The organism is Rhizobium aureum (assembly GCF_030182495.1).
Classification (GTDB): domain Bacteria; phylum Pseudomonadota; class Alphaproteobacteria; order Rhizobiales; family Rhizobiaceae; genus Rhizobium; species Rhizobium tropici_C.
In genome coordinates, this window is sequence record NZ_JAQJCI010000004.1 from 275623 (window position 1) to 331330 (window position 55708).

54 protein-coding genes, 6 tRNA genes and 2 pseudogenes (2 of these 62 running past the window's edge) are annotated in these 55708 nt (G+C 58.8%); 32 read left to right on the forward strand and 30 right to left on the reverse strand.

Going from position 1 to position 55708, the window contains the following annotated elements; translation table 11 throughout:
* The 4 genes from trmFO to PH552_RS12665 all read right to left on the reverse strand — a co-directional run.
* A protein-coding gene (trmFO, locus tag PH552_RS12650) for a methylenetetrahydrofolate--tRNA-(uracil(54)-C(5))-methyltransferase (FADH(2)-oxidizing) TrmFO (protein ID WP_113249871.1) crosses the window boundary here: on the reverse strand, positions 1–743 show its 5' portion. The gene continues 694 nt to the left of window position 1, outside the view; only the first 743 of its 1437 coding nucleotides appear in the window; its start codon is at positions 741–743; the stop codon falls past the left edge of the window.
* 113 nt (positions 744–856) lie between these two features.
* Complete coding sequence (locus PH552_RS12655; protein ID WP_246698563.1) at positions 857–1393, reverse strand: VOC family protein; 537 nt, start codon at positions 1391–1393, stop codon at positions 857–859.
* Between the two features lie 100 nt (positions 1394–1493).
* Positions 1494–1637 carry a DUF1127 domain-containing protein gene (locus tag PH552_RS12660; RefSeq protein ID WP_069611985.1) on the reverse strand — a complete coding sequence of 48 codons (144 nt, stop codon included), beginning with the start codon at positions 1635–1637 and terminating at the stop codon, positions 1494–1496.
* 304 nt (positions 1638–1941) lie between these two features.
* Positions 1942–2088 (reverse strand): DUF1127 domain-containing protein, encoded by a 147-nt coding sequence (locus PH552_RS12665; protein ID WP_081615319.1) that lies wholly within the window; start codon positions 2086–2088, stop codon positions 1942–1944.
* An 839-nt stretch (positions 2089–2927) separates the two neighbouring features.
* Between PH552_RS12665 and PH552_RS12670 the strand changes: the two genes are divergently transcribed.
* From PH552_RS12670 to tig, 4 genes are all read left to right on the forward strand, one after another.
* A complete protein-coding gene (locus tag PH552_RS12670; RefSeq protein ID WP_113249874.1) occupies positions 2928–4067 on the forward strand; it encodes a DUF2157 domain-containing protein in 1140 nt (379 codons plus the stop codon).
* Positions 4064–4678: a GDYXXLXY domain-containing protein gene (locus tag PH552_RS12675; RefSeq protein ID WP_113249875.1), complete on the forward strand. Its 615-nt coding sequence runs from the start codon at positions 4064–4066 to the stop codon at positions 4676–4678. Before PH552_RS12670 ends, PH552_RS12675 begins: the two co-directional genes overlap by 4 nt.
* A gap of 144 nt (positions 4679–4822) precedes the next feature.
* Positions 4823–4907 (forward strand) — tRNA-Leu (locus PH552_RS12680).
* Positions 4908–5186: 279 nt separating this feature from the next.
* Positions 5187–6674, forward strand: coding sequence for a trigger factor (gene tig, locus PH552_RS12685; RefSeq protein ID WP_113249952.1), 1488 nt, complete (start codon positions 5187–5189; stop codon positions 6672–6674).
* A gap of 143 nt (positions 6675–6817) precedes the next feature.
* Here the strand turns inward: tig and PH552_RS12690 are convergent, their stop codons facing one another.
* The 5 genes and pseudogenes from PH552_RS12690 to PH552_RS12710 form a co-directional block, all read right to left on the reverse strand.
* A complete protein-coding gene (locus PH552_RS12690) occupies positions 6818–7627 on the reverse strand; it encodes a phytanoyl-CoA dioxygenase family protein (RefSeq protein ID WP_113249876.1) in 810 nt (269 codons plus the stop codon).
* A 220-nt stretch (positions 7628–7847) separates the two neighbouring features.
* Complete coding sequence (sthA, locus tag PH552_RS12695; protein WP_113249877.1) at positions 7848–9254, reverse strand: Si-specific NAD(P)(+) transhydrogenase; 1407 nt, start codon at positions 9252–9254, stop codon at positions 7848–7850.
* 109 nt (positions 9255–9363) lie between these two features.
* Complete coding sequence (locus PH552_RS12700; protein WP_113249878.1) at positions 9364–9960, reverse strand: dual specificity protein phosphatase family protein; 597 nt, start codon at positions 9958–9960, stop codon at positions 9364–9366.
* Between the two features lie 262 nt (positions 9961–10222).
* Positions 10223–10387: pseudogene (locus PH552_RS12705) on the reverse strand (JAB domain-containing protein); the annotation flags it as partial.
* Between the two features lie 182 nt (positions 10388–10569).
* Positions 10570–10809, reverse strand: a complete 240-nt coding sequence (locus PH552_RS12710; RefSeq protein WP_113249953.1) for a helix-turn-helix domain-containing protein — start codon at positions 10807–10809, stop codon at positions 10570–10572.
* 265 nt (positions 10810–11074) lie between these two features.
* Here PH552_RS12710 and PH552_RS12715 point away from each other — a divergent pair, with 265 nt between their 5' ends.
* Positions 11075–11287, forward strand: a complete 213-nt coding sequence (locus PH552_RS12715; protein WP_210278893.1) for a hypothetical protein — start codon at positions 11075–11077, stop codon at positions 11285–11287.
* Positions 11288–11977: 690 nt separating this feature from the next.
* Here PH552_RS12715 and PH552_RS12720 read toward each other — a convergent pair.
* The 4 genes and pseudogenes from PH552_RS12720 to phaC all read right to left on the reverse strand — a co-directional run.
* Positions 11978–12703 (reverse strand): annotated as a pseudogene (locus PH552_RS12720) (JAB domain-containing protein); the annotation flags it as partial.
* A gap of 3 nt (positions 12704–12706) precedes the next feature.
* The gene (gene map, locus PH552_RS12725) at positions 12707–13543 is read right to left on the reverse strand and encodes a type I methionyl aminopeptidase (RefSeq protein ID WP_113249893.1); all 837 of its coding nucleotides are present in this window, start codon (positions 13541–13543) and stop codon (positions 12707–12709) included.
* A 2-nt stretch (positions 13544–13545) separates the two neighbouring features.
* Entirely contained in the window at positions 13546–14292 is a 747-nt protein-coding gene (gene sfsA / locus PH552_RS12730) for a DNA/RNA nuclease SfsA (protein WP_113249894.1), read from the reverse strand.
* 14 nt (positions 14293–14306) lie between these two features.
* Positions 14307–16160 carry a class I poly(R)-hydroxyalkanoic acid synthase gene (gene phaC, locus PH552_RS12735; RefSeq protein ID WP_113249895.1) on the reverse strand — a complete coding sequence of 618 codons (1854 nt, stop codon included), beginning with the start codon at positions 16158–16160 and terminating at the stop codon, positions 14307–14309.
* Positions 16161–16320: 160 nt separating this feature from the next.
* Here phaC and PH552_RS12740 point away from each other — a divergent pair, with 160 nt between their 5' ends.
* The 4 genes from PH552_RS12740 to recJ all read left to right on the forward strand — a co-directional run bounded on the left by PH552_RS12740 (position 16321) and on the right by recJ (position 21453).
* Positions 16321–16773, forward strand: coding sequence for a hypothetical protein (locus PH552_RS12740; protein ID WP_112340933.1), 453 nt, complete (start codon positions 16321–16323; stop codon positions 16771–16773).
* Between the two features lie 222 nt (positions 16774–16995).
* Positions 16996–18216 (forward strand): LL-diaminopimelate aminotransferase, encoded by a 1221-nt coding sequence (locus PH552_RS12745; RefSeq protein WP_112340932.1) that lies wholly within the window; start codon positions 16996–16998, stop codon positions 18214–18216.
* Positions 18217–18273: 57 nt separating this feature from the next.
* Complete coding sequence (locus PH552_RS12750) at positions 18274–19593, forward strand: homoserine dehydrogenase (protein WP_113249896.1); 1320 nt, start codon at positions 18274–18276, stop codon at positions 19591–19593.
* A gap of 54 nt (positions 19594–19647) precedes the next feature.
* A complete protein-coding gene (gene recJ, locus PH552_RS12755) occupies positions 19648–21453 on the forward strand; it encodes a single-stranded-DNA-specific exonuclease RecJ (protein WP_210278894.1) in 1806 nt (601 codons plus the stop codon).
* A 74-nt stretch (positions 21454–21527) separates the two neighbouring features.
* On the opposite strand, the gene PH552_RS12760 is transcribed toward recJ, so the two are convergent.
* The 5 genes from PH552_RS12760 to PH552_RS12780 all read right to left on the reverse strand — a co-directional run bounded on the left by PH552_RS12760 (position 21528) and on the right by PH552_RS12780 (position 23580).
* Positions 21528–21602 (reverse strand) — tRNA-Glu (locus tag PH552_RS12760).
* Positions 21603–21740: 138 nt separating this feature from the next.
* A tRNA-Glu gene (locus tag PH552_RS12765) sits at positions 21741–21815 on the reverse strand.
* Between the two features lie 82 nt (positions 21816–21897).
* Positions 21898–21972, reverse strand: a tRNA-Glu gene (locus PH552_RS12770).
* Between the two features lie 173 nt (positions 21973–22145).
* Complete coding sequence (locus tag PH552_RS12775; protein ID WP_113249897.1) at positions 22146–22934, reverse strand: hypothetical protein; 789 nt, start codon at positions 22932–22934, stop codon at positions 22146–22148.
* Positions 22935–23139: 205 nt separating this feature from the next.
* Entirely contained in the window at positions 23140–23580 is a 441-nt protein-coding gene (locus PH552_RS12780; protein WP_113249898.1) for a VOC family protein, read from the reverse strand.
* A 197-nt stretch (positions 23581–23777) separates the two neighbouring features.
* On the opposite strand from PH552_RS12780, the gene PH552_RS12785 reads away from it, so the two are divergent.
* From PH552_RS12785 to PH552_RS12805, 5 genes are all read left to right on the forward strand, one after another.
* Positions 23778–24356, forward strand: a complete 579-nt coding sequence (locus tag PH552_RS12785; RefSeq protein WP_015339721.1) for a cold-shock protein — start codon at positions 23778–23780, stop codon at positions 24354–24356.
* A 13-nt stretch (positions 24357–24369) separates the two neighbouring features.
* Entirely contained in the window at positions 24370–24870 is a 501-nt protein-coding gene (locus tag PH552_RS12790) for a DUF192 domain-containing protein (protein ID WP_483315491.1), read from the forward strand.
* A gap of 149 nt (positions 24871–25019) precedes the next feature.
* A tRNA-Pro gene (locus PH552_RS12795) sits at positions 25020–25096 on the forward strand.
* 180 nt (positions 25097–25276) lie between these two features.
* Positions 25277–25582, forward strand: coding sequence for an ETC complex I subunit (locus PH552_RS12800; protein WP_183763477.1), 306 nt, complete (start codon positions 25277–25279; stop codon positions 25580–25582).
* 92 nt (positions 25583–25674) lie between these two features.
* Positions 25675–25751 (forward strand) — tRNA-Arg (locus PH552_RS12805).
* A gap of 127 nt (positions 25752–25878) precedes the next feature.
* On the opposite strand, the gene PH552_RS12810 is transcribed toward PH552_RS12805, so the two are convergent.
* The 5 genes from PH552_RS12810 to PH552_RS12830 all read right to left on the reverse strand — a co-directional run bounded on the left by PH552_RS12810 (position 25879) and on the right by PH552_RS12830 (position 30528).
* On the reverse strand, positions 25879–26040 hold the full coding sequence (locus tag PH552_RS12810; protein ID WP_169645987.1) for a hypothetical protein: 162 nt from the start codon (positions 26038–26040) through the stop codon (positions 25879–25881).
* A gap of 225 nt (positions 26041–26265) precedes the next feature.
* Complete coding sequence (locus PH552_RS12815; protein ID WP_095434785.1) at positions 26266–27039, reverse strand: amino acid ABC transporter ATP-binding protein; 774 nt, start codon at positions 27037–27039, stop codon at positions 26266–26268.
* 18 nt (positions 27040–27057) lie between these two features.
* Complete coding sequence (locus tag PH552_RS12820; RefSeq protein WP_112340861.1) at positions 27058–28212, reverse strand: amino acid ABC transporter permease; 1155 nt, start codon at positions 28210–28212, stop codon at positions 27058–27060.
* A gap of 1 nt (position 28213) precedes the next feature.
* Positions 28214–29407, reverse strand: coding sequence for an amino acid ABC transporter permease (locus tag PH552_RS12825; RefSeq protein ID WP_113249901.1), 1194 nt, complete (start codon positions 29405–29407; stop codon positions 28214–28216).
* Between the two features lie 95 nt (positions 29408–29502).
* A complete protein-coding gene (locus tag PH552_RS12830; RefSeq protein WP_112340859.1) occupies positions 29503–30528 on the reverse strand; it encodes an amino acid ABC transporter substrate-binding protein in 1026 nt (341 codons plus the stop codon).
* 371 nt (positions 30529–30899) lie between these two features.
* On the opposite strand from PH552_RS12830, the gene PH552_RS12835 reads away from it, so the two are divergent.
* Positions 30900–32087: a cystathionine beta-lyase gene (locus PH552_RS12835; protein WP_113249902.1), complete on the forward strand. Its 1188-nt coding sequence runs from the start codon at positions 30900–30902 to the stop codon at positions 32085–32087.
* Positions 32088–32190: 103 nt separating this feature from the next.
* Here the strand turns inward: PH552_RS12835 and PH552_RS12840 are convergent, their stop codons facing one another.
* Positions 32191–33354: an FAD-dependent monooxygenase gene (locus PH552_RS12840; RefSeq protein WP_113249903.1), complete on the reverse strand. Its 1164-nt coding sequence runs from the start codon at positions 33352–33354 to the stop codon at positions 32191–32193.
* 28 nt (positions 33355–33382) lie between these two features.
* Positions 33383–33628 carry a zinc-finger domain-containing protein gene (locus PH552_RS12845; RefSeq protein ID WP_112340856.1) on the reverse strand — a complete coding sequence of 82 codons (246 nt, stop codon included), beginning with the start codon at positions 33626–33628 and terminating at the stop codon, positions 33383–33385.
* Between the two features lie 201 nt (positions 33629–33829).
* Between PH552_RS12845 and PH552_RS12850 the strand changes: the two genes are divergently transcribed.
* Positions 33830–34615: an alpha/beta fold hydrolase gene (locus PH552_RS12850; RefSeq protein ID WP_113249904.1), complete on the forward strand. Its 786-nt coding sequence runs from the start codon at positions 33830–33832 to the stop codon at positions 34613–34615.
* Positions 34616–34623: 8 nt separating this feature from the next.
* Here the strand turns inward: PH552_RS12850 and PH552_RS12855 are convergent, their stop codons facing one another.
* Positions 34624–35424 (reverse strand): enoyl-CoA hydratase-related protein, encoded by an 801-nt coding sequence (locus PH552_RS12855; protein ID WP_113249905.1) that lies wholly within the window; start codon positions 35422–35424, stop codon positions 34624–34626.
* A gap of 77 nt (positions 35425–35501) precedes the next feature.
* Here PH552_RS12855 and cysE point away from each other — a divergent pair, with 77 nt between their 5' ends.
* From cysE to clpA, 5 genes are all read left to right on the forward strand, one after another.
* Entirely contained in the window at positions 35502–36365 is an 864-nt protein-coding gene (cysE, locus tag PH552_RS12860) for a serine O-acetyltransferase (RefSeq protein WP_285166065.1), read from the forward strand.
* Positions 36366–36490: 125 nt separating this feature from the next.
* On the forward strand, positions 36491–36694 hold the full coding sequence (locus tag PH552_RS12865; RefSeq protein ID WP_112340852.1) for a DUF3126 family protein: 204 nt from the start codon (positions 36491–36493) through the stop codon (positions 36692–36694).
* A gap of 350 nt (positions 36695–37044) precedes the next feature.
* Complete coding sequence (locus PH552_RS12870; RefSeq protein WP_113249906.1) at positions 37045–37410, forward strand: phasin family protein; 366 nt, start codon at positions 37045–37047, stop codon at positions 37408–37410.
* A 286-nt stretch (positions 37411–37696) separates the two neighbouring features.
* On the forward strand, positions 37697–38050 hold the full coding sequence (gene clpS / locus PH552_RS12875; protein WP_069612294.1) for an ATP-dependent Clp protease adapter ClpS: 354 nt from the start codon (positions 37697–37699) through the stop codon (positions 38048–38050).
* A gap of 10 nt (positions 38051–38060) precedes the next feature.
* Positions 38061–40595 carry an ATP-dependent Clp protease ATP-binding subunit ClpA gene (gene clpA / locus PH552_RS12880; RefSeq protein ID WP_112340850.1) on the forward strand — a complete coding sequence of 845 codons (2535 nt, stop codon included), beginning with the start codon at positions 38061–38063 and terminating at the stop codon, positions 40593–40595.
* Positions 40596–40702: 107 nt separating this feature from the next.
* Here the strand turns inward: clpA and PH552_RS12885 are convergent, their stop codons facing one another.
* The 4 genes from PH552_RS12885 to PH552_RS12900 all read right to left on the reverse strand — a co-directional run bounded on the left by PH552_RS12885 (position 40703) and on the right by PH552_RS12900 (position 43670).
* Positions 40703–41131 carry an HIT family protein gene (locus tag PH552_RS12885; protein WP_112340849.1) on the reverse strand — a complete coding sequence of 143 codons (429 nt, stop codon included), beginning with the start codon at positions 41129–41131 and terminating at the stop codon, positions 40703–40705.
* A gap of 41 nt (positions 41132–41172) precedes the next feature.
* The gene (locus tag PH552_RS12890; protein WP_113249908.1) at positions 41173–42360 is read right to left on the reverse strand and encodes a GNAT family N-acetyltransferase; all 1188 of its coding nucleotides are present in this window, start codon (positions 42358–42360) and stop codon (positions 41173–41175) included.
* A gap of 123 nt (positions 42361–42483) precedes the next feature.
* Complete coding sequence (locus tag PH552_RS12895) at positions 42484–43203, reverse strand: glycerophosphodiester phosphodiesterase (protein ID WP_183763474.1); 720 nt, start codon at positions 43201–43203, stop codon at positions 42484–42486.
* Positions 43203–43670 (reverse strand): RidA family protein, encoded by a 468-nt coding sequence (locus PH552_RS12900; protein WP_113249910.1) that lies wholly within the window; start codon positions 43668–43670, stop codon positions 43203–43205. Before PH552_RS12900 ends, PH552_RS12895 begins: the two co-directional genes overlap by 1 nt.
* A 135-nt stretch (positions 43671–43805) precedes the next feature.
* On the opposite strand from PH552_RS12900, the gene PH552_RS12905 reads away from it, so the two are divergent.
* From PH552_RS12905 to fabZ, 11 genes are all read left to right on the forward strand, one after another.
* Positions 43806–44633 (forward strand): cell envelope integrity EipB family protein, encoded by an 828-nt coding sequence (locus PH552_RS12905; protein WP_112340845.1) that lies wholly within the window; start codon positions 43806–43808, stop codon positions 44631–44633.
* Between the two features lie 205 nt (positions 44634–44838).
* Positions 44839–45606, forward strand: a complete 768-nt coding sequence (rpsB, locus tag PH552_RS12910; RefSeq protein ID WP_047633284.1) for a 30S ribosomal protein S2 — start codon at positions 44839–44841, stop codon at positions 45604–45606.
* Between the two features lie 376 nt (positions 45607–45982).
* Entirely contained in the window at positions 45983–46909 is a 927-nt protein-coding gene (gene tsf, locus PH552_RS12915; RefSeq protein WP_113249911.1) for a translation elongation factor Ts, read from the forward strand.
* Positions 46910–47147: 238 nt separating this feature from the next.
* Positions 47148–47867 (forward strand): UMP kinase, encoded by a 720-nt coding sequence (gene pyrH / locus PH552_RS12920; protein ID WP_047633286.1) that lies wholly within the window; start codon positions 47148–47150, stop codon positions 47865–47867.
* Positions 47868–47922: 55 nt separating this feature from the next.
* Positions 47923–48483, forward strand: coding sequence for a ribosome recycling factor (frr, locus tag PH552_RS12925; protein WP_112340843.1), 561 nt, complete (start codon positions 47923–47925; stop codon positions 48481–48483).
* Positions 48484–48592: 109 nt separating this feature from the next.
* The gene (locus tag PH552_RS12930; RefSeq protein ID WP_112340842.1) at positions 48593–49339 is read left to right on the forward strand and encodes an isoprenyl transferase; all 747 of its coding nucleotides are present in this window, start codon (positions 48593–48595) and stop codon (positions 49337–49339) included.
* Positions 49339–50172 (forward strand): phosphatidate cytidylyltransferase, encoded by an 834-nt coding sequence (locus PH552_RS12935; RefSeq protein WP_113249912.1) that lies wholly within the window; start codon positions 49339–49341, stop codon positions 50170–50172. The genes PH552_RS12930 and PH552_RS12935 overlap by 1 nt, the downstream gene beginning before the upstream one ends.
* A 125-nt stretch (positions 50173–50297) precedes the next feature.
* Positions 50298–51971 (forward strand): RIP metalloprotease RseP, encoded by a 1674-nt coding sequence (gene rseP, locus PH552_RS12940; protein ID WP_113249913.1) that lies wholly within the window; start codon positions 50298–50300, stop codon positions 51969–51971.
* Positions 51972–52171: 200 nt separating this feature from the next.
* Entirely contained in the window at positions 52172–54505 is a 2334-nt protein-coding gene (gene bamA / locus PH552_RS12945) for an outer membrane protein assembly factor BamA (protein WP_112340839.1), read from the forward strand.
* A 51-nt stretch (positions 54506–54556) separates the two neighbouring features.
* A complete protein-coding gene (lpxD, locus tag PH552_RS12950) occupies positions 54557–55624 on the forward strand; it encodes a UDP-3-O-(3-hydroxymyristoyl)glucosamine N-acyltransferase (protein ID WP_113249914.1) in 1068 nt (355 codons plus the stop codon).
* Positions 55617–55708 carry the 5' end (the start) of a 3-hydroxyacyl-ACP dehydratase FabZ gene (gene fabZ, locus PH552_RS12955; RefSeq protein WP_112340837.1) on the forward strand. It continues 382 nt past the right edge of the window, so only the first 92 of its 474 coding nucleotides appear in the window; it begins with the start codon at positions 55617–55619; its stop codon lies off the right edge, out of view. The genes lpxD and fabZ overlap by 8 nt, the downstream gene beginning before the upstream one ends.

Sequence of the window (55708 nt, forward strand, 5' to 3'; positions counted from 1 at the left end):
CGTTCCGCCATGACCTCGATCGGCAGGCAGCCGTCGAAATAGGGTGTGCCTTCCCATTCCTTGAAACCGACGGCATCGCCGGCGATCAGGGCATCGACGAAGGTATTGTACTGGGCTTCGTCCATCGGGCAGTTGATATAATCCTTGCCGGTGCCACCGGGGCCGACCTTGTCGTAGCGCGACTGATACCAGCAGATGTCCATATTGATGCTGTCGCGATAGACGATCGGTGCGATGGCGTCGAAGAAGGCGAGCGCATCGGCACCGGTTTCGGCCTGGATGGCGTTCGCAAGGCCGGGCGCCGTCAGCGGGCCCGTGGCGATGATTGCCTGGTCCCATTCCCTCGGAGGCAGGCCCTGGATTTCCTCGCGGACGACGGTGATCAGTGGATGATTTGCGATCGCCTGCGTTACCGCTGCTGAAAAGCCATCGCGGTCGACGGCAAGCGCACCGCCGGCCGGCACCTGGTGCTTGTCCGCACATGCCATGATGAGAGAGCCCGCCATGCGCATTTCCGCATGGATGACGCCGACGGCATTGCTGGTGGCATCGTCGGAGCGGAACGAGTTGGAGCACACCAACTCGGCAAGATCGTTCGTCTTGTGTGCTTCGGTGCCGCGCACGCCGCGCATTTCATGCAGGATGACGGGTACGCCGGCATTAGCGATCTGCCATGCGGCTTCCGAGCCGGCGAGCCCGCCGCCGATGACGTGGATGGGGGAGTGGGGATTGGTCTGTGTCATGCGCGCGTCATTATCACGAGCGGGGCGGCGATCCAATCGCTTTGCTAAAGCATGCCGCGCAAAACTGCGCCGCGGTCTTACGGCAATTTAATCTCGGGTCCTGCCGAGGGGCACTACGTATCGAAAGGCCTCGAGGGCGGCTCTGCAAGAGTGATGCGATTTCCGTCAGGATCCGCAAGATGGGCGATCTTTCCGTAGTCGCCTTCCGATTCACCTGTGAGCTTCATGCCAAAGTCTTCGAGCGATTTGCGGGCCTGATCCATTTTCGGCACGACAATGGTTAGTCTGCCGAACCCCGCATTCTCCTTGTCATGGAAGATTTGAATGTTCGCGCCTGCGACATCGCGCCATTGGATCAACCCATCCATGGGGCGATCGTCAGGCCCCCGGTCGAAAAGTTGGGTATAGAACGTCTCTGCCCTAGCCATGCTTGCCGTCGCGAGCGCGGCGTAAATTCCTTGGATCTGCATTCTTACGCCTCCTTGCCAAAAGGTCTCCACCTGTAAATGAGAAAAGACGCGGTTCCGTTCCCAAATCGCGCGTGACGGCGGCAGCGGCGATGTCCGCTTGTGGCGCATAAGTTGCTGCGGTGCTCTATGGCTGGTGGCATTGATATCCGGCGCCAGTGGGGAGGGCTCGCTGCTGATCACTGAAGCTCTACGAGTCGATTAAATCGAACGGTGCTTAGTCGCTGGAATCAAAAACGGCGCCGAAAGGCGCCGTCTTGAAGCAGTCTGCAATTCCCAACGATTAACGGAAGGAACGTGCAGCGATGTTGCGGATCTCGTAGCGGCTGACGCCGATGTCCGAAAGGGTCTGGCTGGAGAGGTTGCCAAGTTCGTTCAGGGTACGGCGGTAGCTGATCCAGTTCTTTGCAATGCGAATCGGGTTCATGATCTTATCCTCGGTATCTTGGTTGCGAGCGGTACGATTACCGTCTCAGCGCTTGCACTCTATATAGGCGCGAGGAGGTCGGTTGTGCAGTGCAAAGAAAAGGCGTCTGCTATGCATTTGTGCAATATGACGCCCAAAAAGCAGTCGATGCTCAAAATTTGTGTGCTTTGCAGATAAGGAATAGCTCGCGGCGGATCGGTTATGCTGCGCTTGCTCAGTCGATGGGCAAAAAAGAACGCCCGCCGCGGAGGTCCGCAACGGGCGTTGAGAAGGCTTTCGCTGTTGGGCGAAGCCTATCCGGCGATCAACGGCCGGTGGCTTCGCGGGCAACGCGATGGATGTCGGCGCGGTCGATGCCGAGGTCGTGCAGTTCACGAGCGCTCATGCGGCCGAGTTCGTTGACGGTCTGACGATACTTGCGCCAGTTGTTGAAAGAGCGGGTCAGGTTCATTTTAAGTCCCTTTCGAGGATCTGTGATCGAGCGGTTCCGCGATTGGTTCCGTCGTCGATCTAATGGATTTAAATATATGCTGCGCCGCGAAAACTAAAAGAGCGAATGCTTCATGTCACCTATGCATAACATGCAAGCCTTGTGGGTAATCTGCCTAAGATGATGGCTGCTTTATGTGCATATCGCGGCCGAATGAAGAGCTACTTCAGAGGCTCGCTTCGAGGGAATGCCGGCTTTCGCTGGCGCTTCCATTTGTTGCCCGCATTCGACCATGTTTTGGCCAGCCATGCCGTATCGGGAGGGCTGCATGAGCTGTCTTCCGCCCACGAATCGTCACTCGACTGTTTGCGCATCAGGTTCCGGCATTTGCCAGTCCTTCCGGCACCAGAGGCATATGAGCCGATTTGAGATGAGAAAAATAACGCCCACCGCGGGAGGAGGATGCGGTGGGCGTCATTTGAGGTGATTGACGACTGGGAGGAGGAGTGTCGTCAATCTATCGGAGCGCACTGGGAGGAGGAGTGTGCGGCTCCGAATTCCGTGTCGGGATGCAAATCCCTAGGCTTTTCCGACCAGAGCTGGCCCGGCGCGCCATCGCCGTGTCTTGTTGCCCTAGTAATAGTATGACTTTTTAATTTTGTGCAGCGCAATAATTTCATGGGAGGTATGCCGAATGCGCATGTCTTGCACCGGTATCTGAATACCTGACCATATCATGCAAGGTCAGCGCTTAATTCTGTATTAATGTGAGACATATTTGTGCGGAAGGCGCCGGCGGCATAGATGGCTGAATTGTGGTATTTCTCCTATGCAAGGGGAGTCGCAGCTAGGGAGCCGGGATGTACAGAGGCAGGCTGGAACGGGATCTGAAAATCTGGATCGAAAAAGGTCTTGTCGATGCAGGTGCTGCAGAGGCGGTGCTGCGTGAATATGACGGTCGCCAAACGAGCTTCAGTGCGGGGCGGGTGCTGGCAATCATCGCCGCGGTGCTTCTTGGCCTGGCGATACTGCTTTTTATTTCCGCCAATTGGGAGGCGATTCCGAGGATCGCGCGCCTCGTAGGGCTCGTCGCGATGATATGGGCTTTCTATCTCGGCGCGGCGCATCTTCTTACTCTTGGTCGTTCGATTGTCGCATCGGGACTTTTGATCCTGGGGACGCTAAGTTTTGGCGGCGCCATGGCGCTTGTCGGCCAGATGTACAATCTGTCCGGTGACGAACTGACGATGATGCTCGTCTGGTTCGCTGCGGCCTGCATCGTGGCGGCGCTGTTTCGTTTAAGCGCGCAGGTCGTGCTGGCCGGTTTTCTCGCTTGGGCATTCTGCGGCGTCTATCTATGGGATCATTTCGATCAGTGGCATGGCATCATGCCTTGGATGCCGCCTCTGATGGGCGTCATCCTGATTGCGCTCGTTCGCTATGTCGACGCACCGGGTGCGCGGCATCTCGCCTACCTCATGATGGTGGGATGGTTCACCTGGCTTTTCGCCCGGCATGAGAGCCTGAACACGGCGATCCTCTTTGCCGGGCTCGGGATGGCGGCCTTTCTTCTCGTCAGCATTCCCGTGTCGCCGTTGATGTCGCTTGTGCGGACGGCTGGAGCGGCCCCGGCCTTCTATACTTTTCTGATCGCCTCGATCGGCTTCTTCCTCGTCCATGCCGAGATCGGCACTGGATCCTTCGAAAACAACGTCTGGGTGGAAGACAAGCTGCCGCTCATCTTCGTCGCCGCGGCGACGCTGGCGAGTTCGGTGATCGCCATCGCCCTTGCCGGTCGTGACAATGGTGCGGTGCGCTATCTCGCCTATTTCGTCTTTGCCTGCGAGATCCTCTATCTTGCCGGCGAGACGATCGGCTCCATCATCGGTACAGCCGGCTTCTTCCTTGCGGCTGGTATATTCGTGGCCATTGCCGCCTGGCTGGTCATCCAGCTGGAACGGCGTTTTTCCGATAATGGCAGGCAGGGGACGCGGGCATGACCGATATTGCCGAGAAGAGCCCGACCATTGGCTCCCGCCGCCTGTGGATTGCCGCTATCGTCGTTGCGGCTCTGCAGACCGCCGTGCTGGGCTATATGGTCGGCGAGCGGGCCTGGGGTCTGCGGAGCGGTGTCGAGATTCTCTTGAAGACGGCGCCGGTCGATCCGCGCGATCTTCTGCGCGGCGATTACGTGACCTTGAACTACGACATCTCACGGGTTCCGTTCTCGACGATGGTCGAAGGACCACCGAAAATGAGCCGAAACGCCGCTACATTGTCCGTTCGCCTGAAGAAGCAGGACGACGGTTACTGGGGTATCGTCGAATCATCCTTCGGAGCACTCGATGCGAAACCCGATACGGTCGTGCTCAAGAGCCTGCCCGTCGACTATGTTTTCCATGGCGATGCGACCGATCCCTCGCAGGCGGTGATCGGGGTCACCTATGGCATCGAGCGCTACTATGTGCCCGAGGGGCAGGGGCACGATATCGAGAGCGCTCGCAATGACAATCGGGTCGCCATCGCGGCGCGCGTGTCTTCCGATGGCGTTGCCCATATCAGAAGCCTGCTTCTCGACGGCAAATCCGTCTACGAGGAGCCGCTTTACTGACGATATCTGCCGCAAGATGCCGATAAGCTTTCGGCCTCGTCGCGGAACCGTCATTTTTCCTTTGCGTGGTTTGAAACGGGTGATATAGAGACGCCGCGCTCCGGAAGCCCCCATGGGCAGGCATCGCCATGCGGTTTTGGGAACGCGGGTATGGTGAAATTGGTAGACACGCCAGATTTAGGTTCTGGTGCCGCAAGGCGTGGGAGTTCAAGTCTCTCTACCCGCACCAACACTGTCTTGTGGACGGGGGGAGGCTCGCGAAGCCTGTCTTCCGATATGCCGCAGGACGCGCATCTTGCCCAAAGCATCCCGCTTTCGATGAGGAAAGGGGATAAGATGTTTTGGCTCGTGACGGGATAGAGCTGCCTTTTGCGCGTTCATTTGAAGGCGCGGCGCTCTGGCAAGATGAAAGAGAATTGCATCCAAGCCACGCTCGGGATTTTCCGGCGTCGTGCTCATCGAAACGAACGGCAGGCTGGGCACGGCCGCCATGAATGAAGGTAGGACAATGCAGGTTATCGAAACGCTCGCTGAAGGGCTGAAGCGCGAAATCAAGGTGGTCATCCCGGCCAAGGACATGGAAGTGCGCATGAACGAGCGCCTGGCCGAGGTCAAGGACAAGGTCCGCATCAATGGCTTCCGTCCGGGCAAGGTGCCGGTCTCGCACCTGAAGAAGGTCTACGGCAAGTCGATCATGGCCGATCTGGTGAACGAAATCGTTCGCGACCAGCCGCCGGCGATCCTGACCGAGCGCGGCGAAAAGTCGGCAACCCAGCCGGAAGTCGCCATGACCGAAGACAAGGACGAGGCAGAAAAGATCCTCTCCGCTCAGGCCGATTTCGAATTCACGCTCTCCTACGAAGTGATCCCGGCAATCGAGCTGAAGCCGGTCAACGGCATCAAGGTGACCCGCGAAGTCGCTGAAATCAGCGAAGACGAAGTGACCGAGCAGATCCTCAAGATCGCCGAAAGCGCCCGCAGCTACGAGACCAAGAAGGGCAAGGCCGCCAATGGCGACCGCGTCACCATCGACTATCTCGGCAAGGTCGACGGCGTTGCCTTCGACGGCGGCAAGGATGAAGATTCGCAGCTCGTCCTCGGCTCCAACCGCTTCATCCCGGGCTTCGAAGAACAGCTCGTCGGCGTCAAGGCTGGCGATGAGAAGGTTATCACCGTAACCTTCCCGGCCGACTATCCGGCCAAGAACCTCGCCGGCAAGGAAGCCACCTTCGACATCAACGTCAAGGAAGTTGCAGCTCCCGGCGAAATCGAAATCAACGACGAACTCGCCTCCAAGCTCGGCCTGGAATCGGCTGACCGCCTGAAGGAAATCGTTCGTGGCCAGATCGAAAGCCAGTACGGCTCGGTGACCCGCCAGAAGGTCAAGCGCCAGATCCTCGACCAGCTGGACGAAATGTACCAGTTCGACACCCCGCAGAAGCTCGTCGACGCTGAATTCGCTAGCATCTGGCGCCAGATCGAAACCGATCTCAGCGAATCCGGCAAGACTTTCGAAGACGAAGACACTACCGAAGAGAAGGCTCGCGAAGAATACCGCAAGCTCGCCGAGCGCCGCGTTCGCCTCGGCCTCGTTCTCTCCGAAATCGGCGAGAAGGCCGGCGTCGAAGTCAGCGAAGACGAACTGCAGCGCGCACTTTACGCACAGCTCCAGCAGTTCCCGGGCCAGGAAAAGGAAATCCTGGAATTCTTCCGCAACACGCCCGGCGCTTCCGCCAACCTGCGCGCGCCGATCTTCGAAGAAAAGGTCATCGACCACCTGCTGACCGAGGTCAACGTCACGGACAAGACCGTCTCCAAGGAAGCGTTGTTGGCCGACGACGAAGCCGAAGATAAGCCGGCTGCCAAGAAGGCCTCTCCGAAGAAGAAGGCTGCCAAGGCTGAAGCAACCGAAGCTGCCGCCGAAGGCGAAGAAGCTGCTGCCCCGAAGAAGAAGGCTCCTCCGAAGAAGAAGGCTGCTGAAGACAGCGCCGAATAATCGGTCTTTCTTCTGGACTGACATTGAGCCCTGCCGGAAACGGCGGGGTTTTTTGTTGTGTCGCCATAATGCGCCCTCTCCCCGCAAGCGGAGAGAGGGCTGGGGTGAGGGGCTCCAGGCTATCAGCAATCAGTTCGGCGCGATTATTCCTTACCCAAGGCGCGGCGAATGGCTGTCTCGACCGGGCTATAAGCATTATCCGCTCGCTCCAGCCGATAGGGCTCAGCAAGGCCGATCGAAGGCTGCGCCATGAATCGTGGCGTGGCGCCTCGATGCTTCTGGGCGGCGTGGATCAGGAAGGGATGGCAGATGTAGACCGTACCAGCCTTTCCCGTTGCCAGTGCTTGAGGGCGGTCGGCTCCCATCTGCTCGAGCATCATATGAGAACGCCCGTGCTCTCCGGCAGGCTCGAGATAGCGCGCCATATCCATGTGAGAGCCGACGCGGATGCGGGTCGGCGCATCGTCTTCGCCGACATCGGAAAACAGGAATAGCGTAAGCAGAGCGCACCCTCGCGAGGTGACATTCACGCGCCAGGCCGAGAAGTCCGTTTTCTCGTTCGGATCGCCGTCGTCACCCGGAAAGCTGAGGTCGACATGCCAGCCGGCGTCGCCGGGATCGTCCGGATGCGGGAAACGCACGGGGAAGGTGCCAAGCCCATCTCTTGGAAGCCATCGCCCGTGCCCGACCAGTTGATCGAAAGCAGCGTGCAAAATGGCCATGTTGGCGATGGTGCGGAATGGCTCGCCACCATAGCCCGGCAACCGGACGACCGGAAATCTCCAACTTGCCGGATCGTGCTCACTGCAGGGAATATCGCGCCACATGATGGCGCGGGCTTCTGCAGCCTGTTCCTGTGAAAACGCATCATCAATGCGTATAAAACCATGTTCAATGAAATCGTTCACCTGCGCGTCGGAAAGCGCAGCCGGATACTGTTTTTCGGATGGCATGAAATCTCTCTCAATCATCGCCGTCTTCACCCTTCTTGTGCGGGCATCACGGCTGTTTCGGCAAAGACCTGCCGCGGCCTTGCGGCCGTTGAGGCGGTCTCGTCTTCATTTGGCTGAAAGCCTAGGGATCAGCGGCTTATGAAGAAGACCGAAGCGATGTTGAGAATGCTCATCATGCCGACAGAGTAGTGAGCTCCGCCGGCATGTCAATATTGACCTATTAGAGTTCCGACTTGATATCGCCCATGCGGTTCCAGGCGTCGAGCCCGGCGATCTTGTAGGCTTCGGCGAGCGTCGGATAGTTGAAGGTGTTCTCGACGAAATATTCGACAGTGCCCTTGAGGTTCAGCACCGCCTGGCCGATATGCACGAGCTCGGTCGCGCCTTCGCCGACGATGTGGACGCCGAGGAGGCGGCGGGTCTTCAGCGAGAAGATCATCTTCAAGAGGCCCGTGTCGAGGCCCATGATATGACCGCGCGAGGTCTCGCGGAAGCGCGCGATGCCGCATTCATAGGGGATGTGCCGCTCCTTGACCTCTTCCTCCGAGAGGCCGCAGGTGGAAATCTCAGGCACGGCATAGATGCCGTAAGGGAAGTATTTCGGCGGCTCCTTGGCGATGGCGCCGACGGCAACGCGGGCGGCGATGCGGCCCTGTTCCATCGAGGTGGAGGCGAGGCTCGGGAAGCCGACGACATCGCCGGCGGCAAAGATATGCGGGACTTTCGTGGCAAAGGTCTCCGGATTGACGCTCAGGCGGCCGCGCGCGTCGGCTTCGAGGCCGGCAGCAGGGAGATTAAGGGTATCGGTCGCGCCCATGCGGCCGGCGGCAAACAGCACCATGTCGGTGGTGATGCGACGACCGTTGTCGAGCGTCAGCTCCACCTTGCCGCTCGGCAGGCGCTCGACTTTCTCAGCCTTCTGGCCGAGCAGCAGCTTCATGTTGCGATCGCGCAGCTGGTAGGTGAAATCCTCGACGATTTCCTTGTCGATGAAATCGAGCATGGTCGATTTCGGATCGATCAGCGTCACCTGCGTGTCGAGTGCGCTGAAGATCGTCGCATATTCGATGCCGATGACGCCGGCGCCGATGACGACCATTGATCGTGGCAATTCCTCGATATCGAGCAGCTCGTCGCTGTCCAGGACGATCTTGCCGTCGAAGGTCATGTAATCCGGACGGAACGGTTTGGTGCCGACAGCGAGCAGAATGCTTGTCGCTGTGACATTGATGACTTCGCCGTCGTCCTTGACGACCTGCATGGTCTGCGGATCGATGAAGCTTGCCTTGCCGCGCATATGCTGCACGCGATTGCGGGCGAACTGATGCTCGAGCACCTCGACTTCGTGGTCGAGCGTGATCAGCAGGCGGCGGCGCAGGTCCTCCGCGCTGATTTCCTGCTTGACGCGGTAAGCCCGGCCATAGAAGCCGCGCTCGCGCCAGCCGGAAAGGTTGAGCGCGGTTTCGCGCAGCGTCTTGGAGGGAATGGTGCCGGTGTGGACCGAGACGCCGCCGACGCGTTTGCCTTGCTCGATGACGAGCACCCTCTTGCCGAGTTTGGCGGCCTGGATAGCGCCTCTGCGGCCTGCAGGGCCGCTACCCACGACTAGGAGATCGAATTGGTCCATCGGGAAGCCTCGGATGACTGGATAGGGAATCAATGTCGCAACGCAACATGCACTCCGTCAACCGGTAGCTGCTCAATGTTACAGATTATCTAACGGGAAGAGCCCATACTCAGGATGCGGAAAAGCCGAGCCAGGGTTCCAGCTTCTCAAATGTCCGATCCATGGCGTAGGCGCGGGTAAAGGAAAATGAAAGATGGCCATAGAAGATCGACATCTGGTTTTCTGCCGTCGACTCATTCGTCTTGGCAATGGCGGCGAGATAGAGCGCCGAAGCTAGCCCTGTGCGGTCCGCTCCCGCCTGGCAATGAATGAGAAGTGGTTTCGGCGCGTCCCGCATGATTTCGATAAGCTGTGCGGCTTGCTGCTGCGTCAGCTCATGAGCGGACGACATGTGGAAATCGATGTGGTTGATGTTGAGCTGCTTGGCCTCGGCGACTTCCTTGTCATACCAGCCATGACCGCTATTGTCGCCGCGCAGGTTGATAATGGTCTTGATGCCATATTGCTTTTGAAGCTCCGCAATCGTGGCGGCCGATGGCTGAGAGGAGCGATAGAGTTCGCCGGCGATGACCGGGTGAAAGTTCGTCGTCCAGAGCATATGAGCGTAGAAACCGACTGCCACCGCCGTGAAGGCTCCCAAGGCGACAAGCGCGCCGCGGCCAACACGAAGGAGGCGATGGGAAAGCATTGGCGATGTCTTCGGCATGCGATCTCCGTGCGGGCCAAACGCGCAAGCAGATTGGCCAAATCAAAACAACGACTTCCGCCAGCGGATTCGCCGACTGGAATGCGGCGATCCTTCTGCCAGATCATCCTGACGCTGAACTGAAAAACCAAAATGGAGATCGCTATGAACGATTCTCGGTTTTTTGAGGGGATGGGAATACGTTTTAATTCTATAAAATGATATTATATCAATATGATAAGATATGGTCTTAACTAGTTAAATCAACGCGTCTGCGGCAATTTCAGATCAAATGCAGTGCTCTGAAGCTGACATGACCGTTCTTGCCAATGATAACATGGTCGTGAACGGTAATGCCTAATGGTTTGGCGGTGTCGATAATCGTCTTGGTCATGTCGATATCGGCGCGCGACGGTGTCGGGTCGCCTGAGGGATGATTGTGCATCAACCTATTCAATCAGAAAAAGTCTTGTTTTCAAGTATGTTGCCATATCATCGAGATGAGATGGTGCCGGTATCTGGTATCTGTAACGTGTGCCAAATCATAGTAATGTGGTACAATCCGGGCAATACTTCAAGAGCCCAGATTTGCATGCTGTCGCACGAATTCCGCACGGTCAAGCTCCGCCGTTATCCAAAGGACGAGATTTTATGAAGCGCGTCGAACGCATCGAAGTCCAAGATTCTGGATAGCTCTAGGAATTCGATAACATCCACTCTACGTTGCCCGCTCTCAAGCCGAGCAACGAACGACTGATATTCTCCAAGCCTTTTAGCAAGTTCGGTCTGTGTCAGGCCTGCGGCCTCCCGTTTCGCAATCAACAGAGCAATCAGCGCTTTGTGTCGTTCGCTGCCTAGGGTCTTCGCCACCTGTGCCACCCATCTAATAAGAGATGGGCTCTTCCCCTATATCTGATTTTCAGTTATCTTAAATTCAGATAATTCGCCTTTTACTGCCGATACCCTCATGCAACTATGCCGGCGTTCTCATTTCGTAGCGATTGCCGGAAAGCCATAAGGTGGCCGCTGTGACGGTATGGATTACCCGGCCGGCAGCTGGTGACCACAATGAGGCAACAAACCAGCGAGACCTTGCGGCCGCGGAAATGATTGATAGACAGTGAGGAAGCAGATCATGAGCACGGACTGCATCGTGATTGAGGATTGGTATGCCCTGACCGAAGCCGAAGCAATCGAGGTTGCCATCGACCGATATGGTCAAGATGAAACCACGTCGGTTGCCTATTGTGCGCTTGAGACATGGGGCGATCGTTGTGACCCGGAGTACCGGTTTTGGTTTGACCTGTTTCTAAAACTGACGCAGCGTGAGCATGTCGGCTGGGCCTAGAAATTGGAGAGCTCGCCGTCGTTCCCTCTACTCAGGCATGTCTCGCATGTCGTGTGTCAATGCGCTTCTGCATTCCAGTGAGCGATTTGAAGGCTGCTAAAAGATGGCCGCCGTCGAGCAAGGGCTCGCGTTTAACCTACTTCTAGTTCAAGTTTGCTCTTACAAGCGGCAAAGACGCAAAATGAAACCAGCGCTAATCAGGACGGATGCGGTCGTTGCTGAAGGCTATGCAGATCGCGACAAGTGCCTCGCTGGAAGCGATGTTCGCAGCCGTTTGCTTCAATAGGCATGAGCCCCTCGACAACGGGACGAGGCTCCGGGCGAATTCATCCGCCAGGTGCATGTTCATCCGTCGCCGGAATTCATGCAGTTGGCGGATTGCGCCGATTGGTATCGACCGCTCTAATCAGAGCGACGCAGCTCGAACATTGCCTGAGCATCAACAAGAGCATGTGCTCGGAGAATTGGTGGAACGGCACTCGTCATTTAGGTTTGCGGGAATGGTATTCTTATTGGGAAAATTCCATAAGTTGCTGATTTGTACGAGTAATAATGGAAATTTGTGGGCGACGTTATTTCGAGGAAAAATGGTAATCTATCATCCCACTCGGATAAGAGCGCTTATTATTTAAGTTATTGAAAATAAACCGTTTTCGTGATTATGCGGTACTGTGCGTGATCCACAATGCCCGTGGGGTATCGAGCGGGATTATTGTGCACGAGAATCACGGCTGAAGCGGAGAGTTCCAGCGCGCGTTTGACGACTTCACGCGGATAGACTGGCGTATGATCGACAGTACCGAAACCTTGGACTTCATCTGCAATCAAGGCATTGCGCTTGTCGAGAAACAGCAAGCGAAACTGCTCGCGCGCTTCATGCGCCATGGCGGCATGACAATAGTCGATGAGGGCTTTCCAGGAAGAGAGCACCGGCTTGCCCGTCAGCTCGCTTTTCAGCATGCGCTGCGAGACGCTCGCCACCAGCTTCAGGTCGAGCGCGACCGCATCGCCGACGCCGCTGACCTCGGTCAACAGGCTGACCGGAGCACCGAACACGCCGCCGAGCGAGCCGAAGCGGGCTAGCAGAGCCTTGGCGATCGGCTTCGTGTCGCGACGCGGGATCAGCCGGAAGAGCAGCAACTCCAGGATTTCATAATCGGCCAGTGCCGTATCGCCGCCGTCGCGATAGCGATTGCGCAGCCGCTCGCGGTGCCCATGATAATGGACTTCGGCGTTTATTGTGGCAGGTTTTGCCGTCGGCGCGGATTTGGTGGCCCGTGAGGCGGGCTTGGTGGCTTGTGGTGCGAAGAACAGTCGTTCGTCCAGAAACGGGGCCTCTTCCAAAGCCTCCGTCTCCCCGCTTCTGTCGAGGGGCATGTCGCCATGTCCATTGGAAGAAGCGGGACGTTTTGCCATAGATTATCCCTGCAGGGGCGGTAGGCCGGGACGGTCGACACCGCCGGGCGACAGGGTAAAGATCTCGCAGCCCGTCGCGGTGACGCCGACCGTGTGCTCATACTGCGCCGAAAGCGAACGGTCACGTGTCACTGCCGTCCAGCCGTCACCGAGAACTTTCACATGCGGCTTGCCGAGATTGATCATCGGTTCGATGGTGAAGATCATGCCCTCGCGCAGCTCCGGGCCGTCATTGAGGCGGCCGTAATGCAGGATATTCGGCGAGTCATGGAAGAGGCTGCCGACGCCGTGGCCACAGAAATCGCGCACGACCGAGCAGCGCTCGCCCTCGGCATAGGTCTGGATCGCCTCGCCGATGGCGCCGGTGCGGGCACCGGGGCGCACGGCGGCAATGCCGCGCATCAGGGATTCGTAGGTGACTTCAAGCAGCCGCTCGGCCGAGCGCTTGATTTCGCCGACCGGATACATGCGGCTGGAATCGCCGTGCCAGCCATCCAGCACATAGGTCACGTCGATATTGACGATATCGCCCTCGCGCAGCGGCTTGTCGTTGGGAATGCCATGGCAGACGACGTGATTGATCGACGTGCAGGAGGATTTCATGTAGCCGCGGTAGTTCAGCGTCGCCGGATAGGCGCCGTGATCCATGCCGAATTCGAAAACGAAGCGGTCGATGACGTCGGTCGCCACACCGGGTTTGACGATTGCGGCCAATTCATCGAGGCAACGGGCGGTCAGCTGGCATGCCTTGCGCATTCCGGCAAAGGCATCCTGCCCGTAAATGCGGATAGCGCCCGTATTCTTCGCCGGCGCTGTTGCCGCTTCGATGTAATTCACCATGACTAGCCTTTGGTAGAGATCTTAAACTGTTGTAATGCAGCTATGCCGGGTTCGTCTATCGGGATCAACCCGGCAGGCACGATTTCCGTCGGCGAGACCCTGCATTTCAGCGCGTAGACTTCGACGCCGCGTGCCAAAGCCCGCTCATAGGCCCTGGCATAGACCGGGTCGAGATCACCGCAAATTCGGAAGCGATCGCAATCGTACCGCTGGATCACGAACAGCATGACGGCGCGATAGCCGGCCGCGGCCATATCGCCGAGCTCTTCCAGATGCTTGGCGCCGCGCGCCGTCGCCGTATCTGGGAATTCCGCAACGCCCGGCCGCCGCATGAAATGGACGTTTTTCACCTCGACATAGGTGGTTGTCCGTAAAGGGTCGGTCAAGAGCAGGTCTATGCGTGAGTTGCGGCCGTAATTCTGCTCGCGCTTGACCATCGCGTACTCGCCGAGATCGGAAACCTGTCCAAGCGCAATCGCTTCCGCCGCGATCCGGTTCGGCATGGCTGTATTGACGCCGACGGTCGTGCCGTCCGCCTCGATCAGTTCGAAGACATGGCGGTATTTTCGCTTTGCTCCTTCGTGCTCGGAAAGCCATATGCGTGAGCCGGGCGCCGTCAGGCCGAGCATCGAGCCTGTATTCGGGCAGGAGCCAGTTATGAGGGTGCCGTCCTCCAGCTCCGCATCGAAGAGGAAGCGCTTGTAGCGCGCGATCAGACGGGCAGGGACGAGAGGCGAATGGAAGAGCATGGTCCGGCGATCGTCTAAGCCCGTTCCATGACGAAGCTGCCGGGTGCCTCTTCAAGCGCGTTGAGGGCCTTGCCGCCGGGCTGGCGCGCTGCCGCCATGCGATGGTCTTGCGCGAGGATCCAGGCATGCCAATGAGGCCACCAGGAGCCGGGCGTCTCTTTTGCCCCGGCAAGCCATTCCTCATAGTCGCCGCCGGTCGGGCCACCCGTCCAGAACTGGTATTTATGCTTGTCGGGCGGATTGACGACGCCGGCAATGTGACCGGAGCCGGTCACCACAAACTCCACCGGACCGCCGAAATACTGGCTGCCGACGAAGACGGATTTGGCCGGCGCGATATGATCCTCGCGCGTTGCCAGATTATAGACCGGGATGCGCACATCCTTCAGCGACAGCGTCTTGCCGTCGAGCACCATCTTGCCCTGGCTCAGTGCATTGTTGAGGTAGCAGTTGCGCAGGTAGAAGGAATGGTTGGCAGCTGCCATGCGTGTGGAATCGGCGTTCCAGAACAGGAGGTCGAAGGGCAGGGGCTCCTGACCCTTCAGGTAATTGTTGACGAAATAGGGCCAGATCAGTTCGGAGGCGCGCAGCATGTTGAAGGCCGTCGCCATCTTCGAGCCTTCGAGATAGCCGAGCACGTTCATCTGTTCTTCGAGTGCTGCAATCTGCTCTTCGTCGACGAAGACCTTCAGGTCACCGGCGAAGGTGAAATCGACCTGCGTCGTCAGGAAGGTTACCGTTCGGATGCGCTTGTTCTTTTCCTTGGCATGGAGGGCGAGGGTGGCGGCCAGCAGCGTGCCGCCGACGCAATAGCCCACGGCATTGACCTCCTGCTCGCCTGTCGCCTTTTCGATCGTTTCGAGTGCGAAATCGATGCCTTCGCGGGCATAGGAGGTCCAGTCCTTCGCCGCATGACGATGGTCGGGGTTCACCCAGGAAATGACGAAGACGGTGTGACCCTGCTCTACACACCATTTGATGAAGGATTTCTGTGGGTTGAGATCGAGAATGTAGAATTTGTTGATCCAAGGCGGGCAGATCAGCAGCGGCCGCTTCAGCACCTTGTCCGTCGCCGGCTCATATTGGATCACCTGGCAGACATCGCTTTGTGCGATCACCTTGCCTGGTGTCAGCGCCATGTCGCGGCCGACGGCGAATTTCGTCATGTCGGTTTGACGCAGGCGCAGCTCGCCATGGCCGAGGCTGATATCCTCCGCCAGCATCTTCATGCCGCGCACCAGGTTCTCGGCGTTGGAGGCGATGGTTTCGCGGTAGACCTGCGGGTTGGTCGCGACGAAATTGGTCGGGGAGAAGGCGGCGGTGATCTGTTTCGTGTAGAACGCCGCCTTGTGACGCGTATGCTCGTCCAGCCCTTCCGCTTCGCCGACCAGCTTTTCCGCCCAGTCCGACGTCAGAAGATAGGTCTGCTTCAGGAAATCGAAAAAGGGGTTCTTCTGCCAGTCCTCATCGGCGAAGCGCTTGTCCTTGTCCTTGACCGGTTCGGCTTCGGCCTCGGCGGACGAATCGCCGCTGAGGCGCTGCATGGTTTTCGTCCACAGGCCGAAATAGCCGGAAAGCAGGTGAGTCTGCGCCTCCAGTGTCCGGCGGGGATCGGAAAGCCAGTATTCGCCGACCTTGGACAGCGTCTTGACCATGTCGGTGAAGGGATCGGCAACCGTGTCGACCTTCTCGCCGCGTTCGCGCGGTGCAAGCCAGGCCGAGGCCGCCTTGCCGAGATTTTCCAACGCGCGGGCAAAGTTGACGGCCATCGCTTCGGGATCCCTGACGATGTAAGGCTCGACTGACTTTGGATCGAAGCCGGGAAAGCCGCCGTTGCCTTCATTATTGTCCCGCTTGCTGTCGGTCACGCATCATCCTCCCGGCGGCAGCTCGTGTCTTGTTTTCCATTTGTACATCTTGCGGGAAAAGGAATACAAGTCGAATGAAACGCAACCCTGCTCTTGCTTTGCTGCTGCGACAAATTTAACAGTCGCAACCCACAGCAAGGAATAGCGCAGGAAGACAATTATGGGCGGCGGCATGGTGGCAAGACTGAACCGGTATTCCGTACTCTGCGGTGCAATGTGCGGGATTCTCGCATTGACGCTGGCGGGCTGCTCGACGCCCGAAGAAAAGGCGGCCTACGCCAAGCGCAAGCAGCCGCCTCAGGCGGTGATCGTAAAACCCGCCAAGGGCACGCCGATCGTGGAAACCAGCACGCAGCAATATTACAAGGATGGCTATCCTTCCTTCAACGCGCCGCCGACGGCTGCAAACGTGCAGATCAACGATCAGCAGGCCGGTGACATGGTCAAGCAGTTGACGGCGCTCGGTGCCCAGCGCAAGGCCGGCACCATATCGGAGGCCGAGTACCAGAAGCGCGTTGCCGAGATGCGCAAGCTTGCCGCCGAACATGGCCAGGATACGCTGCAGGAGATCCAGAAAGAGGGCGGCGCCCAGCCCGCCCCAACGCAGAATTAGCCTTGCGTTTCAGGCGATTTGGACGCAAAGCGTTCGTATAGGCCGAAATTGGATGTATCTGACCGGCGAATTGCACTTTGCGTGCATAGCCGCCCAAGATTCACCTTATCTTTCGAGATAGCATGACTACGGCGCCGCGAGTCCCAAGTTCGTATCGCGGCTGGCCGGGAAATCGACGAACTTCAGCGCGGTTTTGAGGGCCGCTGTCCCATGGGGAAAGAAATGGAAGAGTTTCATAAAGTCCGGCGTTTGCCGCCCTACGTTTTCGAACAGGTCAATCGTTTGAAAGCGAGCGCGCGAGCGGGCGGGGCGGACATTATCGATCTCGGCATGGGCAATCCAGATCTTCCGACTCCCAAGGCGATCGTCGACAAGCTGTGCGAAGTGGTCCAGGATCCGCGCACGCATCGCTATTCCTCCTCCAAGGGCATTCCGGGCCTTCGCCGTGCGCAGGCCGCCTATTATGCCCGTCGCTTCGGCGTGAAGCTCAATCCGGATACGCAGGTGGTCGCCACCCTCGGCTCGAAGGAAGGCTTTGCCAATATGGCGCAGGCGATCACTGCGCCCGGCGACGTGATCCTCTGCCCGAACCCGACCTATCCGATCCATGCCTTCGGCTTCCTGATGGCCGGCGGCGTCATCCGCTCGATACCGGTCGAGCCGGATGACAGCTTCTTCCCGCCGCTGGAACGGGCCGTGCGCCACTCGATCCCGAAACCGCTCGCGCTGATCCTCAACTATCCGTCCAACCCGACGGCCTATGTCGCGACGCTGGATTTCTATAAGGAAGTCGTCGCTTTCGCGAAGAAGCACGACATCATCGTGCTTTCGGATCTGGCCTATTCGGAAATCTACTTCGACGACGCGCCGCCGCCGTCGGTGCTGGAAGTTCCGGGCGCCATCGACGTGACGGTCGAATTCACCTCGATGTCGAAGACCTTCTCCATGCCCGGCTGGCGCATGGGCTTTGCCGTCGGTAACGAGCGGCTGATTGCGGCGCTGACGCGCGTGAAGTCCTACCTCGATTACGGCGCGTTCACGCCGATCCAGGTGGCGGCGACCCACGCCCTGAACGGCGACGGTTCCGATATCGCGGAAGTGCGCAACATCTACAAGCGCCGCCGCGACGTCCTGGTCGACAGCTTCGGCAAGGCCGGCTTCGACGTGCCGCCGCCGGCTGCGACCATGTTTGCCTGGGCGAAGATCCCGGAAAAGTTCCGTCATCTCGGCTCGCTTGAGTTCTCCAAGCTTCTGGTCGAGAAGGCGGACATCGCGGTAGCTCCCGGCATCGGCTTCGGCGAGCAGGGCGATGATTATGTCCGCATCGCGCTTGTTGAAAACGAACACCGCATCCGGCAGGCTGCACGCAATCTGAAGCGTTTTCTCTCCTCCGTGGATGAGACGATGCATAATGTTATTTCGCTGAACGCCCACCGTTCATAATATCGCGCGGCAGCCGTTCCCGCGGCTGCCGTTCCCAATACTGATCAGGAATTTTCCATGGCAGATGCCCTCAAAATCGGCATTGCGGGCTTGGGCACGGTTGGTGCCTCGCTCGTCCGCATCATCCAGAGCCGCGCTAACGAGCTTGCCGTTACCTGCGGTCGTCCCGTCAAGATCGTCGCCGTCACGGCGCGCGATCGCATGCGGGATCGCGGCATCGATCTGGCAGGCATCGAATGGTTCGACGGTCCTGTCGATCTCGCGCAGAAGGCCGATATCGACGTCTTCGTCGAGCTGATCGGCGGCTCCGAGGGTGCTGCCAATGCGGCGGTGCGTGCGGCTCTTGCCCGCGGTCTGCATGTCGTAACCGCCAACAAGGCGCTGCTCGCCTATCACGGTGTCGAGCTCGCGCAGATCGCTGAAGAAAAGGGTGTGCTGCTGAATTTCGAAGCAGCCGTTGCCGGTGGCATTCCGGTCATCAAGGCCCTGCGCGAATCGCTGACCGGCAATACGATTTCCCGCATCTACGGCATCATGAACGGCACCTGCAACTACATCCTGACCCGGATGGAGAAGGAGGGCCTGTCCTTTGCCGATTGCCTGAAGGAAGCACAGCGTCTCGGCTATGCCGAAGCCGATCCGGCTTTCGATATCGAGGGCAACGATACGGCTCACAAGCTCGCCATCCTGACGACGCTTGCCTTCGGCAATCGCATCGCGGCCGACGACATCTATCTTGAAGGCATCACCAACGTCTCCATCGAGGATATCCGCGCCGCTGCCGATCTTGGCTATCGCATCAAGCTGCTCGGTGTTGCCCAGCGCACCGAGAGCGGTATCGAGCAGCGCGTGCATCCGACCATGGTGCCGCTCGATTCGGTCATCGCCCAGGTTGATGGCGTCACCAATGCCGTCGCGATCGAATCCGATATTCTCGGCGAATTGCTGATGGTCGGCCCCGGCGCCGGCGGCAATGCGACGGCCTCGTCCGTCCTCGGCGATATCGCCGATATCGCCAAGAGCCGCCCGGGCGAGCAGCGCGTGCCGGTGCTCGGTCATCCGGCCAAGGCGCTGGAGCCCTACCGGAAGGCGCAGATGCAGAGCCATGAGGGCGGTTATTTCATTCGCCTCACCGTACTCGACCGCACCGGCGTTTTTGCAAGTGTGGCGACCCGCATGGCGGAAAACCATATTTCGCTGGAATCGATCGTCCAGCGCTCCAAGCAGCATCTGGCGCCTTCCGATCACCAGACGATCATCCTCGTCACTCATGCGACGACTGAGGACTCGGTGCGCAAGGCGGTTGCCTCGATCAAGAACGAGGGCTATCTCGTCGGCGAGCCGCAGGTCATCCGCATCGAGCGGCCGAAAGAATAATCTGAGCAGCGGCGGCGTGCCTCAAAGGGACGCCGCTCTCAAATTCCGGGAGAGATGGTGGAGCAACCGGTCGATCCAGTTCAGCGGGCATTTCTGGGTGTCGAGCGCTCGGTATCAGGCAATCGCTGGGTTTCCAGGCTCGATCAGGCTGGCCAGAACAGGGCGCTGGCCATCGCGCAGACACACGGCTTGCCGGAGCTGATTGCCCGCGTTCTTGCCGGGCGCGGCGTCGGCCAGGACGAAGCCATGGCCTTTCTCGACCCGACCATCCGTGGCCTGATGCCGGACCCGCATCTGCTGACCGATTGCGAAAAGGCCGCACAGCGTCTCCTGCACGCCATCAGGAAGGGCGAGACGGTCGCGATCTTCGGAGACTACGATGTCGACGGTGCGGCCTCCTCGGCGCTCCTCTATCGCTTCCTGACGCATTTCGGCGTTCCCGCCAGCATCTACATTCCCGATCGTATCTTCGAGGGTTACGGCCCCAATCCCACCGCCATCGGCCAGCTCATCGACAATGGCGCGACATTGATCGTGACCGTCGATTGCGGCTCGACCAGCTTCGAATCGCTTGAGGTGGCGAAGGCACGCGGTATCGATGTCGTCGTCATCGATCACCATCAGGTGGCGCACGAGCTGCCGCCTTGCCACGCCCTGGTCAATCCGAACCGAGAGGATGATCTGTCGGGGCAGGGGCATCTCTGTGCCGCCGGCGTCGTCTTCATGGTTCTGGTCGCGGCCTTGCGGCTGCTGCGCGAGGCCGGCGATTCCCGCGTGCGATCCATCGACCTGCTTGCCTGGCTCGATATCGTCGCGCTCGCGACCGTTTGCGATGTCGTGCCGCTGAAAGGTCTCAATCGGGCCTATGTCGTCAAGGGGCTCATTGCCGCCCGTCATCAGGGCAATCTCGGGCTTGCAGCGCTCTTTCGTAAGGCCGGTCTCAATGGCCCCGTCACGCCCTATCATTTCGGTTTCCTGATCGGTCCGCGCATCAATGCCGGCGGCCGCATCGGCGATGCAGCTCTTGGCGCACGCCTGCTGACGCTAGCCGATGGTAGCGAAGCCGACACGATCGCCGCGAAGCTGGACGAACTCAATCGCGAGCGGCAGGCCATGGAGGCCGCCATGCTGCAGGAGGCGGAGGCCGAGGCCCTGGCGGAGTACGGCAATGGCGACGGTGCCTCCGTCATCGTCACGGCGCGCGAGAACTGGCATCCGGGGATCGTCGGCCTTATTGCATCGCGCCTCAAGGACAAATTCCGCCGGCCGGCCTTCGCCATCGCCTTCGATCCGATGGGCAAGGGTACAGGCTCCGGCCGCTCCATCAACGGCTTCGACATGGGCCGCATGGTGCGTGCAGCCGTCGATGCCGGTCTGCTGGTCAAGGGCGGCGGCCATGCCATGGCCGCCGGCCTGACGGTGGAGCGGAGCAATCTCGGAAAGCTGCGCGCCTTCTTCACGGAGAAGGCGGAGAAGCAGGTGGCCGGGCTGGTTGCCAATGAAACGCTGAAGATCGACGGCGCGCTCGGCGCAAGCGGCGCGACCGTCGAGCTGATCGACAGGCTGGAGACCGCCGGTCCCTATGGTTCGGGCCATCCACAGCCCGTCTTCGCCCTTCCGAGTCACAGGCTGCGCGATTCCCGCCTTGTCGGCCAGTCGCACATCAAGATCACGCTCGAAGCGCAGGATGGCGGCCGGGTTGATGGCATCGCCTTCCGCGCGGCGGAGACGCCTTTGGGCGATCTGCTGATGTCGTCGCGCGGGGCGCAGATCCATGTCGCCGGCACGCTCGGCGCCGATCACTGGCAGGGCAGCCGCCGGGTGCAGCTGCGCGTTACGGACGCGGCGAAAGCTCCGTAACGCAGATCGCGCCGGATACGTGTCTGCATAGCAGCGTTTAGCAAGCAAAAACATCAATTTAAGGGGAAGAACAGTGGCACGCCCTAGGGGAGTCGAACCCCTCTTTACAGAATGAAAATCTGTCGTCCTAACCGATAGACGAAGGGCGCGTGCTGTGGCGCCCTTATAGTCAGCACCTTTCATTCCCGCAAGCGGAAAAACGAGAAAAATCGCAGAAAAATCCCAGAAAAATCGATGACTAAGCGAAGATTTTCGAGGTGCTTGTGGAAAACGTCGAGCCACGCGATTGGCACGCCCTAGGGGAGTCGAACCCCTCTTTACAGAATGAGAATCTGTCGTCCTAACCGATAGACGAAGGGCGCGTGCTGCATGGTCTAGATAAGAATAGCCCATTGCGTCCGCAAGCGGTAGGTCAATGAATTCATGACGGGGGAAGAACAACAGTGGCACGCCCTAGGGGAGTCGAACCCCTCTTTACAGAATGAAAATCTGTCGTCCTAACCGATAGACGAAGGGCGCGTTCAGCTGTTGTGTGGCGCGCTTATAGCGGGGTGATTTCATTCCCGCAAGCGGCAATTTTGCTTTTTTGTGGAAAAAATGACAGATGGGTGAAACTGCCGCCGGCCATGAATAAGTGAGACTTAACAGGCTCTTGCCGGCGGTATCGGAGATTCCCTGGAAACGCGGGCTCTTTACTGGCCGCTCGCGCCCTGCACCGGTTGCACCAGCAGCTTCCCGTTCTGGGGCTGGTTTTTCGATGCGATGAACTGCGCCAGCGCGGCCGCCTGTCTGCCGTTCAATTCGTGGACGTTCGGGTTCGGCATTGCGGCAGCTCCCGACGCCGTCACCTGGGCAATCGGCTGCGGCGAACCCACAGCCGGCGAGGTTGCATTGCGGATGACGGGCGGCGGCAGCATATCGGCCGAGGTGCGGCCGTTCCCTGCGGCATCCATCGCCTGCGGTGCCATAGTCTGCATTGCCGTCGGCGGCGTGCTGTAGACACTGCGCATCATCGGCGTGATGGTCTGGCCGCCGTCAGGCTGGGTCTTGGCCAGCGTCCCGTCCGGGTTGACGGCGATCGGCGGTGGGGCTGAAAAGATGCTGCTTCTGTTGGCATTGACGCCAGTCGGCTGCGTGACGAGGCCGGCAATGCCGGTCTGTCCTTCAGCGGGGGCTGCCGTCGGGGCAGGGTAGAGTGCCTGATTCTGCTGGGCGACGATCTGCTGGCGCGTGCCGTTGACGCTATGCACCAGCGGATCCCGATAGGTGCCATCGGCTTTGCGGCGGCTGGCGTCGGCTCTGCTGTTCATGTCGGCCGCGAGCTGTTCGGCTGCCGTCGGCTGCGCGGCAGGTGCTGCGTCCGATGTCTCCGTCGGCTTCTTGGCCGTGGTCGCGCAGCTGGCGATCATCACAAATGAAGCGATGACGGCAATAGTGCTTGCGAGCTTCTTCCCGCCGTATAAAATCTGTTGATCGCACATGGGACGTTCCCCGCAAAAGGTTTGCATCGGAACGGCCCTCCTGCGAGGGGACGATGATATCGCATGCGCCGACTGGGAACGATGGCCGCGCGATATCCGATGCATGATGCTTCGAGTCGTCCAAGCATGCCGGAGGATGGGCATGGGCGGCAAGCGCGAAACGGATGGCTCCGCGCGTGCCGTAAGCCTCGCGAAAGCTTGGCTCCTACCAGGAGCCGGTATTGGGCATCGAGGCCCAGGGCTCGGCAGACGGAAGGTTGGCGCCTTTCTGCAGGATCTCGATGGAGATGCCGTCCGGAGAACGTACGAAGGCCATGTGACCGTCGCGCGGCGGGCGATTGATGATGATGCCGTTGTCCATCAGCTTCTGGCAGGTTGCGTAGATATCGTCGACCTCATAGGCGAGGTGGCCGAAATTGCGTCCTCCGCTATATTCTTCCGGGTCCCAGTTATAGGTCAGTTCCAGGCTGGGGGCACCGTTGCTGCGGGATGATTCGGCGTCCTCGTCGGCTGCAAGGAAAACGAGCGTATAGCGACCTTTCTCGTTTTCGTAGCGGCGGGTTTCGGTAAGCCCGAACAGGGTGCTATAAAAATGCAACGAAGCGTCGAGATCGGTGACGCGGACCATCGTATGGAGATAACGCATTCTATTTCCTCTCTTAATGTCGAGCTGGTCGGATCTTTGACCGGGGCACCAGCTTCGCGCAAGTCTTGGAGCAATAATCTTAGGGTGGGAATAAACGAAAACTAGGACTTGCGCTTTTCCGTTACCAAGATGTTAATCTTGATATCAGGGAATCAGTTAACCGTAACAGTGTGACGCGTAATCGAGGGCTGGCTAGGATGGGTGACAGAATTTCATCGAAGGGAGTTGTCGACTTCGAGGAGATGTCGGGCGATACCGTCGAGCTCATCGAAATCTCAGGCGTCGTGAAGTGGTTCGATGTCGCCAAGGGATTCGGTTTCATCGTGCCCGACAATGGCATGCAGGACGTATTGCTGCATGTCACGTGTCTGCGCCGGGACGGTTATCAGACGATTCTCGAAGGAACCCGCATCGTTGCGCTGATCCAGCGCCGGGAGCGTGGCTATCAGGCCTTCAAGATCCTCTCCATGGATCAGTCGACCGCCGTACATCCCTCGCAGATGCCGCCCGTGCGCACGCATGTGCAGGTGACGGCGACGAGCGGTCTGGAGCGCGCGCTGGTCAAGTGGTTCAATCGCACCAAGGGCTTCGGCTTCCTGACGCGCGGCGAAGGCACAGAGGATATTTTCGTGCACATGGAAACGCTGCGTCGCTTCGGTCTGGCCGAGCTGCGGCCGGGGCAGGTGGTGCTTGTTCGCTTCGGGCCGGGTGAAAAGGGTCTGATGGCGGCGGAAATCCATCCGGATGCGCCGAGCCCGGTCACGCGGCCGCACTGATATGAATAGAGATATGTTTTTTGGAGTTCTGAAAAGCGCCATCTTGGCGCTTTTTCTCGTTGTGGCCATAGGCCCGTCGTCCTTCGCGGCACAAACTGCAAGCCAGCAGCTGATGGCTTTCGACTCGGAGCCGCTGACGATCGTATCGGCCAAGGGGCAAACCCATAAATTCACCGTGGAGCTGGCGCTGACGCCGGCACAGCTTGAATATGGTCTGATGTATCGCGACAAGATGCCGGTCGACCATGGCATGCTGTTTGATTTCGGCACAGTGCGGCCGGTGATGATGTGGATGAAGAACACCGAGCTGTCGCTCGACATGCTCTTTCTGGACCAGAGCGGCACCGTCACCCATATCCAGGAAAATGCCGTGCCATATTCCGAATCGATCATCAATTCCGGCGGACCGGTCGCCTATGTGATCGAACTGAATGGCGGGATAGTCAGGAAGCTTGGCCTTGCCGTCGGAGACAAGGCGACGAGCCCCACGATCTCGGCAAAGCTCGGCAAGTAGCTTTTCGTCGGGGAAGAGTCTGCCCAGCGTGATTTTACCTGTTGCAGCGGAGAGGTGAACCGTGTATCTCCCCACTCGTTCCGCAAACGGGTATCCGGCGGTACAGAAATCAGATCGCGATTGCCTGTGAGCAAATCGTGCTGATGGTTCGGAGTGTAGCGCAGTCTGGTAGCGCATCTGGTTTGGGACCAGAGGGTCGGGAGTTCGAATCTCTCCACTCCGACCATTTAAAATCCCTCCATCGATGTCGTTGAATTTGTCCTGGTAGCGGCTGCCTTTTTGCTTGAAAACAAAGGGATTCGCGGCTAAGCAAAAGTCGTGTTCGCGCGGCCTGCAAAGGATCGCGTCGAGGCAAGAGAAGCAAAGTAAGCGGATCGTTCCCGCTCGATTCGGAGGCGCTGCAGCAATGCCTGCCAAGATTTATCGTCCCGCAAAGACCGCCATGCAGTCCGGCAAGGCCAAGACTCATCTATGGGTTCTGGAATTCGATCAGGAAACTCCGCGAAAGATCGATCCGATCATGGGCTATACGTCATCGGGCGATACGCGCCAGCAGCTCAAGCTGACATTCGAGACGCAGGAGCAGGCGGAAGACTACGCCAAGCGTAACGGCATCGACTACCGCGTCATCCCGCCGAAGGATCCGATCCGGCAGACCGTGTCCTATTCCGACAACTTCCGCTTCAATCGTATCCAGCCCTGGACTCACTGAAGCCCAAGTACTTATTGAACGTCGACCATTGAGTTTGACGGCGGTTTCAGGCATGTGTTGCCCGCCGCACGTAAGGTGCGGCCAGGCCGTACGGCCCCTTAGCTCAGCTGGATAGAGCACTTGCCTTCTAAGCATGTGGTCGCAGGTTCGAATCCTGCAGGGGTCGCCACTTTCTCGTTGGTCCGTTCTGGACACATAGGTTACGGTTTATTCCTGAGACATAGGTAACAGATTGTCCCTAAGGCATGGGTAACAATCTGGTGCCGTTAGCCGAGTGATATCAGGACCATTCCTGTTCAGTTTGCCGCCGTCGGCCAGCCGCCGGCATCCGCAGGCCTTGTGGCGTCGACCGTCATCTGGATGAGGTCGTAGCCGAACATCGATCCGGCCAGTTTGATGGCGATGATGGCTGCGCTTAAAAGTGCAAGGCCACCGATGATTCTGTCGCTTTTCTTCACGGCCCGCTTCCCCGACGTTTCGTGAACGCCGCGTTATTCACGGCGGCAGAAAGTATATCGCGTTTTATGAGAAGCGCTACAGGGCTTGCTCATGCTGCCAATCGCCAGACTTATGTCCGCCGTTACGCCGATTGCTTGTCATTGCCTCGGACAATATTGCGCCCCATAAAAAAACCCGCCGGCTGCGATGCAGGGGCGGGTTTTGTTCATGCGATCTATTCCAAATCAGTGCAGGATCTGGCTGAGGAATAGTTTGGTGCGCTCATGCTGCGGGTTGTCGAAGAATTCCTTCGGCGAATTCTGCTCGACGATCTGGCCCTGGTCCATGAAGATGACGCGGTTGGCGACCTGGCGGGCGAAGCCCATTTCGTGGGTCACGCAGAGCATGGTCATGCCTTCCTCGGCAAGGCCCACCATCGTGTCGAGCACTTCCTTGATCATTTCCGGATCGAGTGCCGAGGTCGGCTCGTCGAACAGCATGATCTTCGGGTTCATGCAGAGCGAGCGGGCGATCGCCACGCGCTGTTGCTGACCGCCGGAAAGCTGGCCGGGATATTTCTTGGCCTGCTCCGGGATCTTGACGCGCTTGAGGAAGTGCATGGCGATTTCTTCCGCCTGCTTCTTCGGCATCTTGCGCACCCAGATCGGCGCCAGCGTGCAGTTTTCCAGAATGGTCAGGTGCGGAAAGAGATTGAAGTGCTGGAACACCATGCCGACTTCGCGACGCACTTCGTCGATCTTCTTCAGATCATTGGTGAGCTCGACGCCGTCGACGATGATTTGGCCCTTCTGATGCTCTTCCAGGCGGTTGATGCAGCGGATCATCGTCGACTTGCCCGAGCCCGAGGGGCCGGCAATGACGATACGCTCGCCGCGCATGACCTTGAGGTTGATATCGCGCAACACATGGAAGTCGCCATACCACTTGTTCATGTTGATCATATCGACCGCGACCTCGGTCTCGGAAACGGTCATTTTCTTCGATTGGGCTTCAGCCATTTTATATTTCCCTCAATTTTATCGCTTGTGGCCGGTGTCGAGGTGGCGTTCCACGAACCCTGAATAGCGCGACATGCCAAAGCAGAACAGCCAAAAAACGAAGCCGGCAAAAACAAGACCCGTCACCGGCGTCACCGCAGTTGCCCAATTGGCATCCGAGAAATTCTGACGGACGATGCCGAGCAGGTCGAACATGCCGATGATCGCAACGAGTGATGTGTCCTTGAACATGCCGATATAGGTGTTGACGATGCCGGGAATGACCAGCTTGATCGCCTGCGGCAGAATGATCAGCCGCATCTTCTGCCAGTAGCCGAGGCCGAGCGAGTCGGCGCCCTCGAATTGGCCCTTCGGTATCGCCTGCAGACCGCCGCGAATGACCTCCGCCATATAGGCCGAGGTGAAGATCGCAACGCCGACCACGGCGCGCAGCAGCTTATCCACTGTCCAGCCCTGCGGCATGAAGAGCGGCAGCATGTAGCTGGCCATGAACAGCACCGTGATCAGCGGCACGCCGCGGATGATTTCGATGAAGGTCACGCACAACATGCGAAGGATAGGCAGCTTCGACCGGCGTCCCAGCGCAAGCAGGATGCCGAATGGAAAGGACACCGCGATTGCGACGAAGGCGATCACCAGCGTCACGAGCAGACCGCCCCATCTCTCTGTTTCTACGGTTTCAAGCCCGAAGCCGCCATGCAGCAGGAAGAACGAGATAACCGGCAGCACGAAGAATGCCAGGATCGCATTCAATCCTTTTCTCGGAACCGACGGTATCAGAAGCGGCACGAAGGCGATGACCGTCAGGATGATGACGAGCACCGGCCGCCAGCGCTCGTCCGGCGGATAGAGGCCGAACATGAAGACGACGAATTTCGCGCGAACGAAGGCCCAGCAGGCAGCGTTCCAGCCATCCGGCTGCGTTCCGCCCTGAACCGTGGTGGCGCAGAATGTGCGGTCGGTTCCGTTCCATACCGCCTGTATGAACAGCCAGTTGACCAGATGCGGGATCGCCCAGGCAAGGAATGCGATGGCAAGCACGGTCAGAACGATGTCCTTCGGCGTGGCGAAGAGGTTCTTTTTCAACCAGTGCCACACGCCTCTTTCGCTGGCGGGTGCCGGCTGTGCCGTCAGAAGCGACTTGCTGACGAAGTGTTGATCTACGCTTGACATCCTATCTCTCCACCAGGGCCATCTTGGCGTTGAACCAGTTCATGAACAGCGACGTTACGATGCTCAAGGCGAGATAGATGACCATCCATATGATGACGACCTCGACCGCTCGGCCGGACTGGTTGAGGATCACGCCGCCGACGGCGACGAGATCGGCATAGCCGATAGCGATGGCGAGAGACGAGTTCTTGATGAGGTTGAGATATTGGCTCGTCAGCGGTGGAATGATGATGCGCAGCGCCTGCGGAATGACGACAAGCCGCGTGACGGCGGTTGCGCGGAGGCCGAGTGCGCCCGCCGCCTCCGACTGGCCCTTCGGCACGCCGCGAATGCCGGCGCGCACGATCTCGGCAATATAGGATGCGGTATAGAGCGAAAGCGCCAGCAGAAGCGCGATGAATTCCGGCCCTACCACCGTTCCGCCCGTAAGATTGAACTTGCCGGCGACGGGATAATCGAAGGAAAGCGGCATGCCCGTCGCCAGGAACACGAGCAGCGGCAGGCCGATCAGGATACCGAGCGACACCCAGATGGTATGGAATTGCTGCCCGGTTGCCGCCTGACGCCTATGTGCCCAGCGCGCCACGAAAAATACGGCCGCTATGGCGACGAGGAAGGCAACGCCGACGGCCCACATGCCCGCGGCGAATATCGGGCTCGGAAAGGCGAGGCCGCGATTGCTGAGGTAGCTGTAAAACGGCAGATGCACGGCATCGCGTGCCTGCGGCAGCAACACCAGAACGCCGCTGTACCAGAAGAAGATGACGAGCAGCGGCGGGATATTGCGGAAGATTTCGACATAGGTATGGGAAAGCTTCGCAACGAGCCAGTTGCTCGAAAGTCTGCCGATACCAACGACGAAGCCGACGATGGTCGCAGCGATGATGCCCACAAACGATATCAGAAGCGTGTTGAGCACGCCGACGATGATAGCGGTGCTATTGGTGGAGTCGCTGGAATAGGGGATCAGGGCCTGTCCCAGATTGAAGCCGGCACGACCTTCGAGAAAGCCAAATCCGAAGGAGCGGTTCAATGCGTGCAGATTGTCGATCGTATTCGTGACGATGAACCAGCAGAGGCCGGCCAGAATGATGATCGTGATGGCCTGATAAAATGCACCCCTGACTTTGGGGTCGTATAGCGCCGCCGATAAGGGTGAGCGCTCGCCTTCAGGCGAATTTGCGGTAATTGCCATGCAGATTTTTCCCCAATGTGCCCGTTTCAGGCTTGTTTTCTTGAGGTGAGAAAGGCGGTTTGCCGCCTTTCTCCGATAGTTAGGCTATTTCCGGCTTAGCGGACCGGAGGCGCGTACTGGATGCCGCCCTTGTTCCACAGAGCATTGAGGCCGCGAGCGATCTTCAGCGGGCTGCCTGCACCGATGTTGCGGTCGAAGATTTCGCCGTAGTTGCCGACGCCCTTGATGATGTTATAGGCCCAGTCGTTGGTGAGGCCGAGATCGGTGCCGATGGTGGAACCCTGCTCGGCGCCGAGGAAGCGCTTGATATCAGGATTTGCCGAACCCTTCATCTCGTCGACATTCTTCTGCGTGATGCCGAATTCTTCGGCATTAACAAGCGCGTAGGCCGTCCAGCTGACGATATTGAACCACTGGTCGTCACCCTGACGAACGGCCGGGCCGAGCGGCTCCTTGGAGATGATTTCGGGCAGAACGACGTTATCGTCCGGGTTCTTCAGCGTCAGGCGCAGCGAATAGAGGCCGGATTGGTCCGTCGTGTAGACGTCGCAACGGCCGGAGTCATAGGCGGTATTGACTTCCTCGAGCTTGTCGAAGACCACCGGATTGTACTGCAGGTTGTTGGTCTTGAAGTAGTCGGCAAGATTGAGTTCGGTCGTCGTACCGGACTGGACGCAGACGGCAGCGCCGGAGAGTTCGAGCGCCGACTTCACGTTCAGCTCCTTGCGGACCATGAAGCCCTGGCCGTCATAATAGGTGACGGGGCGGAACTTGAGGCCAAGCGCGGTGTCGCGGTTGATGGTCCAGGTCGTGTTGCGAGAAAGCACATCGATTTCGCCCGACTGCAGGGCCGTAAAGCGGTCCTTTGCGCTGAGAGGCGTGTACTTGACCTTGGTCGGATCGCCGAAGACGGCCGAAGCCACTGCCTTGCAGAAGTCGATGTCGAAGCCGGCCCAGTTGCCGGATGCGTCTGGCTGCGCAAAGCCGAGAAGGCCGGTATTCACGCCGCATTGAACAAAGCCCTTGGCCTTTACGTCGCTCAGCGTCGACGCCGAAGCGCCCGACGCGGTGTAGGCCAATGCTGCGGCTCCGAGGAATGCGGAGAGAGCAAACTTTTTCATCTTTCCCAACCTTTGTCTCTTTGTTTTATAGTAAAATGTAATCGCTTCCGAAGCAGGCTCTTGGAGAACCACGTTCCTTCCCCTCCCGGTGCGAGTGGTCCTATCACAGTCGCAAATGGTGTAGCGGTCAAGAGATCGCCTCAATAATTGCGGATTTATTCGGCATTTTTGCCTTTCGCGGCTGAAAAAATGGCGTTTGGCGCCAAAATGGGCGGCATTTTGCCGAAAAACTGCGCGAAATTGGAGTTTTTTCAATGGTTTCGTTATTTTAGCCTTCGAATAAAAAGCACTGCGGGAAGGATCGGGGTTGACCCCACCGGACTTGCCCGCCACAACTCCGGTTTCCTACAGCGCCAAAGGCATATCCGGACATGAAAGACAAAGACACATTGCTGCAGAACGCCGGCATCAACACGCGTTTATCCCATATCGGCAACTCGCCCTTTGATTTTCACGGATTCGTCAATCCGCCCGTCGTCCATGCCTCCACGGTGCTATTCCCCAATGCGCGGGTCATGGAGACGCACGACCAGAAATATACCTATGGCACACGCGGCACGCCGACGACGGATGCGCTCTGCGAGGCGATCGATGCGCTGGAAGGGTCGGCTGGAACGATCCTCGTGCCGTCCGGGCTTGCGGCGGTCACCGTGCCATTCCTCGCTTATTTGTCTGCCGGTGATCATGCCCTGATCGTTGATTCGGTCTACGGTCCGACACGCTTCTTCTGCGACACCATGCTGAAGCGCTTGGGTATCGAGGTTGAGTACTACGATCCCATGATCGGAGTCGGCATCGAACAATTGATCAGACCGAATACCAGGCTGGTTCACACCGAAGCGCCGGGTTCCAATACTTTTGAGATGCAGGATATTCCCGCCATCTCGGCGGCGGCTCACCGGCATGGCTGCGTGGTAACGATGGACAATACCTGGGCGACGCCGCTCTATTTCAAGCCGCTCGATCACGGTGTCGACGTCTCCATTCATGCGGTCACAAAATATCCGGCCGGCCATTCCGATATTCTGATGGGAACCGTCTCCGCCAATGCGGCGCATTGGAAGCAGTTGATCGGCGCGCATGGGCAGCTCGGCCTCTGCGGTGCGCCGGACGATGCCTATCAGGTGCTGCGCGGTCTGCGGACCATGGGTGTGCGCCTGGAGCGGCATCAGGAGAGCGCGCTTGCGATCGCTCAGTGGCTCGAGGGTAGGGAAGAGGTCGCACGCGTACTGCATCCGGCACTACCGAGCTTCCCTGGCCACGAATTGTGGAAGCGCGATTTCAAAGGCGCAAGCGGGATATTCTCTTTCGTTCTCGCAGTCGACGATGCGCAGAAGTTCAAGGCGAAAGCCCATACCTTCCTCGATGCCTTACGCATTTTCGGTCTCGGCTATTCCTGGGGCGGCTTCGAAAGCCTTGCCCTGCACGTCAATCTCAACGACCGGCGCGTCACCAAGGTTCCGACGGAGGGTCCGGTCATCCGCCTGCAGATCGGCCTCGAAGACGTCGCCGATATCAAGGCGGATATCGAGAAGGGCTTCGCCGCAGCTGCTGCATAATTCCTTAAATCGGGATCGATTTAAGGATAAAATTATGCAGCAGGTTGAAAGTGTTACAGCGCCGCGCGTCACATGTGACGCGCGGCGCTGTGGGGAGGCTTGATCAGCCGATGGCGCGATAGCCGTAGATCCAGTCCATGTCCGCCGCGAGGCTTTGCGGCGGACGGAACGAAAGGACGAGGTCGCGCGCCATCCGGATCGGCCCGCGCGCGTGATAGGCGAATTGATTGAAGGCGGCGCGCTGGCGCAGGCGGGCGATACGCGGAGCCCGATGTTTCTCGTAGAGATCGAACGCTTCCGCCAGCGGACGTGTCGCCAGCATACCCGCCAGCTCGAAGGCATCCTCAATCGCCATGGCCGCGCCCTGAGCCGCAAACGGCATCATCGCATGCGCGGCGTCGCCGATCAGGATCGTGTCTTTGCCGTTGTGCCAGCGGCCGGCACCCATCTCGTAGAGTGGCCAGAAGCTCGCCTGTTCCTGTCTTTCCAGCATGTGCAGGATCGCGTCGTTCCAGCCGGAGAAGCCGCGCAGCATACTTTCTCGCTGAACCTTGCTGCCGGTGGCGTTCCAGTCGTGGCTGGCGCTGCTGCCGGAAACGATCGCAACCATATTGAACGCAGCATTTTCCCTGATCGGGTAGCAAACGAGATGGCTGGAGCGGCCGAGAAAGGCCGTGACGCTGGTGCGGTTCAGGATCGACGGCGCGGATGCTTCCGGCATCGTGAAACGCCATGCGATGTTTCCGGAAAAGAGTGGCGAGGGGGCGCCGGGCACGAATGCGCGAGTTTTCGACCAGACGCCATCGGCGCCGATGACGAGATCAAAGTCGCGGTCAGCAATCGCGTCCGGTATCGCTTGGTCTTCAATATCGATGCGTCGGCCAAGATGCAGTCTGCACAGCGCATTGGCGGCGACGGCTTCGAGAAGCGCCTTCTGCAGCGTGGCGCGATGCGCCGTCCCGTAGGGTGCGCCCCACCGGTGTCTTGCAAAATTCCCGCAAGGGACGGATGCGATTTGCCGTAGCGAGGAGCCGGAAACCAGCCGAACCTCGTCAGGCTCCAGCCAGACGGGCCGAAGCGCATCGAGCACGCCAAGCGTATCGAGGATGCGGGAAGCGTTCGGGGATATCTGCAAGCCGGCGCCGACTTCGGTCAGCGCTCCGGCCTGTTCGAAAATGTCCGATTCTATGCCATGTCTTGCCAGCGCCAGCGCTGCCGTCAATCCGGCTATTCCGGCGCCGACGATGGCGGCTCTTTTGACCGGCATCGATTGTGTCCGATCGCAATCGACGGGATTAGGCTGCCTTGAAGTGGAAGACGCAGCCGGCGGGGTTGGTCTGATCCGCCTTCAGCGACGGATTGTAGCGATAAAGCGTCGAGCAGTAGGAGCAGACCTTTTCCGTCTCGTCGCCGAGATCGATGAAGATGTGCGGATGATCGTAGGGAACCGAAGCGCCGGTGCACATGAATTCCTTCACGCCGATTTCGATGACGCGATGTCCGCCGTCGTTCTGGAAATGGGGAATATTGTGGCCGGCCATGATGATCTCCGAATGCGTCCTGCCGTGAGCGGCATGAATGTTGCGCCAGACTTGGTAGCCCCTCTTTATAATCCTTCTTCCCGATTGTGTAGTGCGAAAGTCCGGCTTGATGCAGAGATTTTCGCAGGCATAGGGTTCATTTGATACTGCCGATAAAATATGGTCCGGCGCCAACAGAACCAAGCTTGTAAAGACGAAGCCATGAATTTGAATGCTCCCCGGATGTCCAATTTCGTCAGAGATGGATTGAAGCTTGCCTTTTTCGATGAAGGCGATCCCAGCGGCGCCCCGGTGCTGCTGATTCACGGTTTTGCCTCGACGGCGATTGCGAACTGGGTCAATCCGGGCTGGCTCAAGACATTGGGCGAAGCGGGTTACCGTGTGATCGCCATCGACAATCGTGGCCACGGCTTGAGCGACAAGCTTTATGACGCCGATGTCTACCACCCCTGGATCATGGCCGAGGATGCTGTGGCACTGCTAGACCATCTGGCTATCCCCGAGGCACACGTGATGGGTTATTCCATGGGCGCGCGCGTTGCCACTTTCATGGCGATCGCGCATCCCGATCGTGTCCGCTCGCTGGTGCTGGGGGGCCTTGGCATCGGCATGGTCGAGGGGGTCGGCGACTGGGATCCGATCGCGGACGCTCTGGTGGCGCCGTCGCTCGATGACGTCACGCATCCGCGCGGGCGCATGTTCCGCGCCTTTGCCGAGCAGACCAAAAGCGACCGACACGCGCTGGCCGCCTGTATTCAGGGCTCGCGCGATCTGGCGGCGAGGGAAGATGTGGCAAGGATCGAGGCGCCGGCTTTGATCGCCGTCGGCACCAGGGACGATATTGCCGGCTCCGGTCAGGAATTGGCTGCACTGATGCCGAATGCAGAGGCCATCGACATCCCGAACCGCGATCATATGCTGGCGGTCGGCGATAAGATCTTCAAGGCAGCGGTTCTGGAATTCTACCAGCGCTTGGACAAGCGTTAGGTTTCAAGTCACCTGCCGGTGAAATGGGGTCTGCGCCGCTCGGCAAAAGCAGCGCGGCCCTCGGCATAATCGGCGCTGTCGAAGGTCTCCGCGCCGATCACCTCCGCTTCCCGCAGCAGGTCGGGGTTCTGCTCGATGGCGGCGCGGATCGCGAGTTTCGAGGCGTGCAGCGCGATCGGCGCATTGGCAGCGATCGCGTGGGCGAGGGCGGAGACTTCACTGTCGAAAGCACTTGCGTCGATTTCCTCAAGAAGAAAACCGGCAGCAACCATCTTCTCGCTCGACATGGGCGCGCCCGTGAACAGCGTGACCTTGGCCATCTGCGCTCCGAGGGCATTGATGATGTCCTGCACGGCATCAGCTGGATAGGCGATGCCGAGGCGAACGGCGGGGACGGAAAACCGGGCGCCTCGTTCGGCGATCCGCAAATCGCAGGCCGCCGCCAGTCCGAAGCCGCCGCCATAGCAGATGCCGCGGATTGCAGCGATCGTCGGCACGCGGCAATGCCGGATTGCCTCGAAAGCCCGGCTGTTCAACGCCTCGTAGGAGACCGCTGTCGCGGAGTTCTTGCGCACGCTGTCGAATTCGCTGATATCGGCGCCGGCGGAAAAATCCGCGCCGCTGCCGCGAAGGACGACCACATGCGCGTGCGCTTCGTCGGTCAGGATGCGCACGGCTTGGGGGATGGCGCGCCACATGGCGGCGGTCACCGCATTTTTCCGATCGGGGTTGCTGATCGTGATGGTGCCGATGGCATCGCCGCACGTCGCGCGGATGAGACCGCCGGCAAAATCATGCTCGAAATTCATTACCTGTCCGACCCATTTGTCTTGTGTGGCATTTATTCTATATAATGCACCCCTGACAGAAAATCGGGAGGCCGCCAATGGTCGCAGCAACGGACATTCGCCCAGTAGAGGGCTTGGGCGCGGTTAAGGTCATGGATCCTATCTGGGACAGCATGCGCGAGGAAGCTCGCGCCGCTGCCGAGCGGGATCCGCTGCTTGCCGCCTTCCTCTATTCGACGATCATCAATCACCGTTCGCTGGAGGAATGCGTCATCTATCGCATCTGCGAGCGCCTCGACCATCCCGACATGCAGGCAATCCTCCTGCGGCAAACGTTCGAGGAGATGCTGGCCGACTGGCCCGAATGGGGGTCGATCCTCCGCGTCGATATCCAGGCCGTCTACGACCGTGATCCCGCCTGCCTGCGTTTCCTGGAGCCCGTGCTTTATTTCAAGGGATTCCACGCGTTGCAGACGCATCGCCTCGCGCACTGGCTCTACAATCACGGCCGCCGCGATTTCGCGCTCTATCTGCAGAGCCGTTCCTCCAGCATCTTCCAGACAGACATCAATCCGGCGGCGCGCATCGGCAAGGGAATCTTTCTCGACCACGCGACCGGCCTCGTTGTGGGTGAAACGGCCGTGATCGGCGACAACGTCTCGATCCTGCACGGGGTCACGCTTGGCGGAACCGGCAAGGAAGGCAGCGCCCGTCATCCGAAAATCGCCCATGGCGTATTGATCGGCGCCGGCGCCAAAATTCTCGGCAATATCCAGATCGGCCATTGCTCGCGCATAGCCGCCGGCTCCGTGGTGCTGAAGGAAGTGCCGCCGAAGACGACGGTTGCCGGCGTTCCGGCCAAGGTGGTCGGCGAGGCCGGTTGTTCCGAGCCGTCGCGCTCCATGGATCAGTTGCTCGCCGAACGCATGGTCGTCGATCAGATCTTGGGCGCGGGAATCTAGGAAAAATTCAGCCTGACTTTCGGAGGCTTACGCTATCGGCGGAAAGGTATGCACGCCTCCGGTCTTTACACCGCCGCTTTTCCTATGCAAGAAGCAGCCAACCGAGATCCTCACGGAGAAGCATTGTGAAGCCTGAAGAAATCAAGAAGCTCGACGCCTATTTCAAGCGCACGTTCAACCCGCAGATGGTGGTGAAGGCCCGTCCACGCAAGAACGATTCTGCGGAAGTCTATCTCGGCGAAGAGTTTCTGGGCGTCGTCTATATCGATGATGAAGATGGCGATCGCTCCTATAATTTCTCGATGGCGATCCTGGACGTCGATCTCTGATTTTGTCGATCTCGTATAGTGATTGAACATTCGGGCCGTATTTCATTGAAATGCGGCCTTTTTCTTTGGCAATTGCCGATTTAATCATTCCGTAGCCGTTTTGAATCGCTGCTGCTTTTCCAGTCTAGCTGCCAATATTTTGACCAAAGCCTGTGGTTGCAAGGACGATGATATATATTAGAAAAAACAAAATGATGCGGCGCACTCATCGTCGCCGACACCGTATTGTTATCGGAAATGCAACCAAAGGAAGATATTGCGTCGCACAAGACTACTTGACTAATTGTGCGTCGCATTTAAGCTTTACCCTGTAAACCGGCCGTCGGCCGGCCAACAAGGGACGGAGAAGCATGTTCAATTTCGATGAAGCGAACAAGAAGGGCAAGGAAGCCATGGACACGGCGCTGAAGAGCTATTCCGATGTCACCAAGGGCTTTCAGGCGATTGCTGCCGAAGCTGCAGAATATTCCAAGAAGTCTTTCCAGGATGGTGTTGCACACTTTGAAACGCTCGCCGGCGTCAAGAGCTTCGAAGCTGCCTTCGAACTGCAGAGCAGCTATGTGAAGTCCTCCTATGAAAACTTCATCGCCGAAGCCACCAAGCTCGGCGAAATGTATGCCGATCTCGCCAAGGCTGCCTATAAGCCGTATGAAGCGCCTGTCGCTGCCGCGACCAAGGCTGCCGGCAAGGCCGCCGTAACGGCAACCGCCGCTTAAGTTCTCGCCGAAAGGCAAATTTCCGGAAGGACCGGCTACGCGACGCGTGGCCGGTCTTTTGCGTTTTGGCGCGCCGAACCTGAGCCAAGGATATGCAGCGACTTTTTTGGCCGCAGCCCGCTTTGTCAGCGAATTGTGATTGCAGTGTCCAGCAAGGGGCTTAAAATCACGCCAATATGAACTAAGTTAGAGGTTCGGATATCCGGCCCGACCAAGTGAAGAACCCAACCCCAGTGCCAAGTCGGAATGCGATAGCTTCTGCCGGATGATTTGAGGAATGAATGAAATGATCGCTGAGCCGATCCGGATGCAAAACAACAGCGAAAGGAACGGGGACAACGGAAATCGCGGGACCTCGGTGATTACGCGCACCAAGCCCAAAACCAAGAAACCCAATCTATACCGCGTGCTGCTTCTGAATGATGACTATACGCCCATGGACTTCGTGATCCATATCCTGGAGCGTTTCTTTCAAAAGGATCTCGAGAGTGCCACCCGCATCATGCTTCATGTCCACAATCACGGCGTGGGCGAGTGCGGGATATATACATATGAAGTAGCCGAAACGAAGGTGAGCCAGGTGATGGATTTTGCCCGGCAGCACCAGCATCCGCTGCAATGTGTTATGGAAAAGAAGTGAGGATCTGAACGTGCCAACATTTTCGCCTAGTCTTGAGAAGGCGCTGCATCAGGCACTGACCTACGCGAACGAGCGGCATCACGAGTATGCCACGCTGGAACATCTGCTTTTGGCGCTGGTAGACGACGCCGATGCCGCAGCTGTCATGGGCGCGTGCAATGTTGATCTCGACGCGCTCCGTAAGACTCTGACTGAATACGTCGATAATGAACTTTCCAACCTGGTCACGGGCTATGACGAGGACTCGAAGCCGACCTCCGGCTTCCAGCGCGTCATCCAGCGTGCCGTGATCCATGTGCAATCTTCCGGCCGCGAGGAAGTGACGGGCGCCAATGTTCTCGTTGCGATTTTCGCGGAGCGGGAAAGCCATGCTGCCTTCTTCCTGCAGGAGCAGGAAATGACCCGCTATGATGCGGTCAACTATATCTCCCACGGCATCGGCAAGCGCCCGGGCTCCTCCCAGACCCGCACGCCGCGCGGCGCCGAGGAAAGCGAATCCGAGAGCAAGCCGACCTCCCGCGGCGAGCAGGAGGAGGGTAATGGCAAGAAGCAACAGGATGCGCTGAAGGCCTATTGCGTCAACCTCAACGAGAAGGCCAAAAACGGCAAGATCGATCCGCTGATCGGCCGCAACTCCGAGGTCAACCGCACCATCCAGGTGCTGTGCCGCCGCTCGAAGAACAATCCGCTCTATGTCGGCGACCCCGGCGTCGGCAAGACGGCGATTGCCGAAGGCCTTGCCAAGCGGATCGTCGAGGGTAAGGTTCCGGAAGCTCTGGCCGATGCTACGATCTTTTCGCTCGATATGGGCACGCTACTGGCCGGCACCCGTTATCGCGGCGATTTCGAGGAACGCCTGAAGCAGGTCGTCAAGGAGCTCGAAGAGTATCCGGGCGCTGTGCTGTTCATCGACGAGATCCACACCGTCATCGGTGCGGGCGCCACCTCCGGCGGCGCGATGGATGCGTCGAACCTGCTGAAGCCGGCCCTTTCCTCAGGCGCGATCCGTTGCATCGGTTCGACCACCTACAAGGAATACCGCCAGTTCTTCGAGAAGGATCGGGCACTCGTCCGCCGCTTCCAGAAGATCGACGTCAACGAGCCGAGCATCGAGGATGCCATCGAAATCATGAAGGGCCTGAAGCCCTATTTCGAAGAGTATCACCACCTGCGCTATTCGAACGACGCCATCAAGACGGCCGTGGAGTTGTCGGCTCGCTATATCTCCGACCGCAAGCTGCCGGACAAGGCGATCGACGTGATCGACGAAACGGGTGCCGCACAGATGCTGCTGCCGCCGTCGAAGCGTCGCAAGCTGATCACCGAAAAGGAGATCGAAGCGACCGTCGCGACCATGGCCCGCATTCCGCCGAAGACGGTTTCCAAGGATGACGAGATGGTTCTCGCCAACCTCGAACAGGAACTGCGTTCGGTCGTCTACGGCCAGGATACGGCGATCGAAGCGCTCTCGACCTCGATCAAGCTCGCCCGCGCGGGCCTGCGCGAACCGAACAAGCCGATCGGCTGCTACGTCTTCTCCGGCCCCACAGGCGTCGGTAAGACCGAAGTCGCCAAGCAGCTTGCTTCGTCGCTCGGCGTCGAGCTGCTGCGCTTCGACATGTCGGAATATATGGAGCGTCATACGGTTTCCCGTCTGCTCGGTGCACCTCCCGGCTATGTCGGTTTCGACCAGGGCGGTCTTCTGACCGATGGTGTCGATCAGCATCCGCACAGTGTGGTTCTGCTCGACGAAATCGAGAAGGCGCATCCGGATATCTTCAATATCCTGCTGCAGGTCATGGACCATGGCGCGCTGACCGACCATAACGGCAAGAAGATCGACTTCCGCAACGTCATCCTGATCATGACGACCAATGCGGGCGCTTCGGAAATGGCCAAGGCCGCTATCGGCTTCGGTTCGTCCAAGCGTACGGGTGAGGATGAAGAGGCTCTTAACCGCCTGTTCACGCCGGAATTCCGCAACCGTCTGGATGCGGTCATTCCCTTCGCGCCGTTGCCGACGACTGTTATCCACAAGGTCGTTCAAAAGTTCATCATGCAGCTGGAAGCGCAGCTTTCCGAACGGAATGTGACCTTCGACCTGCACGAGGACGCCATCGCCTGGCTGTCCGAGAAGGGCTATGACGACAAGATGGGCGCCCGTCCGCTGGCGCGCGTCATCCAGGAAAACATCAAGAAGCCGCTGGCGAACGAAATCCTCTTCGGCAAGCTGAAGAAGGGCGGCGTCGTCAACGTCACGGTCGGCAAGAAGGAAGACGGTTCGACCGGCATCCTGCTCGAAGCGATCGCCGACACCGCTCCGATCCGGCCGAAGCCGGAAGCCGAAGTCGGCGATGCGCCGGCCGAGGTGGAAGAGGATGACGGCGATGTCACCGTCAAGGCTAGAAGCCGCGTCGGCAAGGCTGCAACGGCAGCCGACAGCCGCCGCTCGGCCAAGGCCTCGCCTTCGAACGAAAGCGGCGTGTCTGACAGCAAGTCACCGCGCAAGGGCGGCGGCACGGTTCCGAAGGTGCCGCGCAAGTAATCACCGATCGGTGATTTGAGAAAAATGAAACGGCTGCATTAGGGATAATGCAGCCGTTTTCCGTATTTATGCAGAAAAGCTCATAAATACCTTGAGAGTTCAGAGCATCAGGCCAACGCCTCGATGATCTTCCTGGCGTTCTCCGCCAAGACAGCGCCATCCTCCATCTTGCCCGAATGCGGTTTCAGCGCGACTCCTTCGAGGCGCGGGATGACGTGGAAATGCAGATGGAAGACGGTCTGCCCCGCGGGGGGCTCGTTGAACTGCGCGATATAGACGCCGTCCGCTTCGAAGGCTTCCCGAACGGCAACGGCGATCTTCTGCACCACAGTGATAGCCTGCTGCAATGCAGCCGGGTCGGCATCGAAAATATTGCGCGAGGGCGCCTTCGGCACGACAAGCGTATGGCCCGGCGACTGCGGCATCACATCCATGAAGGCGACGGTGTGCTCATCCTCGTAGACGCGGTAGGAAGGGATCTCGCCTTTCAGGATCTTTGCAAAGATATTGTTGTCGTCATAGGCGGGGCTGGTCATCCAGTATCTCCTCGTCTTGCGTTTGTGTTTATGCCGAACGGTTAGATATCCTGCCGCTCACCCTTGCGAAAGGGGCTGTGCTCGGTAAGGATTTCGCTCATCTCCTCCACCTGCTCCCGTTCATGCTTCAGATAGTCGGCAACGGCGCGCCGCAGGCCCTGATGATCAATATAATGCGCGGAATGCGTGATGACGGGAAGATAGCCGCGCGCCAGCTTGTGTTCGCCCTGCGCCCCGGCTTCCACGCGCTTCAAGCCTTTGCTCAGCGCAAAATCGATCGCCTGATGATAGCAGACCTCGAAATGCAGGAAGGGATGATCCTCGATGCAACCCCAATGGCGGCCGTACAGCGTCTCGCCGCCGATGAAGTTGATGGCGCCGGCGATATAACGTCCTTCGCGCTTCGCCATGACGAGCAGGATATCGTCAGGCATGCGCTCGCCGATCAGCGAATAGAATGTCCGGGTGAGATAGGGGCGGCCCCATTTGCGGCCGCCGGTATCCATATAGAAGGCGAAGAACTGATCCCAGATGTTCTCGGTGAGGTCGCTGCCGGTCAGCCAGTCGATGGTGATGCCATGCTCGACCGCCGCGCGCCGTTCCTTCTTCAGCGCCTTGCGTTTGCGCGATGCCAGCGTCTCCAGGAATGCGTCGTGATCGGCATACCCCTCGTTGATGAAGTGGAACTGCTGGTCGGTGCGATGCAGATAGCCGTCGGTTTCGAAAACCGAAACCTCATCTTCCGGCAGGAAGGTGATGTGGGCCGAGGAAACGCCGAGCTGCCGGGTGACTTCTTTCAGGCTTTCGGCGAGCGCGGGCTGCAGCACGTTCCTATCCCGTCCCTCGGCGACGAGCAGCCGCGGCCCGGTGGCGGGTGTGAAGGGAATGGAGCATTGCAGTTTCGGATAATAGCGGCCGCCGGCACGCTCGAAAGCATCGGCCCAGCCATGGTCGAAGACATATTCGCCCTGACTATGGCTCTTCAGATAGCCTACGACGGCACCAAGCAATTCGCCGCGGTCGGTTTCAAGCAGCAGATGATTGCCGAGCCATCCCGTTTTGTCGGTCGCGGAGCCGGACTCCTCGAGCGACGACAGGAAAGCGTGCGAGACGAAGGGGTTGTAGGGCAGGATGCTGCCGGTTCTGGACGCTCCGGCCAGCTTCGACCAGCTCTCCGGGGCGATGTTCTTGAAGGATCGTTCGACTCGAATGGATAATTCGTCTGTCATCAAACTCTTGCGCTTGGAAGGAAGGGAGGGGCTCTCACCGCTGCGCCTCCACCAGGAAGGATATGTCGTAGGCGCAGCGATAATTTGGGTTTGCGCAAAGCCTCTCCTTCAATCGATCCCGATTTATGAGGCCAGGCGCGGGTCAAAACCTTCGAAGGTCATCTGGTCTGCATTGGCAAATGTATGTTTGCGGGCCGCTTCGTCGCGCACGGTCCAGGTGATGACCGGAATACCGCGCTGGCGTTGCGCCGTAACAAAGGGATTCGGCAGGTGGCCGTAAAAGTACGAGATGAAGTCTAGCCCAAGATGCATGGCTTCGTCATGCTGAAAAAACGTCTCGGGCTTGTTTCCTTCGGCCGTCAATCCCACAGGGTAGGGCGCTTCCAGCGCCTTGAGGTCCTTGAGCAGCCAATGGTCGAAACTCATCAGCGCCACATGGCCTTTGTACCCTTCGAGCACTTCGAGCACGGATTCTGCAAAGCCCTCGTCGTCGCCTTCGCGTCCCTTGAGTTCGAGCACGAGCGGCACCTTGCCGTCGCAGAGCCGCAGGAGCTGCTTCAACGTCGGGATCTTGTCCTTGGTGCCGCCGACCGACAGCAGCCCGAGTTCGGCCGAGGTGCGCTCGCGCACTTCGCCCGGCAGGTTGCAGACGCGCTGCAGGTCGTCATCATGGAAGACCACCGGAACGCCGTCGGAGGCATAGTGCAGGTCGCACTCGATGGCAAAGCCCGCCTCGATGGCGCGGCTGAAGGCCGAGAGCGTGTTTTCCCAGACCTCCTTGTTCATGTCATGATAGCCGCGGTGAGCGACGGGACGCTCGGTCAACCAGGCAAGCTTGTTCATTATGCAATTTCCAGAATGGCATCGATTTCAACGGCGGCATTGAGCGGCAGGGCTGCCATGCCGACGGCGGCGCGGGCGTGTTTGCCGGCTTCGCCCAATATATTCGCCAGAAGATTGGATGCGCCGTTGATCACAAGGTGTTGTTCGACGAAATCGGGCGTCGAGGCGACGAAGCCGTTCAGCTTGATCAGCCGCCTGATCCGGCCGAGATCGCCGCCGAGGGCTGCCTTTGCCTGGGCGAGAATATTGATCGCGCAAAGTTCGGCCGCGCGCTGGCCGCCTGCGACATCCACATCCTTGCCGAGATGGCCGGTGACGCCGATCTTGCCGTTTTCCATCGGCAACTGGCCCGACAGATAAAGAAGATTGCCGCTGATGACATAGGGAACATAGTTGGCCGCGGGTGCCGCTGCCTCTGGCAGAACGATGCCGAGTTCCTTCAGGCGACCTTCGATGGCGTCGGACATTTTCATCTCCCGTTTTGTTGTAAAAACTTCAAAAATCCGGCATCAAGACTAAATTCCGTCACTTAGGATCGGCAGCCTCGTTTCAGCCGAAAGCGTTCTTATAACATCGCATGCGAGTCCAACAGGAGATAATGAATGTTCCGCTCGAGTCTTGCTGCCGCCGTCGTTTCGGGGCTGGGCATTCTGTCACTGGGGACTTCGGCCGCCTATGCAGCCGGCCCGAGCGGGCTGATCGCGCATCGCGCCGTCTATGATCTCGAGCTGAAGGATGCTTCCGATCGCTCCGGCATTTCCGGCATGGTCGGCCGCATGGTCTATGAGTTCGAAGGCTCCGATTGCACCGGGTTCACCACCAATTTCCGCTTTGTGACCAAGATCGATACGGGCGATTCCACCCGCGTCAGCGACCAGCAGACGACGACATTCGAGGATCTCGGCAAGCGCCTGTTCCGCTTCGAGACAAAGTCCTTTACCGATAATCAGCTCGACAAGGACGTGCGGGGAGCGGCAAGCGACGATCAGAGGGGCATCAAAGTCGATCTGACGCAGCCGCACAGCAAGCAGGTCGAACTCATCCAAAGCCGCTTCCCGACGGAACATATGCTCGACATCATCCACAACGCCAAGCTTGGCAGGAATTTCTTCGAGGCGCAGGTCTTCGACGGCTCCGATGACGGCGACAAGCCGCTCATCGCCACCACGGTTGTGGGCAAGGCACAGCCTCCGGCCACGGATGATCCCGATGCTGACAAGGCCGGCGCCTTCGCCAAGACATCCTTCTGGCCGGTGACCGTGGCCTATTTCAACGAGAAGTCCACCGGCGACGCCACACCCGTCTACCGCATGTCCTTCAAACTCTACGAGAACGGCATAACGCGTGATCTCACCATGGATTACGGCGACTTCGTATTGACCGGCAAGCTCACCAAGCTCGAGGTTCTCGATACAAAGGCCTGTCAGTAGCCTGCTGCGGGACGGACTGAGATAAGAATCGGCTATTTTGAGCCTCAAGCCTTGCATTCCAAGTGAATCGACTGTATGGGCACCCGCATTCCACACGTAAGGCATGGGATTGTCCGGGAGAAATCCGGATCGTTCCGCCCGGTGGCATTCTCGAAGAGGGTGCTGTTCGCCTTGCGGAGGTTCAACCGGTAAAGGAGACAAAGGCATGGCATTGCCTGATTTTTCTATGCGCCAGCTTCTGGAAGCTGGTGTTCACTTCGGCCACCAGACGCATCGCTGGAACCCGAAGATGAAGCCCTACATTTTCGGCGATCGTAACAACATCCACATCATCGACCTCGCCCAGACGGTTCCGATGCTGAGCCGCGCCCTGCAGGTCGTCAGCGACACCGTTGCTCGCGGCGGCCGCGTTCTGTTCGTCGGCACCAAGCGTCAGGCGTCCGAACTGATCGCCGACAGCGCCAAGCGTTCGGCTCAGTACTACGTCAACGCCCGCTGGCTCGGCGGCATGATGACCAACTGGAAGACGATCTCCAACTCGATCCAGCGTCTGCGCAAGCTCGACGAAATCCTCTCCGGCGAAGCCCAGGGCTTCACCAAGAAGGAGCGTCTGAACCTTGAGCGCGAGCGCGAAAAGCTCGACAAGGCCCTCGGCGGTATCAAGGACATGGGCGGCACGCCGGACCTGATGTTCATCATCGACACCAACAAGGAAAAGATCGCGATCGACGAAGCCAAGCGCCTCGGCATCCCGGTCGTCGCCATCATCGACTCGAACTGCGATCCGGACCTCATCGACTACCCGATCCCGGGCAACGACGACGCTTCGCGCGCCATCGCTCTCTACTGCGACCTGATCTCGCGCGCTGCCATCGACGGCATTGCTCGCCAGCAGAGCGCATCGGGCCGTGATCTCGGCGCTTCCGAAGAAGCTCCGGTCGAGCCGACCCTGGCGGACGGCACCGAAGCCTGATCGCGCCAAGAGGCGGACAATATACCGTCCGCCCAAGCGCAATGACATCCGGGATAAGGCCGTTTGCGACTTCAACAAGTTCGAGCGGCCTTATCGCGTTTTTGGTAACTGCTTGCCCGCTGCATAATTCCTTAAATCGGAATCGATTTAAGGGTAAATTATGCAGCAGATTTAAGGTGCTACAGCGACCTTTGCGCGTCATCTGTGACGCGTGGCGCTGTAGGCGGAAAATCCAGGCATGTTCCAATCAAGAATTCCACAGTATGACGCTGCTTCATAACGCTGTCATACTTACGGGTACATTTCGTCCCTCAAATCGGTGCCGCTTCGGCTTAATGCCTTCTGCCGCACCGTATGAACCGACAAGAGGAAGCTTATGACCGAGATTACGGCTGCACTGGTGAAAGAACTGCGCGAAAAGTCTGGCGCAGGCATGATGGACTGCAAGAAGGCGCTGACCGAAACGAACGGCGATATCGAAGCCGCGATCGACTGGCTGCGCGCCAAGGGCATCTCCAAGGCCGATAAGAAGTCCGGCCGCACCGCCGCTGAAGGCCTGGTTGCCATTGCTGGCGCCGGTCACAAGGCCGTTGTTGTCGAGCTCAACTCCGAGACCGACTTCGTTGCTCGTAACGACGCCTTCCAGGACCTCGCTCGCGGCATCGCCGAAGTCGCGCTGTCCACCAACGGCACGGTCGAAGCCATTTCGGCTGCGACCTATCCCGCATCCGGCAAGCCGGTCGCCGACGCCATCAAGGACGCGATCGCCACCATCGGCGAGAACATGACGCTCCGTCGTGCCGCCAAGCTGGAAGTCGAGCACGGTGTCGTCGCGACCTACATCCATAACGCTGCTGGCGACGGTATCGGCAAGCTCGGCGTTCTGGTCGCCCTGAAGTCGGTCGGTGACAAGGCTGTTCTGACGTCGATCGGCCGCCAGATTGCCATGCACATTGCTGCTACCAACCCGCTGGCTATCCGCGCCGAAGAAGTCGATGCCGCCGTCGCCGAGCGCGAACGCAACGTCTTCATCGAGCAGTCCCGCGAATCCGGCAAGCCGGAAGCCATCATCGAAAAGATGGTCGAAGGCCGCATGCGTAAGTTCTTCGAGGAAGTCGCTCTTCTTTCGCAGGCTTTCGTCATCAATCCGGACCTGACGGTTGGCGCTGCCCTCAAGGAAGCTGAAAAGACCGCCGGCGCCCCGATCGAAATCACCGGCATGGCCCGCCTGCTGCTCGGCGAAGGCGTCGAGAAGGAAGAAAGTGACTTCGCTGCGGAAGTTGCGGCTGTCGCCAAGGGCTGATCTGAGCATTTCCAGGAAAAGTGCATAGCGGTTTTCCGTTCGGAATGCGTAAGGAAACAAAACGATAGGGCTTTTCCGCAATTTGAAGAAGTGCGGAAAAGCACGGTCGAAAAGAGACATATCCCGGTTTGGCGAAACCATATCAGGGAAAACGTATGGGCATCGCGTGACAACGCGGTGCCCTTCGTGTATCCGGCTTGCACAATCATTTCCCCGATGATCACTTCAAGGAGCTACGATGTCCCAGCCGATCTACAAGCGCGTGTTGCTCAAGGCCTCCGGTGAAGCTCTGATGGGCAGTCAGGGCTTCGGCATCGACGTGACCGTCGCCGACCGGATTGCCGGCGATATCGCGCAGGCGCGCGCGATGGGCGTCGAGGTCGGCGTCGTCGTCGGCGGCGGCAATATCTTCCGCGGCGTTGCCGTGGCCTCGAAGGGCGGCGACCGGGTGACCGGCGACCATATGGGCATGCTCGGCACCGTCATCAATGCGTTGGCGCTTGCGACCTCGCTGCGCAAGCTCGATATCGACACCGTGGTGCTCTCCGCCATTTCCATGCCGGAAATCTGCGAAAGCTTCTCGCAGCGCGCGACGCTTTATCATCTCTCGCTCGGTCGCGTGGTGATCTTTGCCGGCGGCACCGGCAATCCGTTCTTCACGACGGATTCCGCCGCTGCGCTGCGAGCCGCCGAGATGGGCGCGGAAGCGATCTTCAAGGGAACGCAGGTCGACGGCATCTACTCCGCCGATCCGAAGAAATTCCCCGATGCCGAGCGCTTCGACCATCTGACGCACAGCCAGGTGCTTGAGAAGGGATTGGCCGTCATGGATGTGGCCGCCGTGGCGCTCGCGCGCGAGAACTCCATTCCGATCGTCGTCTTCTCCATCCACGAGAAGGGCGGTTTCGCGGAAATCTTGACCGGCGGCGGCCGCAAGACCATCGTATCAGACAATTGACGTTCCTATGGCGCCGGGCATGCCCGGTGCCGCCTTATTCGACGGGAGTATGAACATGAGTGAAGGCACCGACCTTAAGGAACTGAAGCGCCGCATGGATGGCGCCATCTCGGCATTCAAGAGCGATATCGCCTCTCTGCGCACCGGGCGTGCGTCCGCCAACATCCTCGATCCGGTCACGATCGAAGCCTATGGTTCGCGCATGCCGCTGAACCAGGTCGCCAACATCACAGTACCGGAGCCGCGTATGCTGACGGTTTCGGTGTGGGACAAGTCGATGGTCAGCGCTGTCGAGCGTGCCATCCGGGAATCCAATCTCGGCCTTAATCCCATCGTCGACGGCCAGAACCTGCGCATCCCACTGCCGGAGCTAAACGAAGAGCGCCGCCGTTCGCTGGTGAAGGTCGCCCACGAATACGCGGAAAAGGCGAAGGTTGCGATTCGCCACGTTCGCCGCGATGGCATGGATGGTCTCAAAAAGGCCGAAAAGGACGGTGTAATCGGCCAGGACGAGAGCCGCTCTCTCTCCGAACGTGTGCAGAAGATGACGGATGAGACGATTTCGGAAATCGATCGCTTGCTAGCCGACAAAGAAAAGGAAATCATGCACGTCTGATCGCATGCCGGGGAGAGGCCGCGCTTTTGATTTGGCAATATTGAAAGCGGTGGCCGCGCCCTAGATTACGAGACCAGAGCGTATTTCCGCCGAACGAAACCGGACCCATATGTCAGCTCCCATGTTCTCTGTCGTACCCGAACACGTTGCCATCATCATGGATGGTAACGGTCGCTGGGCCAATGCACGCGGCCTGCCGCGCACCATGGGTCACCGCAAGGGCGTGGAGGCAGTCAGGGAAACGGTCCGGGCTGCCGGCGATATCGGCATCAAATACCTGACGCTGTTTGCCTTTTCCTCGGAAAACTGGCGCCGCCCCGAGACTGAGGTCAGCGATTTGCTAGGCTTGCTCAAGGCCTTCATTCGGCGCGATCTCGCAGAACTTCATCGGCAGAACGTCCGGATTCGCGTCATCGGCGATCGCAGCAACCTGCGCGGCGATATTCTGCCTCTGTTGATCGAGGCGGAGGAAACCACCCGGAATAATACGGCCCTGACGCTGGTGATCGCCTTCAATTATGGCTCGCGCGACGAGATCACCCGCGCCTTCGCGAGCCTCGCAAGAGATGTCGAGGCCGGGCGGCTGCGTCCGCAGGACATCAGCCCGGAACTGGTCGATGCCCGTCTCGACACTGCCGGAATTCCCGATCCCGACCTCATTATCCGTACGAGCGGCGAGGAACGGCTTTCGAATTTCCTGTTGTGGCAGGCCGCTTATTCCGAGTTCATGTTCGTGCCGGACTATTGGCCTGATTTCAGCCGTGATCTGTTCTTCTCCGCGCTGGAAAAATATGCAGCGCGCGACCGGCGCTTTGGCGGCCTTTCCGCCAAGCAGGCGGCCGCCGTGGGGTCCTGATGAGCCGCGAACTCAGGCTGCGCATTATTTCCGGCATCATTCTCGCCGTCATCGTCCTTGTCGCCACTTGGTATGGCGGCTTGAGCTTTCGTCTTCTTTCGGCTGCGATCGGTCTGCTCGTCTATTACGAATGGTCGACGATAACGGATCTGCATGGCCGTGATCCCCAGGGAAATGCCCTCGGCTGGCTTGGTCTCGTGCTGATTGCCGGGGCGACGGTCCTGGGCGAATCCGTTTATTCCATCGAAATTCTGGCGGTCTTCGCCATTGTCACGGCGATCATGGTCGGGGTTCGCGCCAGAAGCTGGTGGCTGCCGGCCGGCATATTCTATTCCGGACTGACGACGATTGCGCTTTCGGAGATTCGCGATGACGATCTGCGCGGCTTCGTGCTGATGCTGTTTGTTTTCGCCACCGTGTGGGCAACGGATATTCTTGCCTATTTCGTCGGGCGCGCCATCGGTGGCCCAAAGCTTGCCCCGCGTATCTCGCCGGGCAAGACATGGTCGGGCGCAATCGGCGGTGCCATCGCGGCGGTCATCGCGGGAACCGCGGTCGTCTGGAGCTTCTTCTCCGCCGATGAGCTGCGGATTCCCATCCTTGCCCTAGTGCTTTCCGTGTGCAGCCAGATCGGCGATTTGTTCGAGTCGTTCATCAAGCGCAAGTTTGGCGTGAAAGACTCCAGCCATCTGATTCCCGGCCATGGCGGTGTCATGGATCGGGTCGATGGACTAATTTTTGCTTGTTTTGCAGCGTTTTTGTTGGCTATCGTAATGTCGCTGACAATGAGCGGCGAGACCTTTTCATTGGGCGGCGTTCTGCTCGGGGTCTGATACCAGAGCAATCCCGGGAAAACTGCGCAGCGGTTTTCCGTCGGGAATTGCGAGAAAACAGAAGAATGGAACGGTTCGGTGCTTCCGTGAAAGCTGAACCGCTCTAACACGAACAGGATCGTTGCATGGGTAGCGCGGCTGGCTTCATCGGTTTCTTGACGAACAACGTCATCACGTTTGTCTTCGTCCTGTCGCTGCTCGTTTTCGTGCATGAGATGGGGCACTATCTGGTCGGCCGCTGGTCCGGCATCCGCATCATGGCTTTTTCGATCGGTTTCGGCCCGGAGATCGCCGGATTTACCGATCGGCACGGCACGCGCTGGAAGCTTTCGCTCATCCCGCTCGGCGGCTATGTGCGCTTCTTCGGTGACGAGGATGCCTCCAGCAAGACTGATGTGGATCAGCTTTCCGCCATGACGGAGGAGGAGCGGGCGCAGTCCTTTGCCGGTGCCAGGCTCTGGAAGAGGGCCGCTACGGTTGCGGCCGGCCCGATTGCCAATTTCCTTCTTGCCATCGTGATCTTCGCCGTCCTTTTCAGCATCTATGGCCGCACGGTCGCCGATCCGGTCGTCGCCATGGTGACGCGTGACGGCGCTGCTGCCGAAGCCGGCATTGAGCCAGGCGACCGTCTTGTTGCCATCGACGGCAATAAGGTGGCGACATTCGATGAAGTGCAACGCTATGTCGGTCTTCGCCCAGGCCGTACCATCGTTCTGACGGTCGAGCGCGACGGCCAGAAACGCGATTTCCAGATCGTGCCGAAGCTCGTCGAAGATACGGATCAGTTCGGCAACAAGATGGAAATGGGCCGCATTGGTATTGCGCTCGTCGATCCGGTGGTGACCGCGGTTGAGCCGGGAGGTCCGGCCGCCAAGGCTGGCTTGCAGGCAGGCGACCGGCTGATCGCGGTCGACGGCAATAACGTCGCGACCTATTACGATATCGGCCGCTACGTGGCCGACCGTCCCGGCAAGAGCATCGTGCTGACCATACAGCGCAGCGGCACGGTCCGCGATGTCCCGATCATGCCCGAGACGCTTGTCGATACCGATGCGTCCGGTAACAAAAAGGATATCGGCAGCATCGGAATCGCACCGATCGATCCGATCATTGCCTCGATCGGTTCCGACAGTCCTGCTCAGATGGCCGGCCTGGAGCTTGGTGACCGCATTCTTTCTGTGGATGGACGGGACATCGGCTCCATCGGCGAAGTGCAGCGCTATGCGGCTGGTCACGCCGATAAGGCCATGGCCCTGACGGTCAAGCGCGACGGCCAGACGCGCGACCTGACGGTGACGCCCAGGAAGTCGGCGGAGACCGATGCCTTCGGTGCGCAGACGGAGATCGCTACCATCGGCATCACCGACGGCCAGAAGCCGATCAAGCTGCGCTATGAGGCCTATGGGCCGCTCCGGGCGCTTGCTGAAGGTGTGAAGCAGACCGGCAGCATCGTTTCCGGCACTTTCGAATATATCGGCAATGTCATCGGCGGTTATATGAAGGCCGATCAGCTGGGAGGCCCAATCAGGGTTGCGCAACTTTCGGGACAAATGGCAACCTTGGGTTTTGCAGCGGTGCTCCAATTCGCCGCCATACTTTCTGTTTCAATAGGGTTATTAAATTTGATGCCCGTGCCGGTACTTGATGGCGGGCATCTGATGTTCTATGCGATTGAAGCCGTAAGGGGAAAACCCTTGGGTGCAAGGGCGCAGGATATCGCTTTCCGGATCGGATTTGCGATGGTGCTCTCACTCATGGTGTTTGCGACCTGGAACGACATCAGTTCCAGAATAGGCTAGTGGGGCTACGACGAGAGGAAATTACGATTTATTTACGATGTTTCAAAGCTGTAGTGGCGAATGAGCCACGCTTTGAAATGAAGTAAACAGAAATTAACGTGCTCCCTTGCTTGTATGTCAAAAGCGGGTAAAACGACACACGTGGCCGGAATCGGGTTCGCTCGAGGCTGGGGACGATTGAAAAAAGGTAAGAAGTGAAAATGAAGGCTGGTTCAAAATTTTTGAACGCAGTGTCGGCGGTAGCGCTGTCTGCTGGTGTTGTTGCGTCTGGCGCTGGTGTTGTCACCCTTGCCTCTGCCTCGGTCGCGGAAGCAGCTGTCATTCAGCGCGTTGATGTTCGCGGTGCGGAACGTGTCGGCGCGACGGCAGTTCGCGACAATATCACGATCAAGCCCGGAAAGAACTTCTCCCCCGGCGACATCGACGCTTCGGTGAAGCAGCTTTATGCCACCGGATATTTTTCCGATGTTCACATTACGGTTTCGGGCGGCACCCTGGTCGTAACGGTCAAGGAAAACAAGCTCATCAACGCCGTGGTCTTCAACGGCAACCGCAAGATCAAGGACGACAAGCTTCAGGGCATCATTCAGACCCATTCGGCAGGCCCGTACAACGAGGCTAGCGTTCAGGCTGATATCAAGACCATCAAGGATGCCTACGCTTCGATCGGTCGTAACGATGTCGAGGTGACGACGCAGACCGCGGAAGTCTCTCCGGGCCGCCTCAACGTCGCATTCGTCATCAACGAAGGCGATCGCACCAAGATCGACAAGATCAATTTCTCGGGCAATCAGGCCTATGGCAGTGGCCGCTTGGCTTCGGTGATCAGCACCAAGAAGAGCAACTTCCTGTCGTTCCTGACCCGTAAGGACGTCTACAGCCCTGAGCGCCAGCAGGCCGACCAGGATGCGCTGCGTCAGTTCTACTACAATCACGGCTACGCCGATTTCCGCATCGTCAGCGCCGACGCGACGTTGAACGAGCAGAACAACGAATACACGCTGAACTTCAACGTGGACGAAGGTCCGCGTTACACCTATGGCGACATCAATGTGGTCTCAACGGTCGAGGGCATCAATGCCGACGAGCTGAAGGGTCTCATCATCACCCACAAGGGCGATGTCTATAGCGCCAAGGATATCCAGACCTCGATCGAGAACATTTCCAAGCGCGTAGCCTCCGCTGGCTATCCGTTCGCCCGCATCACGCCGCGTGGCAATCGCGATCTGTCCGGTCACACCATCGGTATCGAGTATCTGGTCGATCAGGGCGAGCGCGCCTATGTCGAGCGGATCGAAATCCGCGGTAACACCCGTACGCGCGATTACGTCATCCGCCGCGAGTTCGATCTCAACGAAGGCGATGCCTTCAATCAGGAAATGATCACGCGCGCCAAGCGCCGCCTCGATGCGCTGGGCTATTTCACCAAGGTCGATATCTCGACGGCGCAGGGCAGTGCTGCCGACCGCGTCATCGTGATCGTCAACGTCGAAGACCAGCCGACCGGCTCCTTCGGCATCGGTGCCGGTTACGCTGTCGGCAACAACGGTGGCCTGCTGCTTGAAGCTTCGGTCGAAGAAAAGAACTTCCTTGGTCGTGGCCAGTACATCCGTATTGCGGCCGGCGCCGGCACGGAAGGTAACCGCACCTACAACATCTCGTTCACCGAGCCCTATTTCCTCGGCTACCGCCTTGCTGCTGGTTTCGATATCTTCAAGAACCAGACGTCGAGCGACGACTTCTACGATTACTCGGAAGAAGGCTTCTCGCTGCGTGTCACCGCGCCGATCACCGAGAACTTCGCGACGACCCTGCGCTATAACTACAAGCGCCTGACCTACGATGGCACGAGTGATTGGCAGAACAATCTCTCTGCTCCGTATCTCAACCTCGTCGAGAACGGTCCTTGGACGCAGTCGACTATTTCGCAGACATTCACCTACAACACGCTTGATGATCAGAACCTGCCGCGCGAGGGCATCATCGCCAAGTTCACGCATGAATATGCTGGACTCGGCGGCGACTCCGACTTCTACAAGCTGAGCGGTAAGGCTCGTTACTACCAGATGATCAGCGACGAAGCCGATATCATCGGCTCGCTTACCGTTGGTGCCGGTTACGTGATGCCCACGGATGGCAAGCTGAACGTCTTCGATCAGTTCACGCTCGGCGGCCGTGAAATCCGCGGCTTCGAGAATGCCGGTATCGGCCCGCGTTCGTCGCATGGCGATCCGCTCGGTGGTACGACCTACTTCACGGCTTCGGCTGAAGCCAGCATGCCGATGCCGGGTGTGCCGCAGGATATCGGTCTGCGCATTGCAGCCTTCGCCGACGCGGGCACGCTCTATGGCAACAAGGCGAATCTCTTCGGCGATACGCTTCACAATGATAGCTCAATCCGCGCATCGCTCGGTGCCGGTCTGATCTGGTCGTCGCCGTTCGGTGTCATCCGCGTTGACTACGCCGTGCCGGTCTTGAAGGAAGATTACGACAAGACTGAGAATTTCCGGTTTGGCATCGCCAACCAGTTCTGATATCGGCAGTCCAGAACTTCGGGCTTGAACACCGTTCTGGAGCTGGTGCTTATGGAACATACTGGTTTTTTCCCGCCCCATGGCGGCATCAGCCTAAGGCAACTGGCTGAGCATCTTGGGGCGGAACTTGCTGATGCGGCCTCTTCGGAGGTCGCCATCAGATCTATCGCCCCCGTCTATCGGGCAGGCGAGGGTGATATTTGCTATATCCTTTCCCGAAAGAATCGCGCTGAGTTGGAGACCTGCAGGGCCTCCGCCATCATTTGCTTGCCGGCGCTGAGGTCTTTCGTTCCCGATCATATTCCGGTGCTTCTGTCGAAGAAACCGCATACGGATTTCGCGATCGTCGGCGGCCTGCTGCATCCGGAAGCAATGCGGCCGGTCACATTCACGGCAAACCCGGGAACGATTTCACCGGCCGCCATTGTTGATCCGACAGCGAAGCTGGAGGCCAATATCGGCGTCGAGCCGGGTGCTGTCATCGGCGCCGGCGCTGAGATCGGCGAGGGCACTTATATCGGCGCCAACGCTCTTATCGGACCAGGCGTGAAAATCGGACGCAATTGTAGCATTGGCGGCGGCGCCAGCGTGCTCTGCGCCTACCTCGGCAATGGCGTCATCGTTCATAATGGTACGCGCATCGGCCAAGACGGGTTCGGTTATGCGCCGGGACCTCGTGGCATGATCAAGATCGTTCAGATCGGCCGCGTCATCATCCAGGACAATGTCGAGATCGGCGCCAATACGACAATCGATCGCGGCACCATGGACGACACCGTGATCGGCGAAGGCACCAAGATCGACAATCAGGTTCAGATCGGACATAACGTCCGCATCGGCCGGCATTGTGCTATCGTCAGCCAGGTGGGTATCGCCGGCAGCACGGTGATCGGCGATGGTGTCCAGATCGGCGGCCAGGCGGGCCTCAATGGCCACATCCACATCGGCGACGGCGTGCAGATCGGCGCCAAGAGCGGCGTGATGAACAGTATTCCGGCGGGAGAGCGCTATGCGGGCCTTCCAGCGCGGCCTCTATGGGATTTTCTAAGGGAATCGGCGGAGATCGCAAAGCGGTCAGGAGCCAGGGAAAAGAAAGACGGGAGTGCGGAGCATGACTGAGGAAGCCAAGGCGTCGTTGTCGTCGGCTGACGTTCTGGAAATTATGAAGCTGTTGCCGCATCGCTATCCCTTCCTGATGGTCGA

What these genes read in the sequence shown, in the direction of transcription:
- PH552_RS12660 (WP_069611985.1), bottom strand. Translation starts at nt 1,637, where the DNA reads ATGAACCCGATTCGCATTGCAAAGAACTGGATCAGCTACCGCCGTACC.
- PH552_RS12665 (WP_081615319.1), bottom strand. Translation starts at nt 2,088, where the DNA reads ATGAACCTGACCCGCTCTTTCAACAACTGGCGCAAGTATCGTCAGACC.
- PH552_RS12670 (WP_113249874.1), top strand. Translation starts at nt 2,928, where the DNA reads ATGTACAGAGGCAGGCTGGAACGGGATCTGAAAATCTGGATCGAAAAA.
- PH552_RS12675 (WP_113249875.1), top strand. Translation starts at nt 4,064, where the DNA reads ATGACCGATATTGCCGAGAAGAGCCCGACCATTGGCTCCCGCCGCCTG.
- tig (WP_113249952.1), top strand. Translation starts at nt 5,187, where the DNA reads ATGCAGGTTATCGAAACGCTCGCTGAAGGGCTGAAGCGCGAAATCAAG.
- PH552_RS12690 (WP_113249876.1), bottom strand. Translation starts at nt 7,627, where the DNA reads ATGCCATCCGAAAAACAGTATCCGGCTGCGCTTTCCGACGCGCAGGTG.
- sthA (WP_113249877.1), bottom strand. Translation starts at nt 9,254, where the DNA reads ATGGACCAATTCGATCTCCTAGTCGTGGGTAGCGGCCCTGCAGGCCGC.
- PH552_RS12700 (WP_113249878.1), bottom strand. Translation starts at nt 9,960, where the DNA reads ATGCCGAAGACATCGCCAATGCTTTCCCATCGCCTCCTTCGTGTTGGC.
- PH552_RS12715 (WP_210278893.1), top strand. Translation starts at nt 11,075, where the DNA reads ATGAGCACGGACTGCATCGTGATTGAGGATTGGTATGCCCTGACCGAA.
- map (WP_113249893.1), bottom strand. Translation starts at nt 13,543, where the DNA reads ATGGTGAATTACATCGAAGCGGCAACAGCGCCGGCGAAGAATACGGGC.
- sfsA (WP_113249894.1), bottom strand. Translation starts at nt 14,292, where the DNA reads ATGCTCTTCCATTCGCCTCTCGTCCCTGCCCGTCTGATCGCGCGCTAC.
- PH552_RS12740 (WP_112340933.1), top strand. Translation starts at nt 16,321, where the DNA reads ATGGGCGGCGGCATGGTGGCAAGACTGAACCGGTATTCCGTACTCTGC.
- PH552_RS12745 (WP_112340932.1), top strand. Translation starts at nt 16,996, where the DNA reads ATGGAAGAGTTTCATAAAGTCCGGCGTTTGCCGCCCTACGTTTTCGAA.
- PH552_RS12750 (WP_113249896.1), top strand. Translation starts at nt 18,274, where the DNA reads ATGGCAGATGCCCTCAAAATCGGCATTGCGGGCTTGGGCACGGTTGGT.
- recJ (WP_210278894.1), top strand. Translation starts at nt 19,648, where the DNA reads ATGGTGGAGCAACCGGTCGATCCAGTTCAGCGGGCATTTCTGGGTGTC.
- PH552_RS12775 (WP_113249897.1), bottom strand. Translation starts at nt 22,934, where the DNA reads ATGTGCGATCAACAGATTTTATACGGCGGGAAGAAGCTCGCAAGCACT.
- PH552_RS12780 (WP_113249898.1), bottom strand. Translation starts at nt 23,580, where the DNA reads ATGCGTTATCTCCATACGATGGTCCGCGTCACCGATCTCGACGCTTCG.
- PH552_RS12785 (WP_015339721.1), top strand. Translation starts at nt 23,778, where the DNA reads ATGGGTGACAGAATTTCATCGAAGGGAGTTGTCGACTTCGAGGAGATG.
- PH552_RS12790 (WP_483315491.1), top strand. Translation starts at nt 24,370, where the DNA reads ATGTTTTTTGGAGTTCTGAAAAGCGCCATCTTGGCGCTTTTTCTCGTT.
- PH552_RS12800 (WP_183763477.1), top strand. Translation starts at nt 25,277, where the DNA reads ATGCCTGCCAAGATTTATCGTCCCGCAAAGACCGCCATGCAGTCCGGC.
- PH552_RS12815 (WP_095434785.1), bottom strand. Translation starts at nt 27,039, where the DNA reads ATGGCTGAAGCCCAATCGAAGAAAATGACCGTTTCCGAGACCGAGGTC.
- PH552_RS12820 (WP_112340861.1), bottom strand. Translation starts at nt 28,212, where the DNA reads ATGTCAAGCGTAGATCAACACTTCGTCAGCAAGTCGCTTCTGACGGCA.
- PH552_RS12825 (WP_113249901.1), bottom strand. Translation starts at nt 29,407, where the DNA reads ATGGCAATTACCGCAAATTCGCCTGAAGGCGAGCGCTCACCCTTATCG.
- PH552_RS12830 (WP_112340859.1), bottom strand. Translation starts at nt 30,528, where the DNA reads ATGAAAAAGTTTGCTCTCTCCGCATTCCTCGGAGCCGCAGCATTGGCC.
- PH552_RS12835 (WP_113249902.1), top strand. Translation starts at nt 30,900, where the DNA reads ATGAAAGACAAAGACACATTGCTGCAGAACGCCGGCATCAACACGCGT.
- PH552_RS12840 (WP_113249903.1), bottom strand. Translation starts at nt 33,354, where the DNA reads ATGCCGGTCAAAAGAGCCGCCATCGTCGGCGCCGGAATAGCCGGATTG.
- PH552_RS12845 (WP_112340856.1), bottom strand. Translation starts at nt 33,628, where the DNA reads ATGGCCGGCCACAATATTCCCCATTTCCAGAACGACGGCGGACATCGC.
- PH552_RS12850 (WP_113249904.1), top strand. Translation starts at nt 33,830, where the DNA reads ATGAATTTGAATGCTCCCCGGATGTCCAATTTCGTCAGAGATGGATTG.
- PH552_RS12855 (WP_113249905.1), bottom strand. Translation starts at nt 35,424, where the DNA reads ATGAATTTCGAGCATGATTTTGCCGGCGGTCTCATCCGCGCGACGTGC.
- cysE (WP_285166065.1), top strand. Translation starts at nt 35,502, where the DNA reads ATGGTCGCAGCAACGGACATTCGCCCAGTAGAGGGCTTGGGCGCGGTT.
- PH552_RS12870 (WP_113249906.1), top strand. Translation starts at nt 37,045, where the DNA reads ATGTTCAATTTCGATGAAGCGAACAAGAAGGGCAAGGAAGCCATGGAC.
- clpS (WP_069612294.1), top strand. Translation starts at nt 37,697, where the DNA reads ATGATCGCTGAGCCGATCCGGATGCAAAACAACAGCGAAAGGAACGGG.
- PH552_RS12885 (WP_112340849.1), bottom strand. Translation starts at nt 41,131, where the DNA reads ATGACCAGCCCCGCCTATGACGACAACAATATCTTTGCAAAGATCCTG.
- PH552_RS12890 (WP_113249908.1), bottom strand. Translation starts at nt 42,360, where the DNA reads ATGACAGACGAATTATCCATTCGAGTCGAACGATCCTTCAAGAACATC.
- PH552_RS12895 (WP_183763474.1), bottom strand. Translation starts at nt 43,203, where the DNA reads ATGAACAAGCTTGCCTGGTTGACCGAGCGTCCCGTCGCTCACCGCGGC.
- PH552_RS12900 (WP_113249910.1), bottom strand. Translation starts at nt 43,670, where the DNA reads ATGTCCGACGCCATCGAAGGTCGCCTGAAGGAACTCGGCATCGTTCTG.
- PH552_RS12905 (WP_112340845.1), top strand. Translation starts at nt 43,806, where the DNA reads ATGTTCCGCTCGAGTCTTGCTGCCGCCGTCGTTTCGGGGCTGGGCATT.
- rpsB (WP_047633284.1), top strand. Translation starts at nt 44,839, where the DNA reads ATGGCATTGCCTGATTTTTCTATGCGCCAGCTTCTGGAAGCTGGTGTT.
- tsf (WP_113249911.1), top strand. Translation starts at nt 45,983, where the DNA reads ATGACCGAGATTACGGCTGCACTGGTGAAAGAACTGCGCGAAAAGTCT.
- pyrH (WP_047633286.1), top strand. Translation starts at nt 47,148, where the DNA reads ATGTCCCAGCCGATCTACAAGCGCGTGTTGCTCAAGGCCTCCGGTGAA.
- frr (WP_112340843.1), top strand. Translation starts at nt 47,923, where the DNA reads ATGAGTGAAGGCACCGACCTTAAGGAACTGAAGCGCCGCATGGATGGC.
- PH552_RS12930 (WP_112340842.1), top strand. Translation starts at nt 48,593, where the DNA reads ATGTCAGCTCCCATGTTCTCTGTCGTACCCGAACACGTTGCCATCATC.
- PH552_RS12935 (WP_113249912.1), top strand. Translation starts at nt 49,339, where the DNA reads ATGAGCCGCGAACTCAGGCTGCGCATTATTTCCGGCATCATTCTCGCC.
- rseP (WP_113249913.1), top strand. Translation starts at nt 50,298, where the DNA reads ATGGGTAGCGCGGCTGGCTTCATCGGTTTCTTGACGAACAACGTCATC.
- bamA (WP_112340839.1), top strand. Translation starts at nt 52,172, where the DNA reads ATGAAGGCTGGTTCAAAATTTTTGAACGCAGTGTCGGCGGTAGCGCTG.
- lpxD (WP_113249914.1), top strand. Translation starts at nt 54,557, where the DNA reads ATGGAACATACTGGTTTTTTCCCGCCCCATGGCGGCATCAGCCTAAGG.